General features: G+C 55.5%; 53 protein-coding genes (2 of these 53 only partly in view). 17 read left to right on the forward strand and 36 right to left on the reverse strand.

The features are described 5' to 3' along the window. Positions 1 to 451, reverse strand: the 5' portion of a protein-coding gene (locus ACZRJQ_RS16135; RefSeq protein ID WP_463979320.1) for a YceI family protein. The gene continues 140 nt to the left of window position 1, outside the view; 451 of the gene's 591 nt are visible here — the first part of the coding sequence; its start codon is at positions 449 to 451; the stop codon falls past the left edge of the window. Between the two features lie 276 nt (positions 452 to 727). Here ACZRJQ_RS16135 and olsB point away from each other — a divergent pair, with 276 nt between their 5' ends. Together olsB and ACZRJQ_RS16145 are read left to right on the forward strand one after the other, a co-directional pair. Further along, positions 728 to 1,483, forward strand: coding sequence for an L-ornithine N(alpha)-acyltransferase (gene olsB, locus ACZRJQ_RS16140; RefSeq protein ID WP_463979321.1), 756 nt, complete (start codon positions 728 to 730; stop codon positions 1,481 to 1,483). Continuing rightward, complete coding sequence (locus tag ACZRJQ_RS16145) at positions 1,483 to 2,286, forward strand: lysophospholipid acyltransferase family protein (RefSeq protein WP_463979322.1); 804 nt, start codon at positions 1,483 to 1,485, stop codon at positions 2,284 to 2,286. Before olsB ends, ACZRJQ_RS16145 begins: the two co-directional genes overlap by 1 nt. A gap of 22 nt (positions 2,287 to 2,308) precedes the next feature. Here ACZRJQ_RS16145 and ACZRJQ_RS16150 read toward each other — a convergent pair whose 3' ends face one another. Further along, a complete protein-coding gene (locus ACZRJQ_RS16150) occupies positions 2,309 to 2,893 on the reverse strand; it encodes an acyl carrier protein phosphodiesterase (protein ID WP_463979323.1) in 585 nt (194 codons plus the stop codon). A 156-nt stretch (positions 2,894 to 3,049) separates the two neighbouring features. Here ACZRJQ_RS16150 and ACZRJQ_RS16155 point away from each other — a divergent pair, with 156 nt between their 5' ends. From ACZRJQ_RS16155 to ACZRJQ_RS16165, 3 genes are read left to right on the forward strand one after another with little or no spacing between them, the layout of a single operon-like run. After that, positions 3,050 to 3,352 carry an ArsR/SmtB family transcription factor gene (locus ACZRJQ_RS16155; protein ID WP_463979324.1) on the forward strand — a complete coding sequence of 101 codons (303 nt, stop codon included), beginning with the start codon at positions 3,050 to 3,052 and terminating at the stop codon, positions 3,350 to 3,352. An 11-nt stretch (positions 3,353 to 3,363) separates the two neighbouring features. Continuing rightward, the gene (locus tag ACZRJQ_RS16160) at positions 3,364 to 4,530 is read left to right on the forward strand and encodes an MFS transporter (protein ID WP_463979325.1); all 1,167 of its coding nucleotides are present in this window, start codon (positions 3,364 to 3,366) and stop codon (positions 4,528 to 4,530) included. Positions 4,531 to 4,548: 18 nt separating this feature from the next. Further along, a complete protein-coding gene (locus tag ACZRJQ_RS16165) occupies positions 4,549 to 5,598 on the forward strand; it encodes an alkene reductase (protein ID WP_463979326.1) in 1,050 nt (349 codons plus the stop codon). 686 nt (positions 5,599 to 6,284) lie between these two features. Here ACZRJQ_RS16165 and rpoS read toward each other — a convergent pair. The 8 genes from rpoS to ACZRJQ_RS16205 form a co-directional block, all read right to left on the reverse strand. Then, positions 6,285 to 7,286, reverse strand: a complete 1,002-nt coding sequence (gene rpoS, locus ACZRJQ_RS16170; protein ID WP_463979327.1) for an RNA polymerase sigma factor RpoS — start codon at positions 7,284 to 7,286, stop codon at positions 6,285 to 6,287. 105 nt (positions 7,287 to 7,391) lie between these two features. Further along, positions 7,392 to 8,219 carry a peptidoglycan DD-metalloendopeptidase family protein gene (locus ACZRJQ_RS16175; protein ID WP_463979328.1) on the reverse strand — a complete coding sequence of 276 codons (828 nt, stop codon included), beginning with the start codon at positions 8,217 to 8,219 and terminating at the stop codon, positions 7,392 to 7,394. A 209-nt stretch (positions 8,220 to 8,428) separates the two neighbouring features. Then, a complete protein-coding gene (locus ACZRJQ_RS16180) occupies positions 8,429 to 9,064 on the reverse strand; it encodes a protein-L-isoaspartate(D-aspartate) O-methyltransferase (RefSeq protein ID WP_463979376.1) in 636 nt (211 codons plus the stop codon). 41 nt (positions 9,065 to 9,105) lie between these two features. Continuing rightward, a complete protein-coding gene (gene surE, locus ACZRJQ_RS16185) occupies positions 9,106 to 9,855 on the reverse strand; it encodes a 5'/3'-nucleotidase SurE (protein ID WP_463979329.1) in 750 nt (249 codons plus the stop codon). Further along, positions 9,843 to 10,901 (reverse strand): tRNA pseudouridine(13) synthase TruD, encoded by a 1,059-nt coding sequence (gene truD, locus ACZRJQ_RS16190; protein ID WP_463979330.1) that lies wholly within the window; start codon positions 10,899 to 10,901, stop codon positions 9,843 to 9,845. The genes surE and truD overlap by 13 nt, the downstream gene beginning before the upstream one ends. Further along, positions 10,898 to 11,371 carry a 2-C-methyl-D-erythritol 2,4-cyclodiphosphate synthase gene (ispF, locus tag ACZRJQ_RS16195; protein WP_463979331.1) on the reverse strand — a complete coding sequence of 158 codons (474 nt, stop codon included), beginning with the start codon at positions 11,369 to 11,371 and terminating at the stop codon, positions 10,898 to 10,900. Before ispF ends, truD begins: the two co-directional genes overlap by 4 nt. Positions 11,372 to 11,423: 52 nt before the next feature. After that, entirely contained in the window at positions 11,424 to 12,269 is an 846-nt protein-coding gene (gene fghA / locus ACZRJQ_RS16200) for an S-formylglutathione hydrolase (protein WP_463979332.1), read from the reverse strand. 52 nt (positions 12,270 to 12,321) lie between these two features. Next, positions 12,322 to 13,434, reverse strand: a complete 1,113-nt coding sequence (locus ACZRJQ_RS16205; RefSeq protein ID WP_463979333.1) for an S-(hydroxymethyl)glutathione dehydrogenase/class III alcohol dehydrogenase — start codon at positions 13,432 to 13,434, stop codon at positions 12,322 to 12,324. 108 nt (positions 13,435 to 13,542) lie between these two features. Here ACZRJQ_RS16205 and ACZRJQ_RS16210 point away from each other — a divergent pair, with 108 nt between their 5' ends. Further along, positions 13,543 to 14,439, forward strand: a complete 897-nt coding sequence (locus ACZRJQ_RS16210; RefSeq protein ID WP_463979334.1) for a LysR substrate-binding domain-containing protein — start codon at positions 13,543 to 13,545, stop codon at positions 14,437 to 14,439. Between the two features lie 126 nt (positions 14,440 to 14,565). On the opposite strand, the gene ispD is transcribed toward ACZRJQ_RS16210, so the two are convergent. The 23 genes from ispD to rpsB all read right to left on the reverse strand — a co-directional run bounded on the left by ispD (position 14,566) and on the right by rpsB (position 40,659). Continuing rightward, a complete protein-coding gene (gene ispD, locus ACZRJQ_RS16215) occupies positions 14,566 to 15,270 on the reverse strand; it encodes a 2-C-methyl-D-erythritol 4-phosphate cytidylyltransferase (RefSeq protein WP_463979335.1) in 705 nt (234 codons plus the stop codon). Next, positions 15,267 to 15,545: a cell division protein FtsB gene (gene ftsB, locus ACZRJQ_RS16220; protein WP_463979336.1), complete on the reverse strand. Its 279-nt coding sequence runs from the start codon at positions 15,543 to 15,545 to the stop codon at positions 15,267 to 15,269. The genes ispD and ftsB overlap by 4 nt, the downstream gene beginning before the upstream one ends. 169 nt (positions 15,546 to 15,714) lie before the next feature. Next, positions 15,715 to 17,004 (reverse strand): phosphopyruvate hydratase, encoded by a 1,290-nt coding sequence (gene eno, locus ACZRJQ_RS16225; protein WP_463979337.1) that lies wholly within the window; start codon positions 17,002 to 17,004, stop codon positions 15,715 to 15,717. A 153-nt stretch (positions 17,005 to 17,157) separates the two neighbouring features. Then, a complete protein-coding gene (gene kdsA, locus ACZRJQ_RS16230; RefSeq protein WP_463979338.1) occupies positions 17,158 to 18,003 on the reverse strand; it encodes a 3-deoxy-8-phosphooctulonate synthase in 846 nt (281 codons plus the stop codon). A 5-nt stretch (positions 18,004 to 18,008) separates the two neighbouring features. Beyond that, positions 18,009 to 19,640: a CTP synthase gene (locus ACZRJQ_RS16235; RefSeq protein WP_463979339.1), complete on the reverse strand. Its 1,632-nt coding sequence runs from the start codon at positions 19,638 to 19,640 to the stop codon at positions 18,009 to 18,011. 293 nt (positions 19,641 to 19,933) lie between these two features. Then, entirely contained in the window at positions 19,934 to 21,229 is a 1,296-nt protein-coding gene (tilS, locus tag ACZRJQ_RS16240; protein WP_463979340.1) for a tRNA lysidine(34) synthetase TilS, read from the reverse strand. A 113-nt stretch (positions 21,230 to 21,342) separates the two neighbouring features. After that, positions 21,343 to 22,290 carry an acetyl-CoA carboxylase carboxyltransferase subunit alpha gene (locus tag ACZRJQ_RS16245; protein WP_463979341.1) on the reverse strand — a complete coding sequence of 316 codons (948 nt, stop codon included), beginning with the start codon at positions 22,288 to 22,290 and terminating at the stop codon, positions 21,343 to 21,345. Positions 22,291 to 22,474: 184 nt separating this feature from the next. Then, positions 22,475 to 25,996 (reverse strand): DNA polymerase III subunit alpha, encoded by a 3,522-nt coding sequence (gene dnaE, locus ACZRJQ_RS16250; RefSeq protein ID WP_463979342.1) that lies wholly within the window; start codon positions 25,994 to 25,996, stop codon positions 22,475 to 22,477. Positions 25,997 to 26,074: 78 nt separating this feature from the next. After that, the gene (gene rnhB / locus ACZRJQ_RS16255; RefSeq protein ID WP_463979343.1) at positions 26,075 to 26,701 is read right to left on the reverse strand and encodes a ribonuclease HII; all 627 of its coding nucleotides are present in this window, start codon (positions 26,699 to 26,701) and stop codon (positions 26,075 to 26,077) included. Between the two features lie 11 nt (positions 26,702 to 26,712). Then, the gene (gene lpxB / locus ACZRJQ_RS16260; RefSeq protein WP_463979344.1) at positions 26,713 to 27,843 is read right to left on the reverse strand and encodes a lipid-A-disaccharide synthase; all 1,131 of its coding nucleotides are present in this window, start codon (positions 27,841 to 27,843) and stop codon (positions 26,713 to 26,715) included. Between the two features lie 2 nt (positions 27,844 to 27,845). After that, a complete protein-coding gene (lpxA, locus tag ACZRJQ_RS16265; protein ID WP_463979345.1) occupies positions 27,846 to 28,622 on the reverse strand; it encodes an acyl-ACP--UDP-N-acetylglucosamine O-acyltransferase in 777 nt (258 codons plus the stop codon). Further along, positions 28,619 to 29,059 carry a 3-hydroxyacyl-ACP dehydratase FabZ gene (fabZ, locus tag ACZRJQ_RS16270; RefSeq protein ID WP_019411583.1) on the reverse strand — a complete coding sequence of 147 codons (441 nt, stop codon included), beginning with the start codon at positions 29,057 to 29,059 and terminating at the stop codon, positions 28,619 to 28,621. Before fabZ ends, lpxA begins: the two co-directional genes overlap by 4 nt. Positions 29,060 to 29,168: 109 nt before the next feature. Then, a complete protein-coding gene (lpxD, locus tag ACZRJQ_RS16275) occupies positions 29,169 to 30,224 on the reverse strand; it encodes a UDP-3-O-(3-hydroxymyristoyl)glucosamine N-acyltransferase (RefSeq protein WP_463979346.1) in 1,056 nt (351 codons plus the stop codon). Positions 30,225 to 30,226: 2 nt separating this feature from the next. Beyond that, positions 30,227 to 30,730 carry an OmpH/Skp family outer membrane protein gene (locus ACZRJQ_RS16280; RefSeq protein WP_463979347.1) on the reverse strand — a complete coding sequence of 168 codons (504 nt, stop codon included), beginning with the start codon at positions 30,728 to 30,730 and terminating at the stop codon, positions 30,227 to 30,229. Between the two features lie 45 nt (positions 30,731 to 30,775). Next, the gene (gene bamA, locus ACZRJQ_RS16285; RefSeq protein ID WP_463979348.1) at positions 30,776 to 33,103 is read right to left on the reverse strand and encodes an outer membrane protein assembly factor BamA; all 2,328 of its coding nucleotides are present in this window, start codon (positions 33,101 to 33,103) and stop codon (positions 30,776 to 30,778) included. A 75-nt stretch (positions 33,104 to 33,178) separates the two neighbouring features. Continuing rightward, on the reverse strand, positions 33,179 to 34,531 hold the full coding sequence (gene rseP, locus ACZRJQ_RS16290) for an RIP metalloprotease RseP (protein ID WP_463979349.1): 1,353 nt from the start codon (positions 34,529 to 34,531) through the stop codon (positions 33,179 to 33,181). 41 nt (positions 34,532 to 34,572) lie between these two features. Then, a complete protein-coding gene (gene ispC, locus ACZRJQ_RS16295; RefSeq protein WP_463979350.1) occupies positions 34,573 to 35,763 on the reverse strand; it encodes a 1-deoxy-D-xylulose-5-phosphate reductoisomerase in 1,191 nt (396 codons plus the stop codon). Further along, the gene (locus tag ACZRJQ_RS16300) at positions 35,760 to 36,566 is read right to left on the reverse strand and encodes a phosphatidate cytidylyltransferase (protein ID WP_463979351.1); all 807 of its coding nucleotides are present in this window, start codon (positions 36,564 to 36,566) and stop codon (positions 35,760 to 35,762) included. Before ACZRJQ_RS16300 ends, ispC begins: the two co-directional genes overlap by 4 nt. Continuing rightward, complete coding sequence (gene uppS / locus ACZRJQ_RS16305; protein ID WP_463979352.1) at positions 36,566 to 37,321, reverse strand: polyprenyl diphosphate synthase; 756 nt, start codon at positions 37,319 to 37,321, stop codon at positions 36,566 to 36,568. Before uppS ends, ACZRJQ_RS16300 begins: the two co-directional genes overlap by 1 nt. A gap of 15 nt (positions 37,322 to 37,336) precedes the next feature. After that, on the reverse strand, positions 37,337 to 37,894 hold the full coding sequence (gene frr, locus ACZRJQ_RS16310; protein ID WP_463979353.1) for a ribosome recycling factor: 558 nt from the start codon (positions 37,892 to 37,894) through the stop codon (positions 37,337 to 37,339). Further along, positions 37,891 to 38,634: a UMP kinase gene (gene pyrH / locus ACZRJQ_RS16315; protein WP_003172271.1), complete on the reverse strand. Its 744-nt coding sequence runs from the start codon at positions 38,632 to 38,634 to the stop codon at positions 37,891 to 37,893. The genes frr and pyrH overlap by 4 nt, the downstream gene beginning before the upstream one ends. 205 nt (positions 38,635 to 38,839) lie before the next feature. Further along, positions 38,840 to 39,709 (reverse strand): translation elongation factor Ts, encoded by an 870-nt coding sequence (tsf, locus tag ACZRJQ_RS16320; RefSeq protein ID WP_463979354.1) that lies wholly within the window; start codon positions 39,707 to 39,709, stop codon positions 38,840 to 38,842. Positions 39,710 to 39,915: 206 nt separating this feature from the next. Continuing rightward, entirely contained in the window at positions 39,916 to 40,659 is a 744-nt protein-coding gene (gene rpsB / locus ACZRJQ_RS16325) for a 30S ribosomal protein S2 (protein WP_463979355.1), read from the reverse strand. Positions 40,660 to 41,039: 380 nt separating this feature from the next. On the opposite strand from rpsB, the gene map reads away from it, so the two are divergent. From map to dapC, 3 genes are all read left to right on the forward strand, one after another. Then, a complete protein-coding gene (gene map, locus ACZRJQ_RS16330; protein WP_463979356.1) occupies positions 41,040 to 41,822 on the forward strand; it encodes a type I methionyl aminopeptidase in 783 nt (260 codons plus the stop codon). Positions 41,823 to 41,889: 67 nt separating this feature from the next. Beyond that, positions 41,890 to 44,592, forward strand: coding sequence for a [protein-PII] uridylyltransferase (locus ACZRJQ_RS16335; RefSeq protein WP_463979357.1), 2,703 nt, complete (start codon positions 41,890 to 41,892; stop codon positions 44,590 to 44,592). Between the two features lie 26 nt (positions 44,593 to 44,618). After that, positions 44,619 to 45,818, forward strand: coding sequence for a succinyldiaminopimelate transaminase (gene dapC, locus ACZRJQ_RS16340; protein WP_463979358.1), 1,200 nt, complete (start codon positions 44,619 to 44,621; stop codon positions 45,816 to 45,818). 86 nt (positions 45,819 to 45,904) lie between these two features. Here the strand turns inward: dapC and ACZRJQ_RS16345 are convergent, their stop codons facing one another. After that, positions 45,905 to 47,551 (reverse strand): Na+/H+ antiporter, encoded by a 1,647-nt coding sequence (locus tag ACZRJQ_RS16345; protein WP_463979359.1) that lies wholly within the window; start codon positions 47,549 to 47,551, stop codon positions 45,905 to 45,907. A gap of 236 nt (positions 47,552 to 47,787) precedes the next feature. Between ACZRJQ_RS16345 and ACZRJQ_RS16350 the strand changes: the two genes are divergently transcribed. From ACZRJQ_RS16350 to ACZRJQ_RS16365, 4 genes are read left to right on the forward strand one after another with little or no spacing between them, the layout of a single operon-like run. Then, positions 47,788 to 48,159, forward strand: a complete 372-nt coding sequence (locus ACZRJQ_RS16350) for an ArsC family reductase (RefSeq protein ID WP_463979360.1) — start codon at positions 47,788 to 47,790, stop codon at positions 48,157 to 48,159. A 38-nt stretch (positions 48,160 to 48,197) separates the two neighbouring features. Further along, the gene (gene dapD, locus ACZRJQ_RS16355) at positions 48,198 to 49,232 is read left to right on the forward strand and encodes a 2,3,4,5-tetrahydropyridine-2,6-dicarboxylate N-succinyltransferase (protein WP_463979361.1); all 1,035 of its coding nucleotides are present in this window, start codon (positions 48,198 to 48,200) and stop codon (positions 49,230 to 49,232) included. Positions 49,233 to 49,291: 59 nt separating this feature from the next. Further along, positions 49,292 to 50,497 carry an aminotransferase class V-fold PLP-dependent enzyme gene (locus tag ACZRJQ_RS16360; protein ID WP_463979362.1) on the forward strand — a complete coding sequence of 402 codons (1,206 nt, stop codon included), beginning with the start codon at positions 49,292 to 49,294 and terminating at the stop codon, positions 50,495 to 50,497. Next, positions 50,494 to 50,907 carry a SufE family protein gene (locus tag ACZRJQ_RS16365; protein ID WP_463979363.1) on the forward strand — a complete coding sequence of 138 codons (414 nt, stop codon included), beginning with the start codon at positions 50,494 to 50,496 and terminating at the stop codon, positions 50,905 to 50,907. Before ACZRJQ_RS16360 ends, ACZRJQ_RS16365 begins: the two co-directional genes overlap by 4 nt. Before the next feature lie 414 nt (positions 50,908 to 51,321). Here the strand turns inward: ACZRJQ_RS16365 and tcdA are convergent, their stop codons facing one another. Continuing rightward, a complete protein-coding gene (gene tcdA / locus ACZRJQ_RS16370) occupies positions 51,322 to 52,134 on the reverse strand; it encodes a tRNA cyclic N6-threonylcarbamoyladenosine(37) synthase TcdA (RefSeq protein ID WP_463979364.1) in 813 nt (270 codons plus the stop codon). Positions 52,135 to 52,410: 276 nt separating this feature from the next. Here tcdA and ACZRJQ_RS16375 point away from each other — a divergent pair, with 276 nt between their 5' ends. The 4 genes from ACZRJQ_RS16375 (at position 52,411) to ACZRJQ_RS16390 (ending at position 57,572) form a co-directional block, all read left to right on the forward strand. Continuing rightward, positions 52,411 to 55,002, forward strand: coding sequence for a glycosyltransferase (locus tag ACZRJQ_RS16375; RefSeq protein WP_463979365.1), 2,592 nt, complete (start codon positions 52,411 to 52,413; stop codon positions 55,000 to 55,002). 148 nt (positions 55,003 to 55,150) lie between these two features. After that, complete coding sequence (gene dapE / locus ACZRJQ_RS16380) at positions 55,151 to 56,302, forward strand: succinyl-diaminopimelate desuccinylase (protein ID WP_463979366.1); 1,152 nt, start codon at positions 55,151 to 55,153, stop codon at positions 56,300 to 56,302. Then, positions 56,302 to 57,111: a putative RNA methyltransferase gene (locus ACZRJQ_RS16385; RefSeq protein ID WP_463979367.1), complete on the forward strand. Its 810-nt coding sequence runs from the start codon at positions 56,302 to 56,304 to the stop codon at positions 57,109 to 57,111. The genes dapE and ACZRJQ_RS16385 overlap by 1 nt, the downstream gene beginning before the upstream one ends. Positions 57,112 to 57,191: 80 nt before the next feature. Then, positions 57,192 to 57,572 (forward strand): hypothetical protein, encoded by a 381-nt coding sequence (locus tag ACZRJQ_RS16390; RefSeq protein WP_463979368.1) that lies wholly within the window; start codon positions 57,192 to 57,194, stop codon positions 57,570 to 57,572. 62 nt (positions 57,573 to 57,634) lie between these two features. Here ACZRJQ_RS16390 and ACZRJQ_RS16395 read toward each other — a convergent pair whose 3' ends face one another. Further along, positions 57,635 to 57,671 carry the end of a cold-shock protein gene (locus ACZRJQ_RS16395; RefSeq protein ID WP_463979369.1) on the reverse strand. 173 nt of this gene lie beyond the right edge of the window, so only the last 37 of its 210 coding nucleotides appear in the window; the start codon falls outside the window, past its right edge; it ends in the stop codon at positions 57,635 to 57,637.

Here is a 57,671-nt window from a genome sequence, read left to right on the forward strand (position 1 = left end):
CCACTTGAAAACGTCGCTCATCCAACCGCGTTGCCAACAATTGAGCTTCATACGTGTGCTGTTTGCCACGCAGATGCACCGTCACCGGCAAGCGCAACTCAAGTTGCGCGCCGGGCGCTAGGTCGTTGATCGGTTGCAGGTCAATCTGCGCCGTAATCTGTGCCTCAGGGAAGTGTTTGAAATCAAACAACGTGTCACGCATGCGCTCATCACGCAGTGGCGTGGAGCTGTTGACGGAGTCCATTTCAATACGTAACTGCGCTTGGCCCTTAGGGTCGACTTTGCCGTGCAACACTAAAAAACGGTGCACATTCGCGACATTGGCATTTTGCGTGGTGATAAAGGACAGCCGCGAAGACTCGCCATCAAGGTACCAATTAGCCTGTGCAGACAGGCTGACGCCCAGCGTTAGCAGCAAGGCGCAAGCAGAAGATAAAAACAGGTTGGACATAAAAACTCATCAGCAGATAAACGTGGGCGAACAATACCCCCAGTTTGCTCACTTGTAAGCGGGCTGGGCCGGAAATCTTTGCAACGCTTTTAGGACGCACTCAGGTGCAGACAGTTCCTCTACAGCGCCTCTGCGGCACAAAACACCTAGGGCCTGTCACACAAGCATCATGCAAACGTCATGGGGGTGACATTGCGCCTGCCTAGCCTGAGGTTGCACTCCTCAGTCGAATGGCAGCAACCCTAGGCAGGCCCGGCGCTTGCACGGAGATTCGCAATGTCCCAGATCGCCCGCATCCGCGACACCGCCCAAGAACGCCGTTTGCACGCAGAACGCTTGATCGGCCCCCACGCCTTACGTGAAGCTCAAGCCTTACGCTTTCGTGTGTTTAGTGGTGAATTGAAGGCCACGCTCAAAAACGCCGAACACGGTCTGGACGAAGATGATTTCGACGCACATTGCGAACACATCGGCGTGCGCGACCTTAGCAACGGCCAACTGGTGGCAACCACTCGTTTGCTGGATCACAGTGCTGCACGCAACATCGGCCATTTTTATAGCGAACAAGAGTTCAACCTGCACGGTCTCGCTCGTCTGCAAGGCCCGATTCTTGAAATAGGTCGAACCTGTGTCGACCCCGCCTATCGCAATGGCGGCACCATTGCCGTGCTGTGGGGCGAGCTGGCTGAGGTGCTCAACCACGGCAATTATCGCTACCTCATGGGGTGCGCCAGCATTCCGATGCAAGATGGCGGCGTTCAGGCTCACGCGATCATGCAACGTCTGCGTGAACGTTATTTGTGCACTGAACATTTGCGCGCCGAACCGAAAAACCCTCTGCCCCAACATGAGCTGGCGGCCAATGTCATCACCGAAATGCCACCGCTGCTCAAGGCGTACATGCGCCTTGGGGCCAAGATCTGTGGCGAGCCTTGCTGGGATGAGGATTTTCAGGTGGCAGACGTGTTTATCCTGCTCAAGCGCGACGAGTTGTGCCCGCGCTATGCTCGACACTTCAAGGCGGCGATGTAATGAGCCGGGTGCGCAAATACCTCAGGGTGGTGCATGTGCTCGGGGTGGTCAGCCTGGGCCTGAGCATGGCCAGCGTGTTTGGCCTGATGGAGCGCTTGAATTTCAATAGCACAATGGATCGCAGGCAACGCTGGTCACGGTTTTTTATGGCAAAGCTCAGCCGCGCCCTGCCCTTTCGTATCACCATTTATGGCCAGATGCCGGCTGGCCCCATGTTGTGGGTCAGCAATCATGTGTCATGGACCGACATCGCACTGTTGGGGCAACTGACGCCGCTGTCCTTTCTTTCCAAAGCCGAAGTACGGGGTTGGCCAGTGGCTGGTTGGTTGGCAGCCAAGGCGGGCAGCTTGTTTATCCGCCGAGGGGCCGGCGACAGCCAACTGATTCGCCAGCAAATGACCCAACACTTGCAGCAAGCACTGCCGCTGTTGATGTTCCCTGAAGGCACCACCACGGACGGGCGTTCGGTGCGCACGTTTCATGGACGGCTGTTATCGGCGGCAATAGACAGCGGCGTACCGGTGCAACCTGTGGCCATTCGCTATTTACGTCATGGCATGCCAGATGCCTTGGCTCCCTTCATCGGCGAGGACGATTTGCTGTCGCATTTGCTGCGCTTGTTTTCACATGAGCAAGCCGATGTCGAAATTCACTTGCTTGCGCCTATCGCCAGCGAACGACAAGAACGTGCAGTGCTGGCTTTTAGGGCGCAGGAGGCAATTGGGCGGGTGGTGTCTGGCGCCACAGAGCTACGTGACGCAGCAGCAGCTTTTTATGATGAGCCCGCAGCCGCACGAGGGTAGCGGCCTGTTCGGGTATCAGCCGTTACGAAGCGTCCTGCAATTCAGAGGCAGCAAACGCCTGTAACTGCGGATAAAACGCACGAAAGTCTTCGCTCAGCGGTTGGTATAAGGCGTTTAAATCGCGCATGGCCCCGGCCAGTTCCTCTGGCCGCGACAGCCGCCGGGAAATACCCAAAAACACCCTGTCCAGTGTTTCAAAGTCTCGATACGAGCCCAGCCAATCATGCGCCGCCATGTGGGGCGCAATGGCCGCTAGCCGGCTTGGCAAGTGTGGCTGGGCCACCAGTACCTGATAAAACCCCGAAGTAAATCGCTCTAGCGGGCCCTGCGCATACTGCGCCCAATCCCGCGCCAAGCAATGATCGAAGAACACATCGAGAACAATGCCCGCATAGCGCCGCCGGGTTTGGGTGAACCTGGACAGTGATTGATCAACCAAAGGGTGTTTGTCAGTGAACACATCAATGCTGCGATGCAGTTGAATGGCCGATTCGATGAGAGGGCTGTACTGGCCCTGTAGGCGGCCTTTTACAAAGTCGCCATATAAGCTGCCGAGTAATTCTTCTGGGCGCTGGCCGCCAAGGTGCAGATGTGCGAGATAATTCATGGCGCGCAGTTTAGCACTGCCCAACAAATATCGTTATAACCCGATATATCGATTTGAGCTGAACTAAGATCAAAATCATATTTGTATATCGCGATATTACGATTTAAAGTTCGCCTTATCGCGATATAACGCTGTAACTCATTGAGCACTGCAATCATGCCGATCGACCTCGACGAAATAATAAAAGCGCTGGCACACCCAGTACGCCGAGAAATCATTCACCTGCTTAAAAACCCGCAGGTCGAGTTCCCTGACCAACATCACACCACCGAACACGGTGTGTGTGCCGGGCAGTTCGACCAGCGTTTCGGTTTGTCGCAATCCACCGTTTCTGCCCACCTGGCCACGTTACAACGCGCAGGCCTGATCAGCAGCCAAAAGGTGGGGCAGTGGCACTTTTTCAAACGCAACGAGGACACCATTCAAGCGTTCCTCGCAAAAATCAGCCAAGAGCTTTAACAAGGACTTTCATGCCCCTCTCGCTACTCATTCTGGCGCTCAGCGCCTTCGCCATCGGCACCACTGAGTTCGTCATCATGGGCTTGCTGCCTGATGTCGCCGCTGATCTTGGGGTCTCGATTCCGGGTGCCGGCTGGCTTGTGACCGGTTATGCGCTAGGGGTCGCCATTGGCGCACCCTTTATGGCGCTGGCGACGGCCAAATTACCACGCAAGGCCGCACTGGTTGCACTGATGGGTATTTTTATCGTCGGTAACCTGCTCTGCGCGCTGGCCAGTGATTACAACGTACTGATGTTTGCTCGCGTAGTAACTGCACTGTGTCATGGCGCCTTCTTTGGTATTGGTTCAGTGGTGGCCGCAGGTCTGGTGCCTGCCAACAAGCGGGCCTCTGCTGTGGCCTTGATGTTTACCGGCTTGACGCTGGCCAACGTACTGGGTGTGCCGCTGGGCACCGCACTCGGCCAAGCGGCTGGATGGCGCTCGACCTTTTTTGCTGTGACTGTTATTGGCGTTGTTGCGCTGATCGGCCTGATTCGCTTTTTGCCTGCCAAACGGGATGAAGAAAAGCTTGATATGCGCGCTGAACTGGCCGCCCTCAAGGGCGCGGGGATTTGGTTGTCACTGAGCATGACCGCCCTGTTTGCAGCGTCCATGTTCACCCTGTTCACCTATGTTGCACCGCTGCTGGGCGATGTCACCGGCGTTTCACCTCGGGGGGTGACCTGGACTTTACTGCTGATTGGTCTGGGCCTGACCGTGGGTAATATCATCGGCGGCAAGCTGGCTGACAAACGCCTGGCGGCAACGCTCATTGGCGTCTTCATTGCGATGGCCGTCATGTCGACCGTTCTGACTTGGACCAGCGTCGCAGTCATCCCTACCGAGATCACCCTATTTCTTTGGGCGACCGCTTCATTCGCCGCCGTCCCGGCGTTGCAAGTGAATGTTGTGACCTTCGGCAAAGCCGCTCCCAATCTGGTCTCTACCCTGAACATCGGTGCCTTTAACCTCGGTAATGCACTGGGCGCCTGGGTGGGCGGCAGCGTCATCGCTCACGGCTTTGGCCTCACCCGCGTGCCGCTGGCTGCCGCGGCGCTGGCAGTACTGGCATTGCTGGTCACCCTGATTACTTTTCGCCAGGGCGGCAACGCCGAACTGGCCACCGCCACACACTAATCCTTGAGAGGGCTGCACATGACCACGATTTTCGATCCGATCAAGCTGGGCGATCTTGAACTGCCCAACCGCATTATCATGGCACCACTGACGCGCTGCCGAGCCGACGAAGGCCGAGTTCCAAACGCATTGATCGCCGAGTACTACGTTCAACGCGCCTCCGCAGGCTTGATCCTCAGCGAAGCCACTTCAGTGACGCCAATGGGTGTTGGTTATCCCGACACTCCCGGTATCTGGTCTGACGACCAAGTACGCGGCTGGAAAAACGTCACCCAAGCCGTGCATGCCGCCGGTGGGCGCATCTTTTTGCAGTTGTGGCACGTTGGACGGATTTCACATCCGATGTACCTGAATGGCGAAACGCCAGTTGCCCCAAGCGCCATCGCCGCCAAAGGCCACGTCAGCCTGGTGCGCCCAAAAGCTGACTTCCCCGTGCCACGCGCTCTGGAAACAGCCGAGATTGCCGACATCGTCGAGGCTTACCGCTCAGGCGCCGAAAACGCAAAAGCTGCGGGCTTTGATGGCGTAGAAATTCATGGCGCAAATGGCTACTTGCTCGATCAGTTCCTGCAAAGCAGCACCAACAAACGCACCGACCAATACGGCGGCTCGCTAGAAAATCGTGCGCGCTTGATGCTGGAAGTCACAGATGCTGCGATTGAGGTCTGGGGCGCAGGACGTGTGGGCGTGCACTTGTCGCCACGAGCCGACTTGCACGACATGGGCGATGACAACCTGGCTGAAACTTTTGGCTATGTGGCCAGCGAGCTGGGCAAACGCGGCATTGCCTTCATCTGCGCGCGTGAACACGAAGGCCCTGACAGCCTCGGTCCACAGCTCAAAGCGGCGTTTGGCGGCCCGTACATCATCAACGAAAGCTTTACCAAAGACAGCGCCAATGCCTGGCTCCAAGCGGGTAAAGCCGATGCAGTCGCCTTTGGTGTGCCCTTCATTGCCAACCCTGACTTACCTGCACGCCTGAAGGCCGATGCGCCGCTTAATGAAGCGCACCCTGAAACCTTCTATTCCAAAGGTGCTGTTGGGTTCATTGATTACCCGATGCTGTAAGCGCAGGCGACTCTGAAGCAGACTCATCTGCAACCCGCTTAACGTCACAACGCAAAACGCAAAACGCCCAAGGCAATGGCCTTGGGCGTTTTGCTTTTGATTCAAATAACAGTGTCAATCAGGTTAAGCACCAAGGCTGTGACTGTAGACACTGTTCTCGGATAAAAAAGGGGCGGTTTGACCCGCCCACATTTTTCCCTAATCCCTTTTGTTCCCTTTCATCATCCTGATGAATCGCTTCCTGCGATGTCCCTTAACGCTCTTCCTTGAACGCTGTATCAATCCGTCGATACAGTTGTGATATTAGAGGCTTAAAAAATTGCCGCAACAGGATCAGTTGCGCGTTTTAATTGCATATCAGATGCACAAAAAACAACAAAATTCTTATATATCAATAGCTTATAAAAATCATAAAGTAGGAAAAACCCACTCACAACCATCAAAACTCATTTTGCTTACGGAAAGAGTAAGCGAAGGCTTACAGCTACATTCACATAAAGCTAAATAAGGTACGTGACATTCCATTTCAAGCCGCCTTCTTCTTGGCTTAAGCCCCAAAAAAGGATCAGATTTGACGCCATGATCACAACAAACCGTAAGGTTTAAGTTTGTTGTGAGTAGATGCAGGTTTTAACGGGTAATAAAAAACCCCGAGAAAACGGGGCTTTTTATGAGTGAGCGATCACTTATTGAAACAGCGACTCGCTCGACAAGCCATTACGTTCAAGGATTTCTCGCAGACGCTTAAGCCCTTCGACCTGGATCTGTCGAACACGCTCACGTGTCAGACCGATTTCCAAGCCAACATCCTCAAGCGTGCTACTTTCATGGCCACGCAACCCAAAGCGGCGAATCACCACTTCACGCTGCTTGTCCGTCAACTCAGACAACCACTGGTCAATGCTTTGAGACAGGTCATCATCCTGAAGCAGCTCGCAAGGATCTGTCGGACGATCATCGGTCAGGGTATCCAGCAGTGTTTTGTCTGAATCAGGCCCTAAAGAAACATCCACCGATGACACCCGCTCATTGAGCCCAAGCATGCGCTTGACCTCTGCGACGGGTTTTTCAAGTAGATTGGCGATTTCTTCAGGAGAGGGTTCGTGATCGAGCTTTTGCGTGAGTTCACGGGCAGCTCGCAGGTAGACGTTGAGTTCTTTGACAACATGGATCGGTAAACGGATGGTTCGGGTTTGGTTCATGATCGCCCGTTCAATCGTTTGGCGAATCCACCAGGTGGCGTATGTCGAGAAGCGGAACCCGCGTTCGGGATCAAATTTCTCGACTGCCCGAATCAGTCCCAAGTTGCCCTCTTCAATCAGGTCGAGCAGCGATAACCCGCGATTGACGTAACGTCGGGCGATTTTCACCACCAAACGCAGGTTACTTTCAATCATGCGTTTACGCCCAGCCGGATCTCCACTCTGCGACAAGCGTGCAAAGTGAACTTCTTCTTCGGGAGAGAGTAACGGGGAAAACCCAATCTCATTGAGATACAGCTGCGTGGCATCAAGCGCCCGAGTGTAGTCAATGTACTTGTGCTGTTTTAAAGCAGATGAGGTTTTGGACTTGGTACGAACTTTAGGGGGTGAATCTTCTTCTGACATCAAGTCCATGACGATCTCGGAGTCCATAAGGAGCACCTCATCGTCGATGTCAAACCCCGGCGCTTCTTTGTTGAGAGCCATTTTATAGTCCTTTGGTGAGTTCGACCTCAAGCTCAAGCATCGCCTATCTCCTTGGCAATACTGGAGCCTGTTCCTTAACTACATCAGGAACAGGCTGGTAACCGATCAACGACGGGGAAGGAATTGCAGTGGATCTACAGGCTTACCTTGACGGCGAATTTCAAAGTGAAGTTTCACCCGGTCTGTACCAGTTGACCCCATTTCGGCAATTGTCTGTCCGACCTTGACCTGCTGCCCCTCCCGAACCAACAGCCTACGGTTATGTCCGTAAGCACTGACGTAGGTGTCGCTGTGTTTGATGATGATCAATTCGCCGTAGCCCCTTAATCCACTCCCGGCGTATACCACTGACCCGTCAGACGCAGCTAAAACAGGCTGTCCCAAATCACCGGCGATATCAATACCTTTATTCAAACTACCGTTTGAAGAAAATTTACCAATCAAAATGCCACTAGAAGGCCATCCCCAGCCCTTGGGAGCGGGGCCAGCAGGCAGCACTGGAGCAGCAACTGGCGCCTTCGTTGTGGTCACCGGACGCTTGGTTACAGTAGTTTTACTGCCCGATGAAGATGACGTCACGGTGGTGGTAGCAACCGCTGTTGGACGGGTGCCAGCACGCCCATCGAAGCGAATCGTTTGCCCAGGCACAATCGTAAACGGGGCACCAATATTGTTACGAGCTGCTAATGCCTTCCAGTCCCAGCCGTAGCGAAAAGCAATCGAGAACAACGTGTCGCCACGGCGCACAACATATTGGCCAGTGGTGACGGCCGGGCGCTGGGCCACGCCATTACGGTCGACAACACTCACGCCATTCTTGGGAGTGCTGGAGCACGCTGCCAACAAAGCCAGTGAGGCACTTAGAGCTAGACCGACCACCAGCCTCTGATAGCTTTTTAAACCCATACGCTGCGCAATGACTGTGAGACTCACCCGCCGCTCCCTTTGATGGTGGCTAAATTATTAGAACGCCAGAACCGGCCGTAAGTGGGCGCAAGTATAACTGGCTGCAAGGCTTTTACAGACTGCAAAGCCCAATCACAAGAAACTGTGTCAATCACCGGCAGGCAATGGGCAGAACATTGCCGATGGGCTGTATGACCGGAGCACAGCCCTATAATTCACACGCGGCTAACAAAGACTCAGGCCAAAGGCCCATTGAGCAAGGGCACAAAGCGCACATTGCCAATCACCCGACGCGCAAAGCCGTGCTCTTCGCGCACAATCAGCATCAGTTGCTGAACTTCGCCAGCCCCCACAGGGATCACCATGCGCCCACCGGGCGCCAGTTGATCAAGCAATGCCTGGGGCACATCAGTGGCTACTGCCGTAACGATAATGCCGTTGTAAGGCGCCAGCGCTGGCCAACCCTCCCAACCATCACCCCAACGGAACACCACATTGCGCAGATTCAGTTCGAGCAGCCGCTCTTTGGCTCGGTCCTGCAACACCTTGATCCGCTCAACCGAAAAAATGCGCTCTACCAACTGCGAAAGCACAGCGGTTTGATAACCCGAGCCTGTACCGATCTCCATCACTTTGTCCAACGGTCCATCTTCAAGCAGCAGCTCGCTCATGCGCGCCACCATGTAGGGCTGGGAAATCGTCTGGTTATTGCCAATCGGCAGCGCGGTGTCTTCGTAAGCGCGATGCGCCAATGCCTCGTCAACAAACAAGTGACGGGGCGTGCGACGAATGACCTCAAGCACGTTCTGGTTAACGATGCCCTCTTCACGCAGGCGCTGAATCAACCGCTCGCGGGTACGCTCAGAAGTCATGCCAATGCCTCGATGCATTAGGCCATCCTGTTCACGCGCCATCAGCCCAAACCCTCCAGCCAACCATCGAGACACTTGAAGGCGTCTGCGAAAGTGCGATCCAGTTGCAACGGCGTGATCGAAACATAGCCCTGCATAACGGCGTGAAAATCGGTTCCGGGCCCACCGTCTTCGGCATCACCCGCCGCAGCAATCCAGTAGCCGGCCTTACCACGAGGGTCGACCACCCGAACAGGCGCCGCAGCCCGGGCGCGATGCCCCAAACGGGTGAGCTGAATGCCGCGGATCTTCTCAAGGGGCAAGTTTGGGATGTTCACGTTAAGCACGGTGCGTGGCGGCAAGTTGAGTAACTCGTGCGCTGCAACCAGCTTTCGGGCGAAGTACGCCGCTGTTGGCAAATTGTCCAACTGACGTGATACCAGCGAAAACGCGAACGAAGGCCGCTCTAGAAAACGACCTTCAAGCGCCGCAGCAACAGTGCCCGAATACAACACGTCATCACCCAGATTGGCTCCCAAGTTAATCCCAGAAACCACCATGTCAGCCTGCTGCTCCAGCAAACCGTTAAGGCCTAAATGCACGCAGTCGGTCGGGGTGCCATTAACGCTGATAAAACCATTGGCCAAGGTATGCGGGTGCAGAGGACGATCCAGCGTCAACGAACTGCTCGCGCCACTTTTGTCTTGCTCAGGGGCAACTACCGCGCACTCGGCATAGTCGGCCAACGCGGCATAGAGCGCAGCCAGACCCGGAGCTGAAACCCCATCATCGTTTGAAATCAGAATACGCATAGGCTGTCCGTTTGACCCAACGGCACCAGATCAACAAGCTCGCGCACCAGAACAGTGGCAAAGCATCCGGCCGGTAGTACAAATTCCAGTTGCAGAATGTCAGGCTCCGGATAATGCCACGTCAACCGGCCAATGGGCAGCCGCAGAATGCGTCGCTCATGGCTCATGCCTGCGCGCACCAGCCAATCACGCAGATCAGCTTCGCGCTCAGCAATGGATTGTTCCAGTGCATGGGTCTCACCTGTGGTCGGCGACTCGCCTTCGCCCCACTGCGGGCCCGTCGGGTGAAGATCGAGAATCGCCAGGCGCGGATCGCTGCACTCAACCTCACCTGCCGGAAAAAAACTGCGGCTGTCGGTAAAGGCCAGCAAATCGCCAACCTGAGCACGCTGCCAACTGCCATCGGCAACCCGCGCGGCCAGCACTTGATTGAACAAGTAACTACGAGCCGTGGACAGTAAGCGCGAGCGCACATTGCGCTGTTCTGGCAAAGCTTTGCGCGCCGCATAATCACGGGCCTCACCCAAATTGCCGCCTTCCCAACCAAAGCGCTGAGTGCCGAAATAGTTCGGCACGCCCTGCTTGACGATCAGTTCCAGGCGCTGTTGCAAGGCGTCCTTGTCCCCTGCCAGTTGAGTCAGGCGCAAAGTAAAGCCGTTGGCCGCGTGAGCACCACGCTGCAATTTGCGTTTGTGGCGTGATGTTTTAAGAATTTTCAGCGTGTCGTTTTCAGCACTCGACAAATCAGGGTCAGCCTTGCCCGGCAACTGCACGCTAAACCACTGACGGGTCAGTGCCTGGCGGTCTTTCAGCCCTGCATAGCTGACCGTACGCAAAGGTACGCCCGCCGCTTTGGCGATACGTCGCGCCGCCTCTTCGGTGTTCAAGCCGCGTTTTTCGACCCACAACCATAAATGCTCACCATCCCCGGATAACGGAATATCGAGCACTTCGTCGACTTGAAAATCTTCAGCGCTCGCTTTGAGCACAGCAGTGCCCAACGCTTGGCCGTAAGCCCGTGGGCCGAGCAGATCCAATTCGTTCATGCGCGAACCAACAACGCAATGGAATGCACCGCGATGCCTTCTTCACGACCAACAAACCCGAGCTTTTCAGTCGTGGTGGCTTTTACGTTTACTTGATCCAATTCAACCTCAAGATCCGCCGCAATCAACGCGCGCATCGTTTCAATATGCGGCGCCATTTTTGGCGCCTGAGCAATGATGGTGTTGTCGACATTGCCGACTTTCCAGCCCTTGGCATGGATCAGCCCCACAACATGACGCAGCAAGACACGGCTATCCGCGCCTTTAAATGTCGGGTTTGTATCAGGAAAGTGTTTGCCGATATCGCCAAGGGCCGCTGCCCCCAGCAGTGCATCGCTGAGGGCGTGCAAAAGCACGTCGCCATCAGAGTGGGCCAACAGCCCGAATTTGTGGGAGATTCGCACGCCGCCCAGGGTTATAAAATCGCCTTCAGCAAAACAGTGCACATCATAGCCGTGGCCAATACGCATAAAAAAACGCCCCGATTAAGTCAGGGCGTGATTCTACCTACTTTGGCCAACATTAACCGCTTAGTGCGCTCGCGTGATGACGCAAGTGGTCATCAATAAAACTGGCGATAAAGAAATAGCTGTGGTCGTAGCCCGGCTGCAAACGCAAAGTCAGTGGGTGACCCGCTGTTTTTGCCGCTTGCTGCAAGGCTTCAGGCTTGAGTTGCACCGCCAGAAAATCATCCCGATCACCTTGATCTACCAGCAATGGCAACTTCTCGCGGGCCTCACTGATCAGCACGCAAGCGTCCCATTCGCGCCAACGTGAGCGCTCGTCACCCAAGTAGTTCGAGAAGGCTTTTTGCCCCCAAGGGCAATCCATCGGATTGCTGATTGGCGCAAACGCCGATACCGACTGGTAGCGACCCGGGTTACGCAACGCACACACCAGAGCCCCATGCCCGCCCATCGAGTGGCCGCTGATACCGCGCTTTTGTGACGCAGGGAAGTGCGCCTCGACTAATGACGGCAATTCCTGCACCACATAGTCGTGCATCCGATAATGCTGTGCCCAAGGTTGCTGAGTAGCGTTCAGATAAAAACCAGCACCCAAACCGAAATCCCAAGCGCCCTCAGGATCGTCCGGCACACCCTCGCCACGCGGGCTGGTGTCGGGCGCCACAATGATCAAACCCAACTCGGCGGCCATTTTCATCGCCCCGGCCTTGTGCATGAAGTTTTCATCGGTGCAGGTCAAACCCGACAACCAATACAAAACAGGCAGTTTAGCGCCCTGCTCTGCCTGCGGCGGCAAATACACGGCAAAAACCATGTCGCAGCCAAGCACCTCAGAGCGGTGCTTGTACCGCTTGTGCCAACCGCCAAAGCTTTTCTGGCAGGAAATGTTTTCCAATGTCATAGGAGAAACTCCCAACGGCAGGCCTCAGGCGATTGAGACCTGCCGCTGCTGGTTAGAAATGGATAACAGTGCGAATGCTTTTGCCTTCGTGCATCAGGTCGAAAGCTTTATTGATATCTTCCAGCCCCATCGTATGAGTGATGAAAGTATCCAGCGGGATCTCACCGTTTTGCGCCATGTCGACGTAACTTGGCAGCTCGCTGCGACCGCGCACACCGCCGAACGCCGAGCCGCGCCAGACGCGCCCGGTTACCAGTTGAAACGGCCGGGTGGAAATTTCCTGACCCGCGCCGGCTACGCCGATGATCACGGACTCGCCCCAACCTTTATGGCAGCACTCCAGGGCTGCACGCATCAACTGCACGTTACCAATGCACTCGAAAGAAAAATCAACGCCGCCATCGGTCATGTCGACAATCACGTCTTGAATCGGACGATCAAAGTCCTTCGGGTTAACGCAATCGGTTGCGCCCAACTGTTTGGCGATTTCAAACTTCGCCGGGTTGATGTCGATGGCAATAATGCGTGCGGCTTTGGCTTTGACCGCGCCAATCACCGCCGACAAACCAATGCCGCCCAGGCCAAAAATAGCCACGGTATCGCCCGGTTTAACCTTGGCCGTGTTGAGCACAGCACCAATACCCGTGGTGACGCCACAACCGAGCAGGCAAACCTTCTCCAGTGGCGCCTCTTTTTGAATCTTGGCGACCGAAATTTCAGGCAATACGGTGTACTCCGAGAAAGTCGAAGTGCCCATGTAGTGAAAAATTGGCTGACCTTTGTAAGAAAAGCGCGTGGTGCCATCAGGCATCAGGCCTTTGCCTTGGGTCGAACGAATGGCCTGACACAGGTTGGTCTTGCCAGACAGGCAGAACTTGCACTTGCCACACTCAGGTGTGTACAGCGGGATGACATGATCGCCCACAGCAACTGAAGTCACACCCTCACCAATCGCCTCAACGATCGCACCGCCTTCGTGGCCCAGAATCGATGGGAAAATGCCTTCCGGGTCAGCGCCCGACAAGGTGTAAGCATCGGTATGACAAACGCCCGACGCCACTACCCGCAACAAGACTTCACCCGCCTTGGGCATGGCAACATCTACTTCTACGATTTCCAGAGGCTTCTTGGCCTCAAAGGCTACGGCAGCACGTGACTTGATCATCAATCGTCTCCAGCAAAGTAAAAACAAGACACTGAGTGTAAATCAAGACCAACTGATTAATAATCCAACCGAAAGCAAAACATTATTGCCGCACAGGGACAATAAGCCGTGAGTGAAAACCGCTGGGAAGGTATCGATGAGTTCGTCGCCGTGGCCGAATGCAGCCAATTCACAGCGGCAGCAGAACGGCTGGGCGTATCTTCATCGCATATCAGCCGCCAAGTGGCCCGCCTTGAAGAACGCTTGCAAACCCGTTTGTTTTATCGCAGTACGCGGCGGGTCACGCTGACAGAAGCCGGGCAAACCTTTTTGCAACACTGCCAGCGCCTGCAAGACGGACGCGAAGAAGCGTTACGTGCCATCAGCGATCTGGCCAGCGAGCCCAAAGGCATGTTGCGCATGACCTGTGCCGTCGCCTATGGCGAACGCTTTATCGTGCCGCTGGTTACGCGCTTCATGGGGCTTTACCCCCAGCTTCGGGTCGACATTGAACTCAGTAATCGCCCGCTGGATTTGGTACACGAAAGCCTCGATCTGGCGATTCGGCTGGGTCGCTTACAAGATTCCAGGCTGATTGCCACCCGCCTTGCGCCAAGGCGCATGTATGTGTGCGCATCGCCATCGTACCTGGAACATTACGGACGTCCGCACAGCGTGTCGGAACTCAGCCGTCATAACTGTTTGATTGGCAGTTCGGACATCTGGCAATTGCAGCAGGATGGGAGAGAGTTTTCACAACGCGTGCAAGGCAACTGGCGTTGCAACAGCGGGCAAGCGGTATTGGATGCTGCCCTGCTAGGGGTTGGCTTGTGTCAGTTGCCTGATTATTACGTGCAGGGATATCTAAAGACTGGCGCGCTGGTGTCTTTACTTGAGGCCCACCAACCACCCAATACAGCCGTGTGGGCACTCTATCCGCAGCAACGGCACTTATCGCCCAAGGTCAGAAAACTGGTGGACTACCTGAAGGAAGGCTTAGCCAAGCGCGAGGAGTATTTGAATTGAAAATAACGAACTTTGTGGTCGCTAACGAGGGGCGAGGCTACGAAAAATATCGCAGGCGTTTCATTAACCAGGGCCGCAACCCAGCCCATCGCAGCGTCGTCAGCGATTGCAGGCATTCGAGTTTTTTCAGCGATTAACCCAGCGTAAACGCAACCACTCAAGGTCCTCTGGGCGAGTGACTTTGATATTGTCAGAACGCCCCTCAATCAGGCGTGGGGCTAGCCCGGCCCATTCCATCGCGGAAGACTCGTCAGTGATGTTCGCATCGGCCACCAAACTGTCCGCCAACGCTTGATGCAAGGCGCCCAAGCGGAACATTTGCGGGGTGTACGCTTGCCAAATCAAACTGCGATCAATCGTTTCGGCCACTCGGCCATGTTTATCCACCCGCTTAAGGGTGTCGCGAGCAGGCACCGCCAGCAAACCGCCAACAGGATCGTCTGCCAGCTCATTCAGCAGTTTGTCCAAGTCTTCACGCGACAGGTTCGGCCGCGCCGCGTCATGCACCAATACCCAATCGTCATCACTGGCGCCCTGAGCATGCAGGTGCAGTAACGCGTTAAGTACTGAGTCGGCGCGCTCGCGCCCACCATCAACCCGAGCAATGCGCGAGTCGCCCGCGCACTGCAACGTCGGCCAGAACGGATCATCAAATGCCAAGCTGACCACCAGCCCCTTAAGGCCCGGATGGTCGAGAAAACAGCCGAGGCTGTGTTCGAGAATACTGCGCCCGCCCAATTGCAAATACTGCTTGGGACGGTCTGCGGCCATGCGAGCACCAACGCCCGCGGCAGGAATCACAGCCCAGAAGGCCGGTGACGAATAACTCATTGGGCCAACTGATAGAGGGTTTCACCCTCTTTAATCATGCCCAGTTCATGGCGAGCGCGTTCTTCAACGGTCTCCATGCCTTTTTTCAGCTCAAGCACCTCCGCATCCAGCACGCGGTTGCGCTCCAGCAAAATTTCGTTCTCAGCATGCTGATCAGCAATTTGCTGATTCAGGTCGGTAACCTGCGCCAAACTGCCATTCCCCACCCACAGGCGATACTGTAGGCCAGCCAGCAGCAAGAGCAAGATGAGAAACAACCAATTGGGACTGCGCATCGAATATCAGGTATCCAGTGAAAAGACAGCCATGCCGACAAACCTACACAACGAATAGTACAAAGCCTGGAAGAACCAGGCCTGTACTGAATAAGCATCAGATTAGTGTTAAAAAGCCCAAGATAGCGAGCTTTCAAACACGATCTGCTGTCTTTTTACCACCCAGTGCTTAGCCGCGGAACTCGCTGCGACCGTTGTACTTGGCTTTTGCGCCCAGTTGCTCTTCGATACGCAGCAATTGGTTGTACTTGGAAACGCGGTCAGAACGGCACAGCGAGCCGGTCTTGATCTGACCAGCCGAAGTACCCACCGCCAAATCAGCAATGGTGGAGTCTTCGGTTTCGCCCGAGCGGTGCGAGATCACTGCCGTGTAACCAGCAGCTTTGGCCATTTGGATGGCTTCCAGCGTTTCGGTCAACGTACCGATCTGGTTGAACTTGATCAGGATCGAGTTGGCGATCTTTTTATCGATGCCTTCTTTCAGGATTTTGGTGTTGGTCACGAACAGGTCGTCGCCTACCAACTGAACGTTCTCGCCGATTTTGTCGGTCAGGATTTTCCAGCCATCCCAGTCAGACTCGTCCAGGCCGTCTTCGATGGAGATGATCGGGTAACGCTGAGTCAGCCCCTTGAGGTATTCAGCGAAACCTTCGGAGTTGAAGACTTGACCTTCACCCGACAGGTTGTACTTACCGTCTTCGTAGAACTCGCTCGCCGCGCAGTCCAGTGCCAAGGTCACGTCAGTGCCCAGCGTGTAACCGGCGTTGGCGATGGCTTCGGAGATCACTTTCAGTGCATCTTCGTTGGACGCCAGGTTCGGAGCGAAACCACCTTCGTCGCCCACGGCAGTGTTCAGGCCACGAGCCTTGAGAACCGCTTTGAGGTGATGGAAGATTTCCGTGCCCATGCGCAACGCGTCAGAGAAGGTCTTGGCGCCAACTGGCTGAACCATGAACTCTTGAATGTCGACGTTGTTATCAGCGTGCTCACCACCGTTGATGATGTTCATCATCGGAACTGGCATCGAGTAAACACCCGGTGTGCCGTTCAGGTTGGCGATGTGTGCGTACAGCGGCAGGTCCTGGTCTTGTGCCGCCGCCTTGGCAGCAGCCAAAGACACGGCCAGGATGGCGTTAGCACCCAGCGAACCTTTGTTTTCAGTACCGTCCAGCGCGATCATCGCGTGGTCCAGTGCCTTTTGATCAACCGGGTCTTTACCCAGCAGCAAATCACGAATAGGGCCATTAATGTTGGCAACGGCTTTCAGAACGCCCTTGCCCAAGTAACGGCTCTTGTCGCCATCACGCAGCTCCAATGCTTCACGGGAACCGGTGGAAGCACCGGACGGCGCGCAAGCGCTGCCGATGATGCCGTTGTCGAGAAGCACGTCCGCTTCCACAGTGGGATTGCCACGGGAGTCGAGAACTTCACGACCTTTGATGTCGACGATTTTTGCCATTGTTGTAAATACTCCAAAGTTGACGAAAACGACGCAGCTGAGGGAAATTTGGTCATCGTTGGCAAGGGTTAAATAACAGGCAGCCTTGCGAACGATAAGGCTCGGGCCCTGAGGCCCGAGAAATCGTGCGGTACTTTACCGGAGAAACGAGAGTTACGCGGTTTCTATTGTCGGAAAACTCTTAACCAACTCATCCAGCGACTTCAGCTGAGCCAGGAATGGCTCCAGCTTGTCCAGACGCAAGGCGCAAGGGCCATCGCATTTGGCGTTGTCCGGATCCGGGTGCGCTTCAAGGAACAGGCCCGCCAAGCCCTGACTGATACCGGCTTTGGCTAGATCTGTCACTTGAGCACGACGACCACCCGCAGAATCCGAGCGACCCCCTGGCATTTGCAGCGCATGGGTCACGTCGAAAAACACCGGGTATTCGAATTGCTTCATGATGCCGAAGCCCAGCATGTCGACCACAAGGTTGTTGTAGCCAAAGCTCGAACCACGCTCACAGAGGATCAACTGATCATTGCCCGCTTCTTCGCATTTGCTCAGGATGTGTTTCATTTCCTGAGGGGCTAGAAATTGGGCTTTTTTGATGTTGATCACAGCACCGGTCTTGGCCATAGCCACAACCAGATCAGTCTGACGCGACAAGAAAGCCGGCAATTGGATGATGTCGCAGACCTCGGCGACCACGGCCGCTTGCGCAGGCTCGTGGACGTCAGTAATCAGCGGCACACCAAAAGCAGCTTTGATGTCTTGAAAAATCCGCATGCCCTCTTCCAGGCCGGGGCCACGGTAAGAGCTGACAGATGAGCGATTGGCCTTGTCGAAACTGGCCTTGAATACGTAAGGGATACCGAGCTTTTCGGTAACGCGCACGTACTCTTCACACACCTTCATGGCCATATCACGGCTTTCCAGCACGTTCATGCCACCGAACAAGACCATTGGCTTGTCATTGGCAATTTCGATATTGCCTACGCGAATTATCTTTTGCGCCATGCTGTTTATGCCTTCTTCTCGTGTTGCGCCAGTGCCGCTTTAACGAAACCGGTGAACAGTGGGTGGCCATCACGTGGCGTGGAGGTGAACTCCGGGTGGAACTGGCAAGCCACGAACCAAGGATGATCCGGTGCTTCAACCACTTCTACCAAGGCGCCGTCGCCGGAACGACCAGTCACTTTCAAGCCCGCTTCGATCAACTGAGGCAGCAGGTTGTTGTTCACTTCATAGCGATGACGGTGACGCTCAACAATCACGTCCTTGGCATAGCAATCGTGAACCAGAGAGCCGGCTGCAAGCTGGCAATCCTGCGCACCCAGACGCATGGTGCCGCCCAGATCCGAGGTTTCGGTACGGGTTTCAACAGCGCCGGTCGCGTCTTCCCACTCGGTAATCAAGCCTACAACCGGGTGGCCGCTGCTGCGATCGAACTCAGTGGAGTTGGCGTCTTTCCAGCCCAGCACATTACGTGCGAACTCGATCACCGCCACCTGCATACCCAGGCAGATGCCCAAGTAAGGCACTTTGTTTTCTCGTGCATATTGAACGGCAGTGATTTTGCCTTCTACACCGCGCAGACCGAAGCCGCCCGGAACCAGGATGGCATCAACGCCTTCGAGCAGTTCAGTGCCCTTGTTCTCGATGTCTTCAGAGTCGATGTAGCGCAGGTTGACCTTGGTACGGTTGGAAATACCGGCGTGGCTCATCGCCTCAATCAGCGACTTGTACGCGTCCAGCAACTCCATGTACTTGCCGACCATCGCGATGGTGACTTCGTGCTCTGGATTGAGCTTGGCATCGACCACCTTGTCCCATTCGGACAGGTCAGCGCTGTTGCACTGCAAGCCAAAACGCTCTACAACGAAATCATCCAGACCCTGAGCGTGCAGCATGCCCGGGATCTTGTAGATGGTGTCGGCGTCTTCCAGAGAAATGACCGCACGCTCTTCAACGTTGGTGAACAGCGCGATTTTGCGACGCGAAGACACATCAACGTGGTGGTCTGAACGGCAGATCAGAACGTCTGGCTGCAGGCCGATGGAGCGCAATTCTTTAACCGAGTGTTGCGTTGGTTTGGTTTTCGTTTCGCCAGCAGTGGCGATGTACGGAACCAGAGTCAGGTGCATCAGCATGGCGCGCTTGGCGCCCACTTCGATGCGCAACTGACGGATAGCCTCGAGGAACGGTTGGGACTCAATGTCACCCACAGTACCGCCAATCTCTACCATCGCTACGTCAGCATCGCCGGCGCCCTTGATGATTCGACGTTTGATTTCGTCGGTGATGTGCGGAATCACCTGGATGGTTGCACCCAGGTAATCACCACGGCGCTCCTTGCGCAGGACGTGTTCGTAAACGCGGCCCGTGGTGAAGTTGTTGTTCTGGGTCATGGTCGTGCGGATAAACCGCTCGTAGTGACCCAAGTCCAGGTCGGTCTCGGCGCCGTCGTGAGTGACGAACACTTCACCGTGCTGGAACGGGCTCATGGTGCCCGGATCAACGTTGATGTAGGGGTCCAGCTTCAGCATGGTGACCTTAAGTCCCCGCGCCTCCAGGATGGCTGCCAATGAAGCCGAGGCAATGCCTTTCCCCAATGAAGAAACAACACCGCCCGTGACGAAGATGTAGCGCGTCATGAAAAACCCTAGAAGTCTGCGTTAAAGCGGTCAGAGCCGCCGGGGAAAGCGAAGGAAGGCCGAAGCCCCCAATCACCAGCATTAGTCACAGTGCACCTTTCGAAAAACTGCTGCGTTGAAACAGACCGATGGAAACCAACGGTTCGATACAAGCCACACATTTTTTTAAAATCGCCCAGCAAAGACTGCTTGGTAATCGGCAACATCTGCAATTCTGGTGAATCCACAGAAGTTGTATCAAGAAGGGAGCGTAGTCTACCGGAAAGCCCCATTTAGCTCAAACCTTGATCGCTCTAAGTTGGTAACCACTTTAATTGCCAGCGCCCACAAGGGCCGCAGTCCAATCCACTGAGGTTTGCCACCGCCAATAACTGCTCATTACGGTACACCAGCGGCAATCTGCCACGGGCAAACAGCGGAACACCCCGCTCATTGAGCAGGCGCTTCAAATCGCGATGACCCCGCTGGGCCAACGCCATTACTTCGCCACCTTGACGATAGCTCACTTGCAGCAGCCCCTCTGGAATATCACCGACAATACGCAACTGGCCGTTATCTGGCAGCGTCAAGGGTTGCGCAGGATCATCCCAAAGCAAAGGCGCGCTCGGCGTACGCAGCCAGTTACCCGACAACCACCAGATCCGACCGCCAGCCCGGCGCAGTTCGCCATCACTCAGACGCCACACTGGCTGTGCATCATTACGCGCATCGCGCAGAGCCTCCCAGCCCGCCCAATGCTCGGTATCCGGCAAGCGACCAAAATCCGCGAGCCAGTGGCGCAAGGCATTACGCTGGCGTGCAGGCGACAGGCCGACGACAGGCGCTAATTCAAGTGACGGCAACCCAAGCCATTCAAATTCGCTCACAGAGCTCGCGTGCTGTAGATCCTGCACTGCCAGCTCACTCAGCAAACTTTGTGCCTCAGCACAATGCGCCGCGCTGCGGGCCAAGATAGCTGCGGCTTGCGGCCAGCGCTGAGTCAGTTTGGGGAAGACCTCATGACGCAAATAATTACGCGAGAAGTCGGTCTGCGCGTTAGAAGGATCTTCAACCCAGCGCAATGCGTGAGCCTGTGCATAAGCCTCAAGCACGGCTCTAGACACATCCAACAACGGTCGGCACAAATGCCCAAGCCCTAGGCGACGCTGTTGCGGCATCGCCGCTAACCCACTGACACCCGCCCCCCGCAACAGGCGAAACAACAGGGTTTCAGCCTGATCGTCACGATGCTGGCCGGTGAGCAATACTTCTTGCTCACCAGTAATCGACACGAAGGCCTGATAACGCGCATCACGCGCAGCACGCTCAAGACTCGCGCCCGGCTGCACCTGCACATGAACAACCTGCAACGGCACACTCAACCCATCACACAGCGCCTGACAATGAGCCGGCCATGCGTCAGCGGCCACCTGTAGACCATGATGCACATGGACAGCGGTCAACGTGGGGAGCGAATGGGTATTACGAAGCTGTACCAAAAGATGCAGCAGGACCGTTGAGTCCAGGCCGCCAGAGAGTCCGACGTGCCAAGCCTTGGCGTTGCGCCAGGGTTTTAAAGCCTCAAGAAGCAGGGTTGAGAGATTGGACATCACACAGTCCTGTGAATGAACCCCCGTGGGAGTTGCGAAGGCTACGATCTTTTGATTCTTGGATTAAAAAGATCGCAGCCTTCGCCAGCTCCTACGAGGTTATTAGCCAGCGATCAGAGGCCGTAGCTCATCAAGCGGTCATAACGACGCTTGAGCAACGCTTCGTGATCCAGCTTTTTCAACACGTCCAACTGCGAAATTAGCTCAGCGCGGATGGTGGCAGACGCTGCAACCGGGTCACGGTGTGCGCCACCCAATGGCTCGCCAATCACCTTATCGACAATGCCCAAGCCTTTCAGGCGATCAGCGGTGATGCCCATCGCTTCAGCAGCATCCGGCGCCTTTTCAGCTGTTTTCCACAGAATCGAAGCGCAGCCTTCTGGAGAGATCACGGCATAAGTCGAGTACTGAAGCATGTTCAACTGGTCGCACACACCGATCGCCAATGCGCCGCCCGAACCGCCCTCACCGATAACGGTGGAAATAATCGGTGTTTTCAGGCGCGACATCACTCGCAGGTTCCAGGCAATCGCTTCGCTCTGGTTACGCTCTTCTGCGTCAATACCAGGGTAGGCACCCGGCGTGTCGATGAATGTCAGGATCGGCATTTTGAAACGCTCAGCCATTTCCATCAAACGGCAGGCTTTGCGATAACCCTCAGGGCGCGGCATACCGAAGTTGCGGCGCACCTTTTCACGGACTTCACGGCCCTTCTGATGACCAATCACCATGACTGGCTGATCGTCCAGACGGGCAATGCCACCCACAATCGCAGCATCGTCTGAGAAGTGGCGGTCGCCGTGCAGCTCATCGAACTCAGTGAAGATGTGATCGATGTAATCCAGTGTGTAAGGACGGCGCGGGTGACGGGCCAGACGAGCAATCTGCCAGCTGGTCAGCTTGCCGAAAATATCTTCAGTCAGCGTTTTGCTTTTGTCTTGCAGACGAGAGATTTCATCGCCGATGTTCAGCGAATTGTCATTACCAACCAAACGCAGCTCTTCGATTTTGGCTTGCAGGTCAGCAATCGGCTGTTCGAAATCAAGAAAATTCGGGTTCATAAGCATCCGTCTTGGGTCGGCGGCAAAGCATGCCAGTGGGGGTAAAGCCCAGCATTTGCTGGCGATAACAACCCAACTGGGGCAGCCGGTTGATCTGTATCGCGCCTACCTTAAGGGACAGGCGCTCTCAGGTCGAGATTAAAAATTCAGGTCGAGATCAGGGCGCGTTAATCGCCCCTGACCGTCAACGGTATTGGAGGAAGACGTTGTCTCGCCCAAACTGGTCACGCAAGGCTTGAATCAAGCTGTCTGCCGGGTCGATCTTCCAGGTGTCACCAAACTGCAACATGGCCTTGGCGTCCAAGCCGGTGTACTCCATCGTCACCGGGCACGCACCCCGATGTTTTTTCAATAACTCGCCCAAACTGCGCAGTTGATCGCCTTTAAGCTCGGCATGACTCACTTTAAGCCGCAGGCTTTCAGCCAAGCTGGTACGAGCGTCTTCCATGCTCATGACGCGCTTGACTCGCAAACGTAAACCGCCCGAAAAGTCGTCATTGCTGACTTCACCTTCAACCACCACCATTGCATCGGTCTGCAACAGCGATTGCGCCGAATGGAACGCCTCGGCAAACAGCGACGCCTCGATTCTGGCTGAACGGTCGTCGAGGGTGATAAAGCCCATTTTGTCGCCTTTTTTATTCTTCATCACACGCAGCGCGATGATCATACCGGCAACCGTCTGGGTGTCTCGGGCAGGCTTGAGGTCAATGATGCGCTGACGAGCGAAACGGCGAATCTCACCTTCGTATTCATCAATCGGGTGGCCTGTCAGGTACAGCCCAAGAGTGTCTTTCTCGCCTTTAAGACGCTCTTTTAACGTCAGCTCTTTTGCCTTGCGATGACTGGCGTAAACATCCGCATCTTCCTCGACAAACAGGCCACCAAACAAGTCGGCATGCCCGCTGTCGTGGGTTCGGGCGGTTTGTTCTGCGGCTTTGATTGCTTCTTCCATAGCCGCCAGCAGCACTGCGCGGTTCTTGTCGATGCTGGCTTGCCAAGCTTTAGGCTCGTCATGGAAAAACGGCCCCAGTCGGTCAAGCGCACCGCTGCGAATCAGGCCATCCAGCGTGCGTTTGTTGATGCGCTTAAGGTCAACCCGGGCACAAAAATCGAACAAGTCTGTGAAAGGGCCGTGCTGTCGGGCTTCGGTGATGGCTTCTACTGGCCCCTCACCTACCCCTTTGATGGCCCCCAACCCGTAAATAATTCGGCCTTCGTCGTTAACCGTGAACTTAAACTCCGAGGCATTCACATCCGGTGCGTCGAGACGCAGCTTCATGGTGCGAATTTCTTCGATCAGGATCACGACTTTGTCGGTGTTGTGCATATCCGCCGACAATACCGCAGCCATGAAAGGAGCCGGGTAATGGGTCTTCAGCCATGCGGTCTGATAGGACACCAGACCGTAAGCCGCCGAGTGGGATTTGTTAAAACCGTAACCGGCGAATTTTTCTACCAGATCGAAAATGTTACCCGCGAGGTCGCCATCAATATTGTTGTTGGCACAACCTTCGATAAAGCCACCGCGCTGCTTGGCCATTTCTTCGGGCTTTTTCTTACCCATAGCTCGACGCAGCATGTCGGCGCCGCCAAGGGTATATCCGGCCATGACCTGAGCAATCTGCATCACCTGTTCTTGATACAGAATGATGCCGTAGGTCGGCGCCAATACAGGCTTAAGGCCTTCGTACTGATAGTCCGAGTGCGGGTATGCCAGTTCAGCTCGACCGTGCTTACGGTTGATAAAGTCATCAACCATGCCTGACTGCAACGGCCCCGGACGAAACAGGGCCACCAGTGCGATCAAGTCTTCCAGACAGTCGGGCTTGAGCTTTTTGATCAGCTCTTTCATGCCGCGCGACTCAAGCTGGAACACCGCAGTGGTCTCAGCCTTTTGCAGCAGCTGGTACGTCGGCTTGTCGTCCAGCGGGATAAAGGCGATATCCAACGGGGGTTCATCGACCTTGGCGCGATCGCGGTTGATGGTTTTCAGCGCCCAGTCGATAACGGTCAGGGTTCGTAGACCCAAGAAGTCAAACTTCACCAAACCGGCAGACTCAACGTCATCCTTGTCGAACTGGGTGACCAGGCCACCACCCTCTTCATCGCAATAAATTGGCGAGAAGTCGGTGAGCTTAGTCGGCGCGATCACAACACCACCGGCGTGCTTACCGACGTTACGCACCACGCCTTCAAGCTTGCGCGCCATTTCCCAAATTTCAGCAGCCTCTTCATCGACCTTGATGAAGTCGCGCAAGATTTCTTCTTGCTCGTAGGCTTTTTCGAGGGTCATGCCCACTTCGAACGGGATCATCTTCGACAGGCGGTCCGCCAAACCGTAAGACTTGCCCTGCACCCGCGCAACGTCACGAATAACCGCCTTGGCAGCCATCGAACCGAAGGTAATGATCTGACTTACCGCGTTACGGCCATACTTTTCAGCAACGTACTCAATAACCCGGTCACGACCATCCATGCAGAAGTCGACGTCGAAGTCGGGCATCGATACCCGTTCCGGGTTAAGGAATCGTTCGAACAGCAAGTCGTATTCAAGTGGGTCAAGGTCAGTAATTTTCTGCACATAAGCCACCAACGACCCCGCACCCGACCCTCGACCCGGCCCCACAGGCACGCCGTTACTTTTAGCCCACTGGATAAAGTCCATTACGATCAGGAAGTAACCAGGAAAACCCATCTGGATGATGATATCCAGCTCGAAATTCAGCCGATCGACATACACCTGACGCTTGGCGTCGTAATCTTCGGTGGTGTCTTTGGGCAGCAGAACGTCGAGACGCTCTTCCAGACCATCAAACGACACTTTGCGAAAATACTCATCGATGGTCATGCCATCGGGAATCGGGAAGTTGGGCAAAAAGTGAGTGCCCAGCTTTACTTCGATGTTGCAACGTTTGGCAATTTCTACCGAGTTTTCCAGCGCCTCAGGCAAGTCACTGAACAGCTCGGCCATTTCTTCAGCGCTTTTTAGGTACTGCTGATCGCTGTAGTTTTTTGAGCGACGCGGATCATCAAGCGCCCTGCCCTCACCAATACAAACACGGGTTTCGTGAGCTTCGAAGTCTTCTTGCTTGAGGAAACGCACATCGTTGGTTGCGACCAACGGGGCTCCGACTTTTTCAGCCAGCGCCACAGCCGCGTGCAAGTGTTCTTCATCATTAGGGCGCTTGGTGCGCTGAACTTCCAGATAAAACCGATCCGGAAAAACCGTCATCCACTCGCGGGCCAGCACCTCGGCCTCTTCATGGTTGCCACTGATCAGCGCAACGCCGATTTCACCCTCTTTGGCTGACGAGAGCATGATCAAGCCTTCAGCGGCTTCAGCGACCCACTCACGCTCAATGATCACCTGACCATTACGCTGACCCTCAATAAAGCCACGGGAGATAAGTTCAGTGAGATTGCGGTAACCCACGCCGTTCATCGCCAGCAAGCTGAGGCGGCTCACCGGGTTGTCAGCATCCTTGTTCGACAGCCACAGGTCAGCACCACAAATCGGCTTGATCCCGCCGCCCATGGCCGCTTTATAAAATTTGACCAGAGAGCACATATTGTTCTGATCAGTTACCGCTACGGCAGGCATATTCATGCCGGCCAGGGTTTTGATCAGCGGTTTGATCCGCACCAGGCCATCGACCAGGGAATATTCAGTGTGCAGGCGCAGGTGAACGAATGAAGCCGGCATGGTGATCCTGTCTATAAGCTTTGAGAAACAACAAGGCCCGGATTGTACCGGGCCTTGGCAAAAACATCAGCCTTGCGGCTAAACCTCAGTGAGGCCTTCAAGGGCCTCATACGCACGACGCACCGGGCCAAACGAACGACGATGAATCGGTGTCGGGCCCAAACGCTCAAGCGCTTCAAGGTGTACCGCTGTCGGGTATCCCTTATGACCACCGATGCCGTAACCGGGGTATTGGAGTTCAAACGCAGCCATTTCTCGGTCACGACTGACTTTGGCCAGGATCGAGGCTGCCGCAATCGCCGGCACCTTGCTATCACCCTTAACCACGGCTTCAGCGGGCATTGCCAGCTTGGGGCATCGATTGCCATCAATCAGTGCCAATTTGGGCGTGATGCTCAGCCCTTCAACCGCCCGCTGCATGGCCAACATGGTGGCATGCAAAATGTTCAGCTCGTCGATCTCTTCGACTTCAGCCCGCGCGATACACCAACTTAAGGCTTTTTCACAGATCTCGTCATAGAGCTTTTCACGGCGCGCCTCAGTGAGCTTTTTTGAATCGTTAAGCCCTGCGATGGGACGCGCCGGGTCAAGAATCACAGCTGCCGTCACGACCGCGCCGCACAACGGGCCACGACCCACTTCGTCAACACCGGCCACGAGATCGTCGGCCTGATCGACCAAGTTGAAGTCCAATCCGATTTGCATGGTTACTTTACTCATTTGGATTGTGCAATCAGGCCCAGCACAGCTTTGGCGGCTTGATTGGAGGCGTCTAGACGCAATGTACGGTGAATCTCGTCAAAGCCACGAGTTTGCTCTTCGCCACCGTCAAGCAAGGGCAATAGGGTTTTAGCCAACGCCTGCGGGGTTGCCGCGTCCTGCAACAGCTCGGGCACCAACATCCGCTGGGCTAGCAAATTGGGCAATGACACGTAAGGGCTTTTAACCAAACGCTTGAGAATCCAGAACGTCAAACGAGCAAGGCGATAAGCCACCACCATTGGACGCTTGTATAACAGCGCCTCAAGGGTCGCAGTGCCCGATGCAATTAACACAGCATCACAGGCTGCTAAAGCCAGATGCGAGCGCCCGTCGAGAAGCGTGAGCGGTAAATCCCGCCCCTCCATCAACTGCTCGATTTGCTCACGCCGTGCGGCATTAGCACACGGCAGTACAAAGCGTACATCAGGCCGCGCCTCACGAATGAGCTGCGCCGCATCAAGGAACAATCCACCCAACTTACCCACTTCCCCGCCACGACTACCCGGCATCAAAGCGACCAACGGCCCATCAGGCAAGCCCAATTCGGCGCGTGCACCCACTTTGTCAGCTTCAAGAGGAATGGTGTCTGCCAGAGAATGCCCAACAAAGCGCACGGGCACGCCGTGTTCTTCATAGAATTTGGCTTCAAAAGGCAGCAACGTAAGCATCAAATCGCAGCCTTCGCGGATTTTCAGCACGCGTTTCTGGCGCCAAGCCCATACCGAAGGGCTGACGTAATGCACGGTCTTGATACCCGCACGACGCAATTGAAGTTCAATATTGAGCGTGAAGTCCGGTGCATCGATGCCGATAAACACGTCTGGCTTTTCAGCGATGAGCGTCTGCACCAGCGCTTTGCGGCGCTTAAGCAGCTCACGCAAGCGGCCCAAGACTTCAACCAGCCCCATCACCGACAAGCGCTCCATCGGGAAGTAAGAGCGCATGCCCTCGGCTTCCATCAGTGGGCCGCCTACACCGATAAATTCGATATCTGGGTGCTGAACTTTAAGTGCCCGCATTAGCCCAGAGCCCAAAATGTCACCGGAGGCTTCACCTGCCACCAGCGCAACTCGCAACTTGGCCATGATTAGCGCGTAATGCCGCGAGTAGAAGAGCGAATGGATTCGACAAACAGCGCAACTTCAGGGAATTGAGCAGCAGGCTCTGCCAACTCGGCAAGTGCCTGTTCAACCGTCAAACCTTGGCGATACACCACTTTGTAAGCACGACGAAGGGCATGAATGGCATCGTCGCTGAAACCTCGACGGCGCATGCCTTCAAAGTTCATGCTGCGCGCTTGGGCCGGGCTGCCAAACACTGTGACAAACGCTGGCACGTCTTTACCAATCGCAGTCCCCATGCCCGAAAAGCTGTGGGCACCGATATGGCAGAACTGGTGCACCAGAGTGAAACCGGAAAGAATCGCCCAGTCACCCATGTGTACGTGGCCCGCCAGTGCTGCGTTGTTAACCAAAATGCAATGGTTACCAATCACGCTGTCGTGCCCGATGTGTGCATAGGCCATGATCAAGTTGTGATCGCCCAACGTGGTTTCAGCACGATCCTGGATAGTGCCGCGATGAATGGTGACCCCCTCACGAATAACGTTGTGGTCACCAATAACCAAACGAGTTTCTTCGCCTTTGTACTTGAGATCAGGCGTGTCCTCGCCCACCGAAGAAAACTGGTAGATGCGATTGTGCTTACCGATCTTGGTTGGGCCCTTGAGAATCACATGCGGCCCAATCACTGTCCCCTCGCCGATTTCCACACCTGCGCCGATGATCGACCAAGGGCCGACCTCAACGTCGTCGGCCAAAATGGCCGTCGGATCGATGATTGCGCGAGGGTCAATCAAACTCATAGTTTGCGTTCCGCACAGATAATTTCAGCCGAGCACACCGGCTTGCCATCAACCGATGCCTGGCATTCGAACTTCCAGATCGATCGCTTGCAGCTCAAGAACTTGGCTTCAAGAATCAACTGATCGCCCGGCAATACAGGCTGACGGAAGCGCAGCTTGTCGGAGCCTACGAAGTAATACAGTGTGCCGTCAGCAGGCTTCACGTCCAACATTTTGAAACCCAGAATGCCAGCAGCCTGGGCCATTGCTTCAATAATCAATACGCCCGGCATGATTGGGTGCGCAGGGAAGTGACCATTAAAAAACGGTTCATTGATGCTGACATTCTTGTAGGCACGAATGCGTTTGTTCTCGACATCCAGATCCACCACTCGATCCACCAGCAGGAACGGGTAACGGTGAGGCAGATATTCGCGAATCTCGTTGATGTCCATCATTTCGTGGGGAAGCCTGTAATAAAGATTGGGCGCGCGCGAGTAAGGCGCGCTCCTCTAGCAAATCAAGGAAGCAAACCAGTGGTTATGCACGCTTGATATGGAAATTGTATTAACCCTCTGAAGAAGCCTTACCGCTTGGGGTCACTTCCCCAACGCGCTTTTCCAGATGTTTAAGTCGTCTGGCGATATCGTCCAACTGACGAATGCGTGCTGCACTTTTGCGCCACTCGGCTGCTGGCTGCATCGCAGTACCAGAAGAATAGGCACCTGGCTCGGTAATCGAATGGGTCACCATCGTCATTCCGGTCAAGAACACGTTGTCGCACACTTCTATGTGACCAACCAAACCCACGCCACCGGCCAACATGCAATGTTTGCCGATTTTAGTGCTGCCAGAAATCCCGACACAGGCAGCCATCGCCGTATGGTCGCCAATCTGAACGTTGTGAGCGATTTGGATCTGGTTATCCAGCTTGACGCCATTACCTATCAGCGTATCGGCCAAAGCGCCACGATCAACAGCCGTGTTAACGCCAATTTCGACATCATCACCAATGGTGACACCGCCAATTTGGGCGATTTTTTGCCAGACACCTTTTTCGTTGGCAAAGCCGAAGCCTTCGCCTCCCAACACGGCGCCCGACTGGATCACGACACGCTTACCGATGTGCACATCGTGATAGAGCGTTACGCGAGGAGCTAGCCAACCGTCCTCACCAATTGAGCAGCGAGCACCGATAAAGCAGTGCGGGCCGATCGTCACGCCTGCCGCAATTCGTGCACCGCTTTCGATGACAGCAAACGCACCAATACTGGCCATAGGATCAACCACGGCATCTGCCGCAATGACGGATGACGGATGAATGCCGGGCGTCGCTTTAGGCTTGGGGTCGAACAGATGGGAAATTCGGGCATAAGCCAAATAGGGATCAGGCACAACCAGCGCATCCCCACCGTAACCCTCAGCATCGACAGGCTTGAGCAATACGGCCCCAGCGTGGCAATCCACAAGGTATTTTCGGTATTGGGGGTTAGCCAGAAAGCTCAACTGAGCTGGGCCGGCCTCTTGTAAAGTGGCCAGCCCAGTTATTTCCTTCTCCGCAGAGCCACGCAAGGTGGCTCCGAGGAACTCGGCCAAGCGGCCGAGTTTTATAGTCACAGTCATAATTACTTCAGCTGATTCATGCGCTCGATAACTTGGCGAGTGATGTCGTACTGAGGTTTGACATCAATCACAGCACCACGCTCGAACACCAGATCAAAGGCGCCTTTTTTGATGACTTCTTCAACAGCGCTGTCCAGTTTTGGCTTCAGCTGTTTAAGCATTTCACGGTCAGCAACGGCTTTGGCTTCGTTCAGTTCCTTGGACTGGAACTGGAAGTCACGTGCCTTTTGCTTGAACTCAAGCTCAAGACGTTCACGCTCGCCTTGCTGCATTTTGTCGCCGCCTTTTACCAGACGGTCCTGAATACCTTTGGCGCTGCTTTCCAAGCTTTTGAGCTTGGTCAGTTGTGGGCCGAATTTTTTCTCGGCATCTACTGCGTAACGCTTGGCAGCGTCAGACTCCAGCAGTGCCATTTGATAGTTCAGCACAGCAATTTTCATCTCGGCGAAAGCCGGGGTGGCGACCAAAACTGTTGCCAGGAGAACCAATTGAGTCAACTTACGCACGATGCACTCCTACAAAATCCGTTGTCGTTATCTAAAGTCAGGCTTTTAGAAAGTCTGGCCGAGGGAGAATTGGAACACCTGAGTATCTGCGTCATCCGGTTTCTTGATCGGCATGGCCAAGCTGAAGCTCAGCGGGCCAAGCGCAGTCACCCAAGTCACGCCCATACCAACAGAACTGGCCATGTTGCTAAAGCTGATGTCGCAATCCTTGGTGGTCGACTTGCAGTTGGTGTCAAACACGTTACCCACATCCCAGAACACAGAGGTGCGCAGGGAGCGTTGATCTTTCACGAACGGCATCGGGAACAACACTTCAACACCACCCTGGATCAGCACGTTACCACCGAAGGGTAGCGGATCTTGGTCAGGGTCGTTCTTGTTTGGCGTGCTGCGCGGACCAAGTGCACTGTCTTTAAAACCACGTACCGAGTTGAAACCACCCGCGTAATAGTTCTCGTAGAACGGCAAGCCCGAGGTCGAACCGTAACTGTCACCATAACCAAGCTCTGTGTGCAGACGCATGGTGTAGGTATCGGTCAACGGCTGGAACATCTGAGCACGGTAGTCCAATTTGTAGAATTGCAGGTCGCTGCCCGGAATCGTGGTTTCAAGCACCAGACTCTGCGAGCTGCCACGCGTTGGCAGTACACCTTTGTTGAGCGTCGACTCAGACCAGCCTGCCGATGCCTTGAAGTTAAGGTATTTGTCGCCTTCTTTGTTCACGAAATCGTAGATTTCATCAACGGTGTAAGTACCGGTACTGATTTCATCCTGCTGCACGCTCAGACCATAGGTCAGTCGCGAAGTATCGCTGATTGGGTAGCCCATGGTGATACCTGCACCCAGGCTATCAACCGCATAGTTTGCTACGTCAACGTCGAGATCTTTGTAGTCAGTGGTGCGGTAAAACGCGTTGTAACCCAGGCTCACACCATCAGCAGTCCAGTACGGATCGACATAGCTGAAGTTGTAGCGGCTTTGATATTCACTACGCGTCAGGCCAATGCTGACCTTGTTACCTGTACCCAGGAAGTTGTTCTGTGTGATCGAGCCACCCAGGATCAAACCGGCGCTTTGAGCAAAACCAACGCTGGCAGTAATCGAACCAGACGCTTGCTCTTCAACGGAGTAGTTAACGTCAACCAGATCGTCGGTGCCCGGCACCGCAGGGGTTTCAACGTTAACTTCTTTGAAGAAGCCCAGACGCTCAAGGCGAACCTTGGACTGATCGATCAGGTAAGTCGAAGCCCAGCCACCTTCCATCTGACGCATTTCACGACGCAGCACTTCGTCTTCCGACTTGGTGTTACCCCGGTAGTTAATGCGGTTAACGTAGGCGCGCTTGCCTGGATCAACCACGAAGGTGATCGCAACAGTGTGGTCTTCAGCGTTTGGCTGTGGCACGCCATTGACGTTAGCAAAGGTGTAGCCTTCGTTACCCAAACGACGCGTGATCAGTTCTGAGGTGGTGGTCATCAGCTTGCGCGAGAACACTTGGCCTGGCTGAACCAACAGCAGCGACTTGATTTGATCTTCAGGGACTTTCAGGTCACCTGTCAGCTTCACTTCGCCAACGTTGAATTTTTCGCCTTCATTGATGTTGACGGTGATGTAGACGTTTTTCTTGTCTGGGGTGATCGATACCTGAGTCGAAGCGATATCCATATTGATATAACCGCGATCAAGGTAGTAAGAGCGCAGACGCTCCAGGTCACCCGACAGCTTTTCACGCGCATACTTGTCGTCGTTCTTGAAGAACGACAACCAGTTTGTGGTTTTAAGCTCGAATAGATCAGTCAGTTCATCTTCCGGGAAGACCGAGTTACCCACCACGTTGATGTGCTGGATAGCCGCAACAGTGCCTTCGTTGATGTTGACCTTCAGCGCTACGCGGTTGCGTGGTTCAGGTACAACTTCAGTGTCGACTGTTGCCGAGTAACGGCCCTGTGCAACGTATTGACGCTGCAGCTCGTTACGAACCCCTTCAAGGGTCGCACGCTGGAAGATTTCGCCTTCAGCCAAACCTGACTGTTTTAGACCCTTCATCAGGTCATCAGTAGAAATAGCCTTGTTACCGTCGATAGTGATACTGGCGACGGAAGGACGTTCGACTACCGTAATGACAAGCACATTGCCATCACGACCCAGTTGGATATCCTGAAAGAAACCGGTTTTGAACAACGCACGAGTGGATTCCACCAAACGGCGGTCATCCGCTACCTCACCCACGTTCAGCGGCAACGCGCCAAACACGCTACCGGCGGAAACCCGCTGGAGCCCGTTGACACGAATATCAGAGATAGTGAAGGACTCGGCGTGAACTTCGGCGATCATCAGTACGGTGAGAACCGCAGTTAGCAGCAGACGTTTCATGAAGTCCTTTCTTATTCCAACTGGCAATAAACAAACTGCCGCAAAATGCGGCAGATTCGCAATTCAGCGAAGCGTTTACAGACGACCCAGATCGTTGACCAGGGCAAGTAACATCACCCCAACCACCAAACTGATGCCGATCTGCATTCCCCAACCCTGCACCCGATCCGACAAGGGGCGACCACGCGCCCACTCGATCAGATAAAACAACAAATGCCCCCCATCCAGTACAGGGATGGGCAACAAGTTCAGAACGCCAAGGCTAATACTCAGATAAGCCAAGAAATTCAGGAAATCCGCGACACCCGACTGGGCAGAAGCGCCCGCCACTTTAGCAATGGTTATCGGTCCACTCAAGTTTTTTACCGAGAGCTCACCGAACAACATTTTCTTAAGTGAATCGAGCGTCAATACGCTCATGGTCCAAGTGCGCTTTGCCCCCTCACCAATAGCAGCAAGCGGGCCATAACTGACCTCGCGAATCATCTCGGGTGGCCAGTCCACACCCTTCACACCAGCCCCTAAATAACCGGTTGCAGCCTTGCCTTCACCTCGAGCAGCGAGCGTCACAGGAATATCAATAACAGCACCGTCACGCTCTACCTGCAGTACGACCCGCGCTTCGGGACGTACACGAACCCAATCCACCACTTGCTGCCAATCTTTGATCGGCTGCTCATTCATGGCCAGTAACTTATCGCCACTTTTAAGCCCCGCAGCCTGAGCAGGGCCTTTTGGGTCAAACTCGGCCAAAATCGCTGGCAACTCAGGGCGCCAAGGACGAATACCTAGCGAGCTGATGGGATCAGGTTCGTTTGCACCCTTGAGCCAGTCATGCAAGACCACTTGATGCGAAGTCTCGGCAGTAGAGCCTGGCTCGCGCACCGACACCTCAATAGCGCCACTTTCGCCCAAGCGGCGAACCAGCTGCAGATTGACATTACCCCAGCCTGTGGTGGGCTCTGCGTCAATCGAGACTATTTCCTGCCCCGCCATTAAGCCTGCCTGCGCAGCCAAACTCCCACTTTCAACCGCCCCAATGACTGGGCGCACTTGTTGGCTGCCCATCATTGCCAACACCCAGAAAAACACCATCGCTAACATAAAGTTTGCGATAGGGCCTGCCGCAACGATGGCAATACGCTGCCCCACGGTTTTGCGATTGAACGACTGTCCAAGCTGGTCAGCTGGGACTTCACCTTCACGCTCATCAAGCATTTTTACGTAGCCGCCCAATGGGATGGCTGCGATTACAAACTCTGTGCCCTGCCGATCATGCCAGCGCAACAAGGGCGTACCGAAGCCCACGGAAAAACGCAGAACCTTGACGCCACAACGGCGCGCCACCCAAAAGTGACCGAATTCATGAAAAGTGACCAACACCCCCAACGCGATCAGGGTGCCAACAATCATATAGAGCGCACTCATCTACTTTCTCCGCGATCCTGTCCGGTTTCGGCAAGTACCACTTATAACCCGTTGCGGCTCAACCACCGCTCTGTCAACGTGCGGGCTTTGGCATCAGCGGCAAATACCGCCTCCAGCTCATCCACCACAACAACGGGCTCACTGTTCAATACATCTTCAATGATGCGGGCAATCTGCGGATAGCGGATACGCCCATCAAGGAAGGCTGCGACTGCAACCTCATTGGCCGCATTCAACATGGCTGGTGCACTGTTGCCTGCTGCAGCGGCCTCACGCGCCAAACGCAAGCACGGGAAACGCTGCTCATCAGGCCGCTGAAAGTCCAGACGTGCAACCGCAAACAAGTCCAGCGGCGCCACCCCCGAATCAATACGCTCAGGCCACGCCAAGGCATTGGCGATAGGTGTGCGCATGTCCGGGTTGCCCAGTTGAGCCAGCACCGAGCCGTCCACATAGTCCACCAACGAATGGATCACGCTTTGCGGGTGTATCACCACCTCAACCTGACTCGGCTTGGCGTCGAATAGCCAGCAAGCCTCAATTAACTCCAGGCCTTTGTTCATCATGCTGGCCGAGTCTACCGATATCTTGCGCCCCATCGACCAATTGGGATGAGCGCATGCTTGGTCCGGCGTCACATTTTCAAGCTGCGCCAACGGTGTTTCTCGAAAAGGCCCGCCCGAGGCTGTCAGCAATATACGTCGAACACCCACCGCCCCCAAACCTCGCGCGAAATCCTGAGGCAAACACTGGAAAATCGCGTTGTGCTCACTGTCGATCGGCAACAACACCGAACCACTGCGACGGACCGCCTGCATAAACAGGGCGCCGGTCATCACCAGCGCCTCCTTGTTAGCCAGCAGAATTTTCTTGCCAGCGCTAACCGCAGCCAATGTTGGACGCAAACCCGCCGCCCCCACAATGGCAGCCATTACCGCATCGACTTCAGGTGCAGAGGCGATCTGACACAAGCCAGACTCACCCACCAACACTTCAGTGCGCAACCCAGCAGCACGCAAATCGGCCTGCAATTGACTCGCTGATTGCTCATCCGGCACAACGGCAATTTTCGGCTTGTGCAGCACGCACAACGCCAGCAACTCCGTTAAACGGCTATAACCGCTCAAGCCAAAAACCTGATAACGATCAGGATGGCGCGCAATCACATCAAGGGTGCTTAAGCCAATGGAGCCCGTAGCCCCCAAAACCGTAATCTGTTGCGCACGACTCATGAGGCGGCCATCCACAACAACACCGCAAATACAGGGATCGCCGCCGTTAGGCTGTCGATACGATCCAAAACACCGCCGTGGCCCGGCAACAGGTTACTGCTGTCTTTAATGCCCGCCTGACGCTTGAACATACTCTCGGTCAGGTCGCCCACAACCGAAATCAATACAATCAGCGCAGCACCCACCAGCGCCAAAAACAGTTGAACAGCGCTCCATTCACGAACCACTCCCACTGCTGCGGTGATCAACAGACTCAACAGCAAGCCTCCAAACACGCCTTCCCAGCTTTTACCGGGGCTGACTTTAGGTGCGAGCTTACGTTTGCCAAATTTACGCCCGGAAAAATAGGCACCAATGTCTGCGCCCCAAACCAGAACCATCACCGCCATGATCAACCAGTTACCCAACGGCATAGCCTTGATCAGCACCAAACCTTGCCAGGCGGGCAACAGAATTAACAGGCCAATTACCAACTTGGTTGCCGTTGTGGACCAATGCGCAGCCGATTGAGGAAAGGTCAACACCAAATAGGTGGCCAACGCCCACCACAAGACTGCTGCCCCCAGCACCCAAGGCGCCAGATCAGGAAAGATGTGCAAACCAAAGAGCAGCACAGCCACCACAACAGCAAAAGCAACTCGTGCAGGCTGAGCATCAAAACCAGCCAGACGCGCCCATTCCCATGCACCTAAGGTCACGACCAGACCAATAAACAGCGCAAAGCCAGACCCTTCAAGCAGGAAAAAGCCGCACAAAGCGATTGGCAGCAATATAAGAGCAGTGATGATTCTTTGTTTAAGCATTAAACCCGGGCTCCAGCCTCAACCTGCTCGCTCGTTTTACCGAAACGACGCTGGCGAGATGCGAAATCAGCCAATGCATGACGCATGGCTTCGTGTTTGAAGTCCGGCCAGAACAGGTCGGAGAAGTACAACTCGGAATAAGCCAACTGCCACAACAGGAAATTACTGATGCGGTGCTCACCACCGGTGCGAATGCACAAATCAGGTAATGGCAGATCGCCCGTTACCAGACAGGTTTGCAGCAGACCGGGCGTAATGTCTTCAGGCTGCAAATGCCCTGCCTGAACCTCCCGCGCCAACCGCTGCGCGGCCTGCGCAATATCCCATTGACCGCCATAGTTGGCCGCAATTTGCAGAACAAAACGCCCAGCCCCTGCGGTGATCGCTTCAGCTTCGCGCATCGCCGCCTGTAACTCGGGATGGAAGCGGGAGCGATCACCAATGATGCGCAGGCTAATGTTATTTTCGTTTAGGCGCTTGGCCTCACGACGCAACGCCTTGAAGAACAAATCCATCAAGGCACTGACTTCAGCCGCAGGACGCTGCCAGTTTTCACTGGAGAACGCGAACAAGGTGAGCACTTCGACCTTGGCCTCGGCACACACCTCAATCACAGCGCGAACAGCGTCCACGCCCGCTTTATGCCCGGCAACGCCCGGCATAAAGCGCTTTTTCGCCCAACGATTATTACCGTCCATGATGATCGCGACATGCCGCGGCACCGGAGACGACATAGCCTGCTTGGTCTTTTCCATAAAACGTCCTGACCCTTATACGGCCATCAGGTCCGCTTCTTTCTGCTTGGTAGCAGTTTCGATGTCGGCTACAGCCTTGTCGGTCAACTTCTGGATTTCATCAGCAGCACGACGCTCTTCGTCTTCGCTGATTTCTTTATCCTTGACCAAAGCCTTGAGCTGGCTCAAAGCATCACGACGGATGTTACGCACCGCCACACGAGCATCTTCTGCTGCATCACGGGCCTGCTTAGCAAACACCTTACGGGTTTCCTCAGTCAGCGCCGGCATGGAGATCAGTAGCAACTCGCCAAGGTTAGTCGGGTTAAGGTTCAAGCCCGCGCTCTGGATTGCCTTGTCGACAGCCGCCAGCATGTTGCGCTCAAACGCGACAACTTGCAGGGTACGAGAGTCTTTTACAGTGACGTTAGCCACTTGGCTCAGCGGGGTATCAGCACCGTAGTAAGGCACCATCACGCTACCCAGAATGCTTGGGTGCGCTTTACCGGTACGGATCTGGCCAAAAGCGTGGCTCAGCGATTCCAGCGATTTTTGCATGCGCGTTTGCGCATCTTTTTTGATTTCGTTGATCATTGTTGACCTTCCTCGATCAGAGTACCTTCAGCGCCGCCGTGGACAATATTCAGCAGAGCGCCAGGCTTGTTCATATTAAATACGCGCAATGGCATTTTGTGGTCGCGGCACAGGCAGATTGCCGTCAGATCCATTACACCCAGCTTGCGATCCAGCACTTCATCATAAGTCAGATGATCGAACTTCTCGGCATGCGGGTCCTTGAATGGGTCAGCGGTGTATACACCATCAACCTTGGTGGCCTTAAGCACCACATCTGCATCGATTTCAATGGCACGCAAGCAAGCGGCCGAATCCGTCGTGAAGAATGGGTTGCCTGTACCTGCCGCAAAAATAACCACTTCCTTAGCGTTCAGGTGACGCATGGCTTTACGACGATCGTAATGATCGGTCACACCCACCATGGAAATAGCCGACATTACGATGGCGGAAATATTCGCACGTTCCAGCGCATCGCGCATGGCCAAGGCGTTCATCACAGTTGCCAACATGCCCATATGGTCGCCTGTTACACGATCCATACCCGCAGCACTCAGCGCAGCACCACGGAACAGGTTGCCACCACCAATCACCAGACCTACCTGCACGCCGATGCCGACCAATTGGCCAACTTCCAACGCCATGCGGTCGAGTACCTTGGGGTCGATCCCGAACTCTTCAGAGCCCATCAGGGCTTCGCCGCTTAGCTTGAGTAGAATGCGTTTATAGCGAGCTTGATAACCACTGCCCTGCTGAGCCATTGCGAATCTCTCCTGCCGCGTTTTAAAAAAAATCTGTGCGAGGCCACTTACAGCCCGCGCTTACTCTAGTAGGTGCTGCACAACAGCACCATCGGATCACGATTTTGTAAACCGGTTCCGCCGGGAAAGACAAAACGCTCTCCCATCTGAAAAGAGGCTGCGCGCGTGAGCGGGCAGCCTCTTGGGTCGACAGTTTAAAACCGTCTTATTGCTTGCTTGCAGCCACTTGAGCAGCAACTTCTGCTGCGAAGTCATCAACTGGCTTCTCGATGCCGTCGCCTACTTTGAAGTAAGTGAAGGATACGATTTCAGCGCCTGCTTTTTTAGCCAGCTCGCCAACTTTGATTTCTGGGTTCTTAACGAACGCTTGTTCAACCAGGCTCGCTTCAGCAAGGAACTTGCTGATACGACCAGCAACCATCTTCTCGACGATTTCAGCTGGCTTGCCTTTGATCTTGTCTTCGTTGAGGCTCAGGAACACGGCTTTTTCGCGTTCGATTGCTTCAGCAGACACTTCGCTTGGCAGCAGGAACTCTGGGTTGCTTGCCGCTACGTGCATAGCGATGTCACGAGCCAGCTCAGCGTTGCCGCCTTTCAGGGCTACAACAACACCGATTTTGTTGCCGTGCAGGTAAGCATCAACAACATCGCCTTCGATACGCGCCAGACGACGAATATTAACGTTTTCGCCTACTTTACCAACCAGAACCAGACGATCAGCTTCTTGAGAAGCGATCAGTGGAGCTGCGTCGGTCAGCTTGTCAGCGAATGCTTTTTCTACGCTGTCAGCAACGAATTTTTTGAAGTCGTCTTGCAGAGCCAAGAAGTCAGTTTGCGAGTTAACTTCAAGAATTACGGCAGACTTGTTGTCGTCCGCAACTTTAACTGCGATAGCGCCTTCAGCAGCTACGTTACCTGCTTTTTTGGCCGCTTTGATGGCGCCCGAAGCACGCATGTCATCAATGGCTTTTTCGATGTCGCCGCCAGCCTTGGTCAAGGCTTTCTTGCAATCCATCATGCCTTCGCCAGTACGCTCACGCAGTTCTTTAACCAACGCTGCAGTAATCTCTGCCATTTCAAAATTCCTCTTGGATAGGTTTTCAACCATTCCACCCGACCGAACGGGCGTTCAATTCGTGTGAAGCATGCCTCGATGCAACCCTGTCAGCCGCAATCTGATACAGCAACGACGGGGACATGTCCAATAGATGGATTTCGAGGTGGCAAAAAGGGGGCCAAGCCCCCTTTTTGCGTACTGAGTAAACGCTAGGCGTTAGTTACTCAGCCTTCAACTACCGCTGCAGCTGGAGCTTCTTCGACGAAAACGTCGGTGCCGCCAGCAACGTGGTTACGGCCTTTGATTACAGCATCAGCCATCGCGCCCATGTACAGCTGGATAGCGCGGATTGCGTCATCGTTGCCTGGGATGATGTAGTCAACACCTTCTGGGCTGCTGTTGGTATCGACAACGCCGATAACCGGGATACCCAACTTGTTAGCTTCGGTGATCGCGATACGCTCGTGGTCAACGTCGATAACGAACAGTGCGTCTGGCAGACCGCCCATGTCCTTGATACCACCCAGGCTACGATCCAGCTTTTCCAGATCGCGAGTGCGCATCAGCGCCTCTTTCTTGGTCAGCTTAGCGAAAGTGCCGTCTTCTGCCTGGATTTCAAGGTCACGCAGACGCTTGATCGAAGCACGGATGGTTTTGAAGTTGGTGAGCATGCCGCCCAACCAGCGGTGATCGACGTACGGCGAACCGCAACGTGCTGCTTCTTCAGCAACGATCTTGCCAGCGGAACGCTTGGTGCCGACGAACAGAATCTTGTTTTTGCCCTGGGCCAGACGCTCTACGAAAGTCAGAGCTTCGTTGAACATTGGCAGGGTTTTTTCAAGGTTGATGATGTGAATCTTGTTACGCGCGCCAAAGATGTATTTACCCATCTTTGGGTTCCAGTAACGGGTTTGGTGACCGAAGTGCACACCGGCCTTCAGCATATCGCGCATGTTGACTTGGGACATGATAGTTCCTTAATAAGTCGGGTTAGGCCTCCACGTATCCCAATGACCAACCAGCAGCTTCGAGCTGAAGGCACCCAGGTCATCGTGTCGACACGTGTGTGGGTTTGTGCTCTGTGGGCTATACCCACAAAGCGGCGCATTTTATATCACAAGATGGCCAAAAAACGAAATACGGATTCTGACTTTCTTCCAGGCTCTTTTGCGCAAGGCTTGGAATAGCGCCAGAATGCCCCATTCTATTAAGAGAAGCGATGGCGAGAGGCGCATGATTAACGCCGACCGTCTGTTAGAATCGCGTTTTTATGGCGGTGCGCCGTTACACAACCTTGGCGCGCCCCCGCAATTTTGTTGATAAGCGCTAATGCGCGAAGAGAGCCTGTATGACCGTCACCCTCAAAACACCCGAGGACATCGCAAAAATGCGTATCGCCGGCAAACTGGCCGCCGACGTACTGGAAATGATCGCCGAGCATGTTAAGCCGGGCGTCACCACTGAAGAGCTGGACCGCATTTGCCACGACTATATTGTCAACGTGCAAAAGGCCATTCCTGCCCCCTTGAACTACAAGGGTTTCCCCAAGTCGATCTGCACTTCGATCAACCACGTTGTGTGCCACGGCATCCCGTGCGACAAGGCACTCAAAGACGGCGACACCCTGAATATCGACGTCACTGTCATTAAAGACGGTTATCACGGTGACACCAGCCGCATGTTCCACGTCGGCAAAGTGCCGGTCTGGGCTGAGCGCCTGTCGCAAGTGACCCAAGAGTGCATGTACAAGGCCATCGAACTGGTCAAGCCGGGCTGCCGTTTGGGCGATATCGGTGAAGTCATTCAGAAACACGCTGAAAAGAATGGCTTCTCGGTCGTTCGCGAGTTCTGCGGCCACGGCATCGGTAAGGTGTTCCACGAAGAACCTCAAATCCTGCACTACGGTCGCGCTGGCACCGGCATGGAGCTGAAAGCAGGCATGACGTTCACCATCGAGCCAATGATCAACCAGGGCAAAGCCGACACCAAGGTGCTGGGCGATGGCTGGACTGCAATCACCAAGGACCGCAAGCTGTCCGCTCAGTGGGAACACACCCTGCTGGTGACCGAGACCGGCTACGAGATCTTCACCCTGCGCAGCGATGACACCATCCCACGCGTTTCGGCCTGAGACTCACCGGCTTCGCTCGATAGATACGCTCTATAAATAAAAGCAATCGCCCAAGGAAAGCCAATCGATGCCGCAGGTGGATCCCGAACTTTTTGACCGTGGCCAATTCCAGGCTGAACTGGCATTGAAGGCAAGCCCAATTGCCGCTTTCAAAAAAGCGATCCGCCAGGCACGAGAGGCGCTGGACGAACGTTTTCGTAAGGGCCGCGATATTCGACGTCTGATCGAAGACCGCGCCTGGTTCGTCGACAACATCCTGCAACAGGCATGGGAGCAGTTCAGTTGGAGCGATCAAGCCGACATCGCCCTCGTGGCTGTTGGCGGGTATGGGCGTGGCGAACTGCACCCCTACTCCGACATCGACTTGCTGATCTTGCTCGACAACAACGATCACGAGATTTTCCGCGACTCTATAGAGCGTTTTCTGACGCTGCTTTGGGATATCGGCCTCGAAGTAGGCCAAAGCGTGCGCTCTGTTGACGAGTGCGCCGAACAAGCCCGTGCCGACCTGACCATCATCACCAACCTGATGGAAAGCCGCACAGTGGCGGGCCCGGAGCGTTTGCGCCAGCGCATGCTAGAAGTCACCAGCACCGCGCACATGTGGCCCAGCAAGGACTTCTTTCTGGCCAAGCGTGCCGAGCAAAAAGCGCGGCACCACAAGTACAACGACACCGAATACAACCTGGAACCCAATGTTAAAGGCTCGCCCGGCGGCCTGCGGGACATCCAGACCATTTTGTGGGTAGCCCGTCGTCAGTACGGGACCCTGAATCTGCGCGCGTTGGCGGGCGAAGGCTTTCTGGTCGAGAGCGAACACGCCGTACTGGCCGCCTCCCAGGAGTTTCTGTGGAAAGTCCGCTACGCCCTGCACATGCTGGCCGGGCGCGCCGAAGACCGTTTGCTGTTTGATCATCAGCGCAGCATCGCTGAACTGCTTGGTTTTACCGGTGAAGACACCAAGCAGACCATCGAAAACTTCATGCAGCAGTACTACCGGGTGGTCATGAGCATCGCCCAGCTCAGCGACCTGATCATCCAGCACTTCGAAGAAGTGATTCTGGCGCCCGACGACGAAGCGCCGCCTCAACCTTTGAACGCTCGCTTTCAGTTGCATGATGGCTATATAGAAGCCACCAGCGATTACGTGTTCAAGCGCACACCGTTTGCAATGCTTGAAATTTTCCTGCTGATGGCTCAACACCCCGAAATAAAAGGCGTGCGGGCCGACACCATTCGTTTACTGCGCGAGCATCGCTACCTGATCGACGACGATTTTCGTAACGACATCCGCAACACCAGCCTATTTATAGAGCTGTTCAAATGCAAAATCGGGATTCATCGCAACCTGCGCCGAATGAACCGCTACGGCATTCTCGGGCGTTATCTGCCTGAGTTCGGCTTTATTGTTGGGCAAATGCAGCACGACCTGTTCCACATCTACACCGTCGATGCGCACACGCTGAACCTGATCAAGCACCTGCGTAAATTGCAGTACACCCAAGTGTCAGAGAAATTCCCGCTGGCAAGCAAGTTGATGGCCAAGCTGCCCAAACCTGAGTTGATCTATCTGGCCGGGCTGTATCACGACATCGGCAAAGGCCGTCATGGTGATCACTCCGAGATTGGCGCAGTGGATGCCGAAGCGTTCTGCATTCGCCACCAACTGCCCGTTTGGGATACCCGCCTGATCGTGTGGCTGGTGCAAAATCACCTCGTCATGTCGACCACCGCCCAGCGCAAAGACCTCTCAGACCCGCAAGTCATTCACGACTTTGCCCAGATCGTGGTGGATGAAACCCATCTGGACTATCTGTACGTGCTGACCGTGGCAGACATCAACGCCACCAACCCGACACTCTGGAACTCTTGGCGCGCCAGCTTGTTGCGCCAGCTCTACACCGAAACCAAACGTGCCTTACGTCGCGGCCTTGAAAACCCTGTGGACCGCGAAGAGCAGATCCGCCAAACCCAAAGTGCTGCGCTAGACACTCTGGTGCGCAACGGCAACGACCAAGACGACGTCGAGCAACTCTGGTCGCAGCTGGGTGATGACTACTTCCTGCGTCACACCTCTGCCGACGTGGCGCTGCACACCGAAGCCATCCTGCAACAGCCCGCCGATGGTGGCCCGCTGGTATTAATTAAAGAAACCACCCAGCGCGAGTTCGAGGGCGGTACGCAGATCTTCATTTATGCGCCCGACCAGCACGACTTCTTTGCCGTGACTGTGGCCGCGATGGATCAGCTCAACCTCAATATCCATGACGCGCGCATCATCACCTCCAGCAGCCAGTTCACCCTCGACACCTACATCGTGCTCGACAACGACGGCGACTCGATTGGCAACAACCCGCAACGCATCGAAAAAATCCGCAAGGGCTTGACCGAAGCCCTGCGCAACCCCGACGACTACCCGACCATCATCCAGCGCCGGGTGCCGCGTCAGCTCAAGCATTTTGCCTTCCCGCCTCAGGTCACCATCCACAACGATGCACAGCGTCCGGTTACCGTATTGGAACTGAGCGCTCCTGATCGACCAGGCCTGTTGGCGCGAATCGGGATGATCTTTCTGGAGTTCGACCTGTCGTTGCAAAACGCCAAAATTGCCACCTTGGGCGAACGCGTAGAAGACGTATTTTTTATTACCGATGCAAACAATCAGCCGCTGTCTGACCCACAACTGTGCATGCGCTTGCAGGAAGCGATCGTTGAGCAATTAACGGTCAACCAAGACACCGCCCCAGAACCGTGGCGCCTGAGCATCTAACCGCCGCCGAGTGAGACCCGCACCCAATGAACAACGCTCTAAACCAGCTACAGCCTTACCCGTTCGAGAAACTGCGCGCCCTGCTGGGCAGCGTGCAGCCCAACGCTGACAAACGCCCAATTGCGTTGTCGATTGGCGAACCAAAGCACCGCTCGCCCGACTTCGTAGCCAAAGCGCTGGCTGACAACCTCGACCAGATGGCGGTTTACCCAACCACTCTGGGCATTCCCGCCCTGCGTGAAGCCATTGCAGGCTGGGCTAAGCGTCGCTTCAACGTACCATCCAGCTGGCTCGATCCGGCGCGCAATATTTTGCCCGTCAACGGCACCCGTGAAGCCTTGTTTGCCTTCACCCAAACCGTGGTCAATCGCAGCGACGACGCACTGGTCGTTAGCCCGAACCCGTTTTATCAGATCTACGAAGGCGCCGCCTTTCTGGCCGGAGCTCAGCCTCACTACCTGCCGTGCCTGGCAGAACATGGGTTTAACCCGGATTTCGACGCGGTATCGGCTGAGACCTGGCAGCGCTGCCAAATACTGTTTCTATGCTCGCCGGGCAACCCGACAGGCGCACTGATCCCGCTTGAAACCTTGAAAAAGCTGATTGCGCTGGCTGACAAATACGACTTCGTGATCGCTGCCGACGAATGCTACAGCGAGCTGTATTTCGACGAGCAAACACCCCCCGTTGGCTTGCTCAGCGCCTGCGTTGCACTGGGCCGTGAAGACTTCAAACGTTGCGTGGTGTTCCACAGTCTGTCCAAACGCTCAAACCTGCCGGGGCTGCGCTCGGGCTTTGTCGCGGGCGATGCTGACATTCTCAAAGCGTTTTTGCTGTACCGCACCTACCACGGCTGCGCCATGCCGGTTCAAACCCAACTGGCCAGCATTGCGGCATGGAACGACGAAGACCACGTGCGCACCAACCGCGACCTGTACCGCGAGAAGTTCGACGCAGTATTGGAGATCCTCACGCCAGTCCTCGACGTGCAGCGCCCGGATGGCGGCTTTTACTTGTGGCCCAAGGTTGAAGGTGACGACGCCGAGTTCTGCCGCGACCTGTTCAAAGAAGAACACGTGACCGTGGTACCCGGCTCATACCTGTCGCGCGAGGTCGATGGATTCAACCCGGGAGCAGGCCGCGTGCGCATGGCCTTGGTCGCCCCCCTGGCGGAGTGCGTAGAAGCCGCAGAGCGGATTCGTGCGTTTATTGAACGCCAGAAATAACACCCTGAATCTGTAGGAGCGGGCTTGCTCGCGAAACCATCGCGAGCACACTCGCTCCTACAGTCAGAGCCGGACACGCTCCACGCTTACTTCACAGCCCCCAGATTCGCTTCACTCAAGTCCAGATCGCGCAGGATTTCGCCGAGCACTTCATCGCCAATTTCGTGGTGACGACGCAGGCTATAGAGTTCCAGACGCTGCGCCCTGAGCGCTTTGAGGCGCAGGCGACCTTCCAGCTCATCCATCTTCGATGCCAATGCCTGTGCTTCTGCAGAGTCATTGAAGACGTCAAGCTGATGTCGGTATTCAGACATGATCCGCGCCTTCAGCTCCGCGGCCAGCGCTGCTTGAGCAGCGTCCGGTGGATCGTCAGGGTCAACTACCTCTTCGGTCTCCAGCGCATGAATGGCGGCCTCGGCCGTGCGGCGCCAGGCATCACGCACCTCATTGCGTATCGCGTCATCCGGGCTCTTGGAGATCCCGCGCAACAATAGCGGCAACGCAATACAAGCCACTATCAATGACAGCAATATCACGCCGGCCGCAATAAAGATCAGCAGCTCACGCTCGGGGAAATCCAGCCCTTCATTGAGCAACAATGGAATCGACATGACACCCGCCAGCGTCACCGCCCCGCGCACACCGCCCACGGTCAGAATCCAGCAGGAACGTGCGTTCGGGACCATTGTCAGCTCTTCCTTGCCGCGCCAGCGCCGCAGCAGGCCGGACAAGCGCCAGATGCTCTGCACCCAGATAAAGCGTAGGGCAATCAAGACCAGGAAGATCACCACCACATCCAGGCAGCGATACATCAGCGTGGGCCACAGGTGGGTTTCCAGCCTGACCACCGCCTTGATGATGTCAGGCAGTTGCAGCCCCAACAGCAAAAAGATCAGCCCGTTGAACGCGAATTCCAATAACCCCCATACGCTGCGGTTCAGCAAACGGGTACTGGTTTGACGCGGCAACAAGTCCAGCCAGCTCTGCATCATCCCCGCCGCCACCGCCGACAAAATACCTGACGCCCCCAGACGCTCAGCCAGTACGTAGGCGGCAAAGGGCAGCAGCAACATAAAGACAACATGCGTCGCGGGATCATCCCAACCGCGAGCAATCATCCACGAGCGCATGCGCCCTACTACCCAACTCAATGCCACGCCGATAGCCAAACCGCCACAGGCCACCAACACGAAGGTCACACTGGCATTGGCCAGTGAAAACACGCCCGTAATCGCCGCTACCAACGCGAACTTGAACGTGACCAGCCCCGTTGCGTCATTCATCAACGCTTCGCCTTGCAACATATGCATCAAAGGCGCTGGCAAACGGTTTTGTGCAATGGCTGAAACTGCCACGGCGTCAGTCGGCGACAGTACAGCGGCTAGCGCGAACGCAACGGGCAAAGGAATGGTCGGCAGCAGCCAGTGAATGAAGTAACCCGCACCCACCACCGTAAATAAAACCAGACCGACTGCCAGCGTCAGAATCGGCCCGCGCAGACGCCAAAATTCGCGCTTGGGGATGCGCCAGCCATCTGAAAACAGGAGCGGCGGTAAAAACAGGAACAGGAACAACTCAGGGTCTAACGCCACATGCAGCCCCAGAGTTGGCCACGCCAGCACGGCACCGGCAGCAATCTGGACCAGCGGCAAAGGCAACGGGATGACGCGCCCCAATAAACGTGAGACTCCCACCAACATCAACAAGATGAGGACGGTATAGGCGGTTTGCATATCAGCAGGGTTCCTGGAAAACAGTTTTTAACTAATCACAAATGGCAACAATTTTCCATTCGGCGTCATAGTAGCCTTTAACACCAGAGGCTCGCCGCTGAACAAAAGTCGCAGTGGCTTGATGACATGTCACAAGAACCTGCCAAGCTAGTGCCCAGCCTGCGCCCCAAGTGCGCCGCACATGGCATAATCCGCCACCGCTCATTTCAAGCATCTCCAAAGGAGGGGCAATTTCCGTGACCGATTCAAGCAAAACGTTGCACCTTTTCGGCATCAAAGCCTGCGACACCATGAAAAAGGCTCGCACCTGGCTGGATGAACATGCAGTGCGTTACGACTTCCATGACTACAAAACCACTGGCATCGACCGCGAACACCTCACCCAGTGGTGCAACGAGCACGGCTGGCAAGTGGTGCTCAATCGCGCTGGCACAACCTTTCGCAAACTCGAAGACGAACAAAAAGCCGATCTCGACCAAGCGAAAGCGATTGAGCTGATGCTCGCCCAACCCTCGATGATCAAGCGCCCAGTGCTCGATCTCGGTGACAAAACCCTGATTGGCTTCAAGCCTGATCTTTATGCGGCGGCCCTTAACAAAGTCCAATGACTCAAGACCGCCCATTTATTTTTGTAAGAGGTAATTGCATGTCTACTACCCTATTCAGCGCAGCTTTCGGTGTTGGTACACAGAACCGTCAAGGCGCATGGCTGGAAGTGTTCTACGCACAACCCCTGATCAATCCATCGGCCGAGCTGGTTGCAGCGATCGCTCCAATCCTCGGTTACACCGGTGGCAATCAGGCAATCACCTTTACGACCGCCCAAGCCGCGCAAATGGCCGAGATCGTCAAACCCATTGACGCTGCTCAAGCTGCCCTGCTAACCCGCCTGGCCGAAAGCCACAAGCCAATGGTCGCCACTCTGCTGGCCGAAGATGCCGCGCTGACATCCACGCCTGAGGCCTACCTCAAGCTGCACCTGCTGTCCCATCGTTTGGTAAAGCCACACGGCCTGAGCCTGGCGGGTGTGTTCCCGTTGCTGCCTAACGTGGCGTGGACCAGCCAAGGTGCTATCGACCTGAACGAACTGGCTGAGCGTCAACTCGAAGCCCGTCTGCGCGGCGAACTACTAGAAGTGTTCTCGGTCGACAAGTTCCCGAAAATGACTGACTACGTAGTACCGGCTGGCGTGCGTATCGCTGACAGCGCGCGCATCCGTCTGGGCGCTTACATCGGCGAAGGCACCACCGTGATGCACGAAGGCTTCGTCAACTTCAACGCGGGCACCGAAGGCCCGGGCATGATCGAAGGTCGTGTTTCGGCTGGCGTTTTCGTTGGCAAGGGTTCAGACCTGGGTGGCGGCTGCTCCACAATGGGCACTCTGTCGGGCGGCGGCAACATCGTGATCAAGGTTGGCGAAGGTTGCCTGATCGGCGCTAACGCCGGTATCGGCATCCCATTGGGCGACCGCAACACTGTTGAGTCGGGCCTGTACGTAACAGCCGGCACCAAAGTGGCTCTGCTGGACGAAAACAACCAACTGGTCAAAGTGGTTAAAGCCCGCGATCTGGCAGGTCAACCTGACCTGTTGTTCCGTCGCAACTCGGAAACTGGCGCTGTGGAATGCAAAACCCACAAGTCGGCCATCGAGCTGAACGAAGCACTGCACGCTCACAACTAAGCGTTTATCTGCCACTGACGGGGCCAGCTTCTGGCCTCGTCAACAGAGCACAGAACACCATGCTTTTGCCCTCTCCCTGGCGCGCTGACTTTCCAGCCATCGCCGCCCTGCAACGTCAAGGCCAGACCTATCTGGACAACGCTGCAACCACGCAAAAACCCCAAACATTGCTCGACGCATTGACGCATTACTACGCCAATGGCGCAGCCAACGTCCATCGCGCTCAACACTTGCCGGGCGCGCACGCCACCCAAGCATTTGAAAACAGCCGAAATAAAGCAGCCCAATGGCTTAATGCGGGCGATTGCGGACACATCATCTTTACCCAAGGCACCACTTCGGCCCTCAACCTGCTGGCCTACGGGCTGGAACACGAATTCAGCGCGGGCGATGAAATTGTCATCAGCGCTCTGGAACACCACGCCAATCTGCTGCCTTGGCAACAGCTGGCAGACCGCAAACAGTTGAAGCTGGTGGTGTTGCCCCTCACTGCCGACGGCGTGATTGATCTCGCTGCGGCCGCCAATCTGATTACACCTCGCACTCGACTGATGGCCGTCAGCCAGCTGTCGAATGTACTCGGCGTATGGCAGCCACTGCCTCAACTGTTGACCCTGGCCAAAGCGCAGAACGCCTTAACAGTGGTCGATGGCGCCCAAGGCATTGTCCACGGGCGTCATGATGTACAGGCGTTGGGCTGCGACTTTTATGTGTTTTCTAGTCATAAACTGTACGGCCCGGACGGGCTGGGTGTGTTGTTTGGTCGTCACGCGGCACTGGGCCGTCTACGCCACTGGCAGTTTGGTGGCGAGATGGTGCAAGACGCCGACTACCAACATGCGTCCTTTCGCCCTGCCCCGCTGGGCTTCGAAGCGGGCACCCCGCCGATTGCCAGCGTGATTGGCCTGGGCGCCACGCTTAGCTACCTGAGCAGCCTGGATCAAGACGCCGTTCAAGCCCATGAAGCCGCATTGCACACGCTGTTGATTGAAGGTTTAAAACAGCGCCAAGGCATTCGCCTGCTGGGCACGCCACAATTGGCGCTGGTCAGCTTTGTGGTAGACGGCATCCATAATGCCGACCTCGCGCACTTGCTGACCGAACAAGGCATTGCCGTGCGTGCAGGCCATCACTGCGCCATGCCCTTGCTGAAAAGCTTAGGGCTCGCCGGAGCGATCCGCGTGTCACTCGCCTTGTACAACGACTCCGAAGACTTAGAACGCTTCTTCGACGCACTTGATCAGGCATTGGAGTTACTGCAATGACCTTACCCGCGAATGCACAAGCAGCCTTGGACAGTTTTGAACACTGCACAGGTTGGGAACAGCGCGCACGTTTGCTGATGCAATGGGGCCAGCGCTTACCGGAGCTGAACGAAGCAGACAAAACCGAGACTAACCGCGTCCACGGTTGTGAAAGTCAGGTGTGGCTGGTGGGTGAACTGAAGAATGGCCATTGGCAATTTGCGGCCAGCAGCGATGCGCGCCTGATCCGCGGCTTGGTTGCACTGTTGCTGGCTCGGGTCAATGGCCTGAGCGCTGAGCAACTGCAACAGGTCGATTTGCCGGACTGGTTCAACCAACTCGGCCTGAGCCGCCAGCTCTCGCCATCACGCAGCAACGGCCTGAATGCCGTGCTGCAACGGATGCGAGAACTGGCCAACACACCCGACTGACACACCACAGATCGGATTAACCGCAAACCTGTGGTACGCCCATCATGTAGGAGCTGCCGCAGGCTGCGATCGACTGCGCAGCAGTCGTAAAACCAAGCGCTGCGGTGTGTCAGGCACACGAAATTGTCTGTTCCACAAAGACCGCGTTAACCGCAAGCGCTGTGGCACACACCTCATGTAGGAGCTGCCGCAGGCTGCGATCGACTGCCCAGCAGTCGTAAAACCAAGCGCTGCGGTGTGTCAGGCACACGAAATTGTCTGTTCCACAAAGACCGCGTTAACCGCAAACCTGTGGCACACACCTCATGTAGGAGCTGCCGCAGGCTGCGATCGACTGCGCAGTAGTCGTAAAACCAAGCGCTGCGGTGTGTCAGGCACACGAAGCAGTCAGGTTTGTAGGCTTCGCTGCTAGGGTTATGGCGCGGGCTTCACCTTTTCCGAAGGTCGGCGCACGCCCGCCACAATTTTGTCTACCGCTTTGGTCGCGGCCACCATGCCGAAGGTGGCCGTGACCATCATCACTGCGCCAAATCCGCCTGCACAATCAAGCTTCACCCCATCACCCACAAAGCTTTTTTGCAGGCAAATGCTGCCGTCCGGCTTGGGGTAACGCAGTTGTTCTGTCGAAAACACACACGGCACGCTGTAGTGACGGGTCACCGTGCGTGAAAAACCGTAATCCCGGCGCAAGGTCGAGCGCACTTTGGAGGCTAGCGGGTCGTTGAAGGTACGATTCAGGTCGCACACTTGAATCAACGTGGGGTCGATCTGTCCGCCCGCACCACCGGTGGTGATGATTTGAATTTTGCGGCGCTTACACCAAGCAATCAGCGCAGCCTTGGCGTTCACGCTGTCGATGCAATCGATCACACAATCAATGTTGGGGGTGATGTACTCGGCCATGGTTTCACGGGTTACGAAGTCCGCCACCGCATGCACTTTGCACTCAGGGTTAATCTCTCGCAGGCGCTGCGCCATCACCTCAACCTTGTCGCGACCGATGGTGCTGCTCAATGCGTGCAGTTGCCGATTACTGTTACTGACGCACACGTCGTCCAGATCAAACAGCGAAATCTCGCCCACCCCACAGCGGGCAATCGCTTCAGCCGCCCACGAACCAACCCCGCCGACACCAATGATCGCCACATGCGCCGCACGCAATCTGTCCAGACCTTCCAAGCCGTAAAGCCTTGCTACACCCGCAAACCGTGGATCTTCTGCACTCATGACCAACACCCCAAAAACCGGCGCGCATTATAGAGGCGCGACGTTCTGTTGAGTACCTTTGCTGCGCTCCATTCGACCCCGCAACATTTAAATACACACTTAGATACAAGATAAGAGCTACAAGTAATAAGGATGAAACCTAAGCATTGCGTACCCACTAGGCATAAGCCATAAGTGTGTGCGCTATACGGTAGTTCAAGGCCCAGTGTAGGATGCCCGCCGCTTGGCACTTGCAGGCCGATCTTCGTGCCACTCCTTTTGGAACCCGAAATAGTTATGTCATCGCGTAAATTTGGACTCAACCTAGTGGTGGTGCTGGCCATCGCCGCGCTCTTCACAGGCTTCTGGGCGCTGATTAATCGCCCGGTCTCTGCGCCCAATTGGCCTGAGCAAATCTCTGGCTTTTCGTACTCACCGTTCCAGCAAAACCAGTTCCCTCAGAAAGACCAGTACCCGACGGACGATGAAATGCGTCGCGACCTGGAGATCATGAGCAAACTGACCGACAACATTCGTACGTATTCGGTTGACGGCCCCTTGGGTGACATTCCCAAGCTGGCCGAAGAGTTCGGTTTGCGGGTAACACTGGGTATCTGGATCAGCCCGGACGAGGAACGCAACGAGCGTGAAATCCAAAAAGCTATTGAACTGGCCAATAACTCGCGCAGCATCGTGCGCGTGGTGGTTGGTAACGAAGCGATTTTCCGTGAAGAGATCACAGCCGCCGAGCTGATTAAAATTCTGGATCGGGTGCGCGCTGCGGTAAAAGTACCCGTCACCACGTCCGAGCAATGGCACATCTGGGAGCACAACCCGGAGCTGGCCGATCACGTTGACCTGATTGCCGCGCACATTCTGCCGTACTGGGAATTTATCCCGGTGGACGATGCTGGGCAGTTTGTACTCGACCGCGCCCGCGATCTGAAAAAAATGTTCCCGAAAAAGCCTTTGCTGCTGTCGGAGGTTGGCTGGCCGAGTAACGGCCGTATGCGCGGTGGCGCCGATGCCAGCCCCGCAGATCAAGCCATTTACTTACGTAATTTGGTGAACACGCTAAACCGTCGCGGCTACAACTACTTTGTGATCGAAGCTTTCGACCAGCCTTGGAAAGCCAGCGATGAAGGTTCGGTAGGCGCCTACTGGGGCGTGTACAACGCTGCCCGCCAACAAAAATTCAATTTCGAAGGCCCGGTCGTCGCCATTCCTCAGTGGCGAGTGCTAGCGATTGGCTCCGTGGTATTGGCTTTGCTTTCACTGGCATTGCTGCTGATTGATGGCTCTGCCTTGCGCCAGCGTGGCCGCACCTTCCTGACCTTCACCGCCTTCCTTTGCGGGTCAGTGCTGGTATGGATCGCCTATGACTACAGTCAGCAATACAGCACCTGGTTCAGCCTGACCGTAGGCTTTTTGCTCGGCTTGGGTGCGCTCGGGGTGTTTATCGTCTTGCTCACCGAGGCCCACGAGCTGGCCGAGGCAGTCTGGGTTCGTAAGCGTCGCCGCGAATTTTTACCCATCGAAAGCGACGATGCCTACCGACCTAAAGTCTCGATTCACGTGCCGTGCTACAACGAGCCCCCAGAGATGGTCAAACAGACCCTGGATGCTCTGGCCAACCTCGATTACCCGGACTTTGAAGTGTTGATCATCGACAACAACACCAAAGACCCGGCCGTTTGGGAGCCAGTACAGGCGTATTGCGCGACTCTGGGCCCACGTTTCAAGTTCTTCCACGTCGCGCCATTGGCTGGGTTCAAGGGCGGCGCACTGAACTACCTGATTCCTCATACCGCCCCGGATGCCGAAGTCATTGCCGTGATCGACTCCGATTACTGTGTTGATCGCAATTGGCTCAAGCACATGGTGCCGCACTTTGCCGACCCAAAAATCGCCATCGTGCAATCGCCTCAGGACTACCGCGACCAGAACGAAAGCACGTTCAAAAAACTCTGCTACTCGGAGTACAAAGGCTTCTTCCACATCGGCATGGTCACCCGTAATGACCGCGACGCGATCATTCAACACGGCACCATGACCATGACCCGCCGCTCTGTACTTGAGGAGCTTGGTTGGGCCGACTGGTGTATTTGCGAAGATGCCGAGCTGGGGCTGCGGATTTTTGAAAAGGGCTATTCCGCCGCTTATTCCCACAACAGCTATGGCAAAGGGCTGATGCCCGATACCTTTATCGACTTCAAAAAACAGCGATTCCGCTGGGCCTATGGCGCGATTCAGATCATCAAACGCCATACCTCCAGCCTGCTGCTGGGTAAGGACACGCAACTGACCCGTGGCCAGCGTTATCACTTCCTCGCGGGCTGGTTGCCGTGGGTGGCTGACGGCATGAACATCTTCTTCACAGTCGGTGCTCTGTTGTGGTCGGCGGCGATGATTATTGTGCCTACGCGCGTCGATCCGCCGTTGCTGATCTTTGCAATCCCGCCATTGGCACTGTTTGTGTTCAAGGTGTTCAAGATTGTGTTCCTGTACCGCCGTACCGTGGGGGTGAACCTCAAGGATGCCTTTGCCGCTGCACTGGCGGGGTTAGCCTTGTCACATACCATCGCCAAAGCCGTGTTGTATGGATTTTTCACCACCAGCATTCCGTTTTTCCGCACACCTAAGAATGCCGATAACCACGGCTTTTGGGTTGCCATTTCGGAAGCTCGCGAAGAAGTGTTCATCATGCTGCTGCTTTGGGGCGCGGCGATTGGCATCTTCTTCGTCCACGGGCTGCCGAGTAACGACATGCGCTTCTGGGTGGTGATGCTGCTGGTGCAATCGCTGCCGTATCTGGCGGCGCTGGTCATGGCCTTTATGTCTTCGTTGCCTAAACCTGTTGAAGCCCCCGAACAGCAACCGGCAGCATAAATTAATCACAACCACTAAACGGCGGCCTCTGGCCGCCGTTTTGCTTTAAGATAACCGCCCTTTTGCGCCTTGCTCAAACCCTGTAGGCGCGAGCTAGCTCGCTATTTTAAGCCTGCGTCCAAACAAGCCCAGCTTCGGAGTCCACACCATGACGGCCCACGCCGACCTCTCGCCGACCCTGCAACTCGCCTGCGATCTGATTCGTCGCCCTTCCGTGACGCCAATCGACGCCGATTGCCAGAAGCTGATGATGCAACGACTGGGCGATGCCGGCTTTAAGCTCGAACCGATGCGCATCGAAGACGTGGACAACTTCTGGGCAACCCACGGCAAACATGATGGCCCGGTATTGTGCTTCGCCGGCCACACCGATGTGGTGCCGACCGGCCCAGTACAGGCTTGGCAAAACGACCCGTTTGACGCGCTGATCGACGAACACGGCATGCTCTGCGGACGTGGCGCCGCCGACATGAAAGGCAGTCTGGCCGCCATGCTCGTTGCTGCTGAACGTTTTGTCGCTGACTACCCGGACCACAAGGGCTCGGTTGCTTTTCTGATCACCAGCGACGAAGAAGGTCCGGCCCACCACGGCACCAAAGCCGTGGTTGAGCGTTTCGCCGCCCGCAACGAGCGTCTTGACTGGTGCATCGTAGGCGAGCCGTCAAGCACAACGCTGGTCGGTGATGTGGTCAAAAACGGCCGTCGCGGCTCGCTTGGCGCCAAACTCACGGTTCGCGGTGTACAAGGTCACGTGGCTTACCCGCATCTGGCTAAAAATCCTATTCATCTGGCAGCCCCGGCATTGGCAGAACTGGCCGCTGAGCACTGGGACGATGGCAACGCCTTCTTCCCACCCACCAGCTTCCAAATTTCCAACCTCAATTCCGGCACTGGCGCGACTAACGTAATCCCCGGCGATCTGGTAGCGGTGTTTAACTTTCGCTTCTCGACCGAATCCACCGTGGAAGGCCTGCAACAGCGCGTGGCAGATATCCTCGACAAGCACGGCCTTGACTGGCACATCGAGTGGGCGCTGTCTGGCCTGCCGTTCCTGACCGAGCCGGGCGCACTGCTCGACGCCGTGTCTTCTAGCATCAAGCACGTCACAGGCCGCGAAACCAAAGCGTCCACCAGTGGCGGCACTTCGGACGGGCGCTTTATCGCCACCCTCGGCACCCAAGTGGTTGAACTGGGCCCTGTCAACGCGACCATTCACCAAGTTAACGAACGGGTTTTGGCCAGTGATCTCGATGTGCTGACCGAAATCTACTACCAAACCCTGATCAAGTTGCTCGCCTGATGCTCGCTTGCCCGATCTGCTCTGAACCCCTGACCGGCGTCGACAATGGCGTGGTCTGCCCGGCAGGCCACCGTTTTGACCGCGCACGTCAGGGGTATTTGAACCTGTTGCCGGTGCAGCACAAAAACAGCCGCGACCCTGGCGACAATCAGGCGATGGTTGAAGCACGCCGTGACTTCCTCAATGCAGGCCATTACGCGCCTGTGGCCAAACGGCTAGCCGAGTTGGCCGCTGAGCGTGCTCCTCAGCGCTGGCTCGATATTGGCTGCGGTGAGGGTTACTACACCGCACAAATCGCCGAAGCGCTGCCCCATGCCGATGGTTACGCGCTGGATATCTCCCGCGAGGCCGTCAAGCGTGCGTGCAAACGCAACCCGCAACTGACCTGGTTAATCGCCAGCATGGCTCGCGTTCCGCTGGCTGACGCAAGCTGCCAATTTTTGGCCAGCGTGTTCAGCCCGCTGGACTGGCTTGAAGCCAAGCGCCTGCTCAGCCCCGGCGGCGGTCTGATGCGCGTTGGCCCAACCCGCGGGCACTTGATGGAATTACGCGAACGCCTGTACGACGAAGTGCGCGATTACGCGGACGACAAGCACTTGGCGCTAGTGCCTGAAGGCATGCAGTTGCAACACAGTGAAACACTGGAGTTCACACTGCATTTAAGCAAACCCCAAGATCGCGCGAACTTGCTGGCCATGACCCCTCATGGCTGGCGCGCCAGTGCCGAACGTCGGGCCCAGGTTATCGAACACCCCGAGCCTTTAGTGGTCACGGTTTCGATGCGCTACGATTACTTCGTTCTTCAATAATCAACTTTACGGCCTGCGGTCAACGTCACAGGCCCGATTAATCCGCGAATGGATTTTTCAGACACGCAGTGAGGACATCCATGAGCCAACCCGATTTTGAGATTTACCTGAAAGATTCAGACGTCACCTACAAGAACGTCGAAAACTGGCTGTCAGAAGTTCTGGGGCCATGCTCGGAATGGAAGAAAAAAGGCGAAACCTACAAGTGCACCGCTGGCGACGTGCCAGTCACCTGGATGCCAAAAGCCGTAGGCAAATGGAACAGCCTGTTTCTGGACAGCGACAAAACGCCGTGGGAAGACGACATTTCCTGCGCCCACGCAGCCTTTAAAGCGCTGAACATCGAAGTACGTTGCGCGCCAGGCAGTTGGGTCGAAGAAGAAGGTGAAGAGACCGCTGACCGCTGGATTCGCATCAGCGAAGACGGTCAGGAAGAAATCACCTGGAAAACCGGTTCCTAAGACAAAACACCCATCTCTGCAGCAACTGCCGCCAGGCAGCTGCTACAGAGAGTGGCGGCGACTTACAGCCCTACAACATCCTCAGCCTGCAAGCCCTTG

The organism is Pseudomonas sp. E315, from assembly GCF_055406205.1.

Bases quoted from the DNA above. Each gene is read 5' to 3' on its own strand.
- olsB (WP_463979321.1), top strand. From the start codon at position 728: ATGTCCCAGATCGCCCGCATCCGCGACACCGCCCAAGAACGCCGTTTG.
- ACZRJQ_RS16145 (WP_463979322.1), top strand. From the start codon at position 1,483: ATGAGCCGGGTGCGCAAATACCTCAGGGTGGTGCATGTGCTCGGGGTG.
- ACZRJQ_RS16150 (WP_463979323.1), bottom strand. From the start codon at position 2,893: ATGAATTATCTCGCACATCTGCACCTTGGCGGCCAGCGCCCAGAAGAA.
- ACZRJQ_RS16155 (WP_463979324.1), top strand. From the start codon at position 3,050: ATGCCGATCGACCTCGACGAAATAATAAAAGCGCTGGCACACCCAGTA.
- ACZRJQ_RS16160 (WP_463979325.1), top strand. From the start codon at position 3,364: ATGCCCCTCTCGCTACTCATTCTGGCGCTCAGCGCCTTCGCCATCGGC.
- ACZRJQ_RS16165 (WP_463979326.1), top strand. From the start codon at position 4,549: ATGACCACGATTTTCGATCCGATCAAGCTGGGCGATCTTGAACTGCCC.
- rpoS (WP_463979327.1), bottom strand. From the start codon at position 7,286: ATGGCTCTCAACAAAGAAGCGCCGGGGTTTGACATCGACGATGAGGTG.
- ACZRJQ_RS16180 (WP_463979376.1), bottom strand. From the start codon at position 9,064: ATGACTTCTGAGCGTACCCGCGAGCGGTTGATTCAGCGCCTGCGTGAA.
- surE (WP_463979329.1), bottom strand. From the start codon at position 9,855: ATGCGTATTCTGATTTCAAACGATGATGGGGTTTCAGCTCCGGGTCTG.
- truD (WP_463979330.1), bottom strand. From the start codon at position 10,901: ATGAACGAATTGGATCTGCTCGGCCCACGGGCTTACGGCCAAGCGTTG.
- ispF (WP_463979331.1), bottom strand. From the start codon at position 11,371: ATGCGTATTGGCCACGGCTATGATGTGCACTGTTTTGCTGAAGGCGAT.
- fghA (WP_463979332.1), bottom strand. From the start codon at position 12,269: ATGACATTGGAAAACATTTCCTGCCAGAAAAGCTTTGGCGGTTGGCAC.
- ACZRJQ_RS16205 (WP_463979333.1), bottom strand. From the start codon at position 13,434: ATGATCAAGTCACGTGCTGCCGTAGCCTTTGAGGCCAAGAAGCCTCTG.
- ispD (WP_463979335.1), bottom strand. From the start codon at position 15,270: ATGAGTTATTCGTCACCGGCCTTCTGGGCTGTGATTCCTGCCGCGGGC.
- ftsB (WP_463979336.1), bottom strand. From the start codon at position 15,545: ATGCGCAGTCCCAATTGGTTGTTTCTCATCTTGCTCTTGCTGCTGGCT.
- eno (WP_463979337.1), bottom strand. From the start codon at position 17,004: ATGGCAAAAATCGTCGACATCAAAGGTCGTGAAGTTCTCGACTCCCGT.
- kdsA (WP_463979338.1), bottom strand. From the start codon at position 18,003: ATGGCGCAAAAGATAATTCGCGTAGGCAATATCGAAATTGCCAATGAC.
- ACZRJQ_RS16235 (WP_463979339.1), bottom strand. From the start codon at position 19,640: ATGACGCGCTACATCTTCGTCACGGGCGGTGTTGTTTCTTCATTGGGG.
- tilS (WP_463979340.1), bottom strand. From the start codon at position 21,229: ATGTCCAATCTCTCAACCCTGCTTCTTGAGGCTTTAAAACCCTGGCGC.
- ACZRJQ_RS16245 (WP_463979341.1), bottom strand. From the start codon at position 22,290: ATGAACCCGAATTTTCTTGATTTCGAACAGCCGATTGCTGACCTGCAA.
- dnaE (WP_463979342.1), bottom strand. From the start codon at position 25,996: ATGCCGGCTTCATTCGTTCACCTGCGCCTGCACACTGAATATTCCCTG.
- rnhB (WP_463979343.1), bottom strand. From the start codon at position 26,701: ATGCAAATCGGATTGGACTTCAACTTGGTCGATCAGGCCGACGATCTC.
- lpxB (WP_463979344.1), bottom strand. From the start codon at position 27,843: ATGGCCAAGTTGCGAGTTGCGCTGGTGGCAGGTGAAGCCTCCGGTGAC.
- lpxA (WP_463979345.1), bottom strand. From the start codon at position 28,622: ATGAGTTTGATTGACCCTCGCGCAATCATCGATCCGACGGCCATTTTG.
- fabZ (WP_019411583.1), bottom strand. From the start codon at position 29,059: ATGATGGACATCAACGAGATTCGCGAATATCTGCCTCACCGTTACCCG.
- lpxD (WP_463979346.1), bottom strand. From the start codon at position 30,224: ATGACTGTGACTATAAAACTCGGCCGCTTGGCCGAGTTCCTCGGAGCC.
- bamA (WP_463979348.1), bottom strand. From the start codon at position 33,103: ATGAAACGTCTGCTGCTAACTGCGGTTCTCACCGTACTGATGATCGCC.
- rseP (WP_463979349.1), bottom strand. From the start codon at position 34,531: ATGAGTGCGCTCTATATGATTGTTGGCACCCTGATCGCGTTGGGGGTG.
- ispC (WP_463979350.1), bottom strand. From the start codon at position 35,763: ATGAGTCGTGCGCAACAGATTACGGTTTTGGGGGCTACGGGCTCCATT.
- ACZRJQ_RS16300 (WP_463979351.1), bottom strand. From the start codon at position 36,566: ATGCTTAAACAAAGAATCATCACTGCTCTTATATTGCTGCCAATCGCT.
- uppS (WP_463979352.1), bottom strand. From the start codon at position 37,321: ATGGAAAAGACCAAGCAGGCTATGTCGTCTCCGGTGCCGCGGCATGTC.
- frr (WP_463979353.1), bottom strand. From the start codon at position 37,894: ATGATCAACGAAATCAAAAAAGATGCGCAAACGCGCATGCAAAAATCG.
- pyrH (WP_003172271.1), bottom strand. From the start codon at position 38,634: ATGGCTCAGCAGGGCAGTGGTTATCAAGCTCGCTATAAACGCATTCTA.
- tsf (WP_463979354.1), bottom strand. From the start codon at position 39,709: ATGGCAGAGATTACTGCAGCGTTGGTTAAAGAACTGCGTGAGCGTACT.
- rpsB (WP_463979355.1), bottom strand. From the start codon at position 40,659: ATGTCCCAAGTCAACATGCGCGATATGCTGAAGGCCGGTGTGCACTTC.
- map (WP_463979356.1), top strand. From the start codon at position 41,040: ATGACCGTCACCCTCAAAACACCCGAGGACATCGCAAAAATGCGTATC.
- ACZRJQ_RS16335 (WP_463979357.1), top strand. From the start codon at position 41,890: ATGCCGCAGGTGGATCCCGAACTTTTTGACCGTGGCCAATTCCAGGCT.
- dapC (WP_463979358.1), top strand. From the start codon at position 44,619: ATGAACAACGCTCTAAACCAGCTACAGCCTTACCCGTTCGAGAAACTG.
- ACZRJQ_RS16345 (WP_463979359.1), bottom strand. From the start codon at position 47,551: ATGCAAACCGCCTATACCGTCCTCATCTTGTTGATGTTGGTGGGAGTC.
- dapD (WP_463979361.1), top strand. From the start codon at position 48,198: ATGTCTACTACCCTATTCAGCGCAGCTTTCGGTGTTGGTACACAGAAC.
- ACZRJQ_RS16360 (WP_463979362.1), top strand. From the start codon at position 49,292: ATGCTTTTGCCCTCTCCCTGGCGCGCTGACTTTCCAGCCATCGCCGCC.
- ACZRJQ_RS16365 (WP_463979363.1), top strand. From the start codon at position 50,494: ATGACCTTACCCGCGAATGCACAAGCAGCCTTGGACAGTTTTGAACAC.
- tcdA (WP_463979364.1), bottom strand. From the start codon at position 52,134: ATGAGTGCAGAAGATCCACGGTTTGCGGGTGTAGCAAGGCTTTACGGC.
- ACZRJQ_RS16375 (WP_463979365.1), top strand. From the start codon at position 52,411: ATGTCATCGCGTAAATTTGGACTCAACCTAGTGGTGGTGCTGGCCATC.
- dapE (WP_463979366.1), top strand. From the start codon at position 55,151: ATGACGGCCCACGCCGACCTCTCGCCGACCCTGCAACTCGCCTGCGAT.
- ACZRJQ_RS16385 (WP_463979367.1), top strand. From the start codon at position 56,302: ATGCTCGCTTGCCCGATCTGCTCTGAACCCCTGACCGGCGTCGACAAT.
- ACZRJQ_RS16390 (WP_463979368.1), top strand. From the start codon at position 57,192: ATGAGCCAACCCGATTTTGAGATTTACCTGAAAGATTCAGACGTCACC.